This window comes from Georgenia deserti (genome assembly GCF_042680605.1).
Taxonomy (GTDB): Bacteria; Actinomycetota; Actinomycetes; order Actinomycetales; family Actinomycetaceae; genus Allobogoriella; species Allobogoriella deserti.
The window spans coordinates 106383-161778 of record NZ_JBHUEE010000010.1 but is presented as its reverse complement, the minus strand read 5'-3'; the positions used below and the strand labels follow the sequence as shown (position 1 = coordinate 161778).

The window sequence follows — 55396 nt, the reverse complement described above, 5'->3', positions numbered from 1 at the left end:
CCGGGGCCGAGTCCATCCACGACCGGCTCACGCTCGCGCAGAAGCCGTCGGTATCGACGATCTGGCGGATCCTGCGAGGCGAGGGCAAGGTCGTCCCCCAGCCTCAGAAACGGCCGCGCTCGTCCTGGCAACGCTTCCAGGCCGAAGTCCCGAACGAGACCTGGCAATCCGACTTCACCCACTGGCCATTGGCCGACGGGAGTGACACCGAGATCATCTCCTGGCTCGATGACCACTCCCGCTACCTGCTCCACATCAGCGCCCACGCCCGCATCACCGGCGAGACCGTCATCACCACGTTCACCCAAGCCACCACCGAGCACGGCTATCCCGCCTCGAGCCTGACCGACAACGGCATGGTCTACACCACCCGCCTGGCCCGCGGCGCCGACGGTGACCGGGCACAGCCCAACGGGTTCGAAACACTGCTGAGCCAGCTCGGCATCACCCAGAAGAACGGCGCCGTCGCCCACCCGACAACCCAGGGAAAGATCGAACGGCTCCACCAGACCCTCAAACGCTGGCTGGCCGCCCTGGATCCGCCCGAGGACATCGACGCGTTGAACACGGTCCTGGAGACCTTCGCCCTGATCTACAACACCGAGCGGCCCCACCGAGCGATCGGCCGGCGCACCCCCGCCCAGGCCTACACCGCCCGCCCGAAAGCACACCCCACCGTCACGATCGGCGAGCACGCCTGGCGGACCCGGCACGACATCGTCGACGACACCGGACGCATCACCCTGCGCTACGCAGGAAAGCTCTGCCACCTCGGCATCGGCAGGGCACACAAGCACACCCCGGTCCTCGTCCTCGTTCACGGCCCGAACACCATGGTCATCGCACGCCAGACCGGCGAAATCATCGCCGAACACCACATCGACCCGGCCAAGGACTACCAGAGCAAGATCAACCCGACACCGGAACCATGACCCGACACACCCCGCCCAACAGCGGAACGATGACCCGACACACACACCCAGCAAAAACAAAGAAGTGCCGGGACACCGAGTGAACGATGTCCCGACACTTCACATTGGTGCCCCCGGCGGGACTTGAACCCACGACCGACGGATTATGAGTCGTGCCCCCGCTCTCCGCATGAGTGTTCACCAGTGGGCACAATCGGCGGAATTCCGCCGCTGCCGGGGTGTTGTCCGAGTGCCGGTCTACCGGACGCTACGTGTGGTTTCTCAACGGTTCTCGACCGGCACCCACACATCTCCCACACACGGCGAGGCGCTGGCCAACACGTCAACCACGGCGTCGGCAGTCTCGCGGTTCAACGGCGGCACGTCGGCACGCAGGGTGCGGATACGGGTGAGGTCCAGGGTCATTTCCGGGTTGCTCATGCCGTGATCGTGCCCCGTCCCCCGGCCCGTCGTCCACGCGTGTAGAGGCGGTGTGGACCGGCACGGCACCTAGGACGGCTGGTGCGTGGCTCGCCCTACTTCCGCCGTGCTTCTGCCTGGCGGCATCGCGTCGGGGCTGCTCCGGGCGTCAAGCGTCCGTTGCAGTGGTGTCCGAACCTCGGGGACGCTTTGCTCCTCCACGGCAAGCACTTCGGCACCTCGGCACATGTAGGCCGTCGCAGGCTGCAACGGATCCGGGCCGACCGGCCCTGTCGGCTGGACCCGGTAGAGAGTGCCGTTCGGCCACCTCGCCGCGTATCCGGTCGCCTCACGACGACTACGGGACACGTAGACAAGATCGTTACGATAGACACCACGCACGCGGAAGGCTGGCCTATGCGGTCGGGGACGCTCGGCGCCACGTTCACGCGGCGACAGGATGGCCGCGCCAACGTCCAGGCCGGGCGCGCCCCGTGGAACCAAGTGTGACTCGCGACGTATCGGACGGCGCTCACTAGTGAACTCCACCACAACGACCTCCCGGTCGGTGCCGCATCCGAGGTCGATGCTCCCGACCGTTCCGTACGCGTGGCCCGGATCACGCTACCGGATTGGCTTCGATCCGTTAGCACTGTTCTCTGCGCTTCTTGCCGACCACTCCGACGCGGATCCATGGCGCCGTCGAGTGCGAACTCGAACAACTAGCGCCACGATCAGCACGAGCAGAAGCACAGCCACTACCGTCGTGACAATATCGTACATGGCGGGCATTTCAGTGCCTCCTAGAGGTTCGTCGTCACGGCTATTGAGCCATTAGAGGAATTCATACTGGCCTGCAGCCACACGCCGCGCGTTGACCCTACGTTAAGTGGGCTAATTGCGAAATTAAAGCGAGCCTTCCGTGGTTCGTTAACGAACACTTCGCCACGATCAATTAACGAAACTGAGTGCAATAGGACTCGATGCACTGTCCCGCCCCGTGCATCCGTGAACCGATGAGGATTGCTACCTGTATGAACCGAGTCGATTCTAAACGAATAGGAGAAACTAATACCATCGTAATAGATGCGACATCCCGTGATTGTCGAAGGCCTGCCGACTTGCGTGTAGCATCGCTCCGAGCCTTGCGCTCTCGCCGTCATGTCACCTTCGAACTCTCTGTCGCCTGCGACCCATCGATCTCAACGATTGCTACCGAGTGATCGGCATATGTGCGAGCTTCTACGAGCCTATGGCCGATCTCCTGAATCTCGATCGCAACTGGCTCTGCACCACTGTCCGCATCGAGAAGTTCTCCTTGCTCGATCGATTCGCGCATCTCACCCCAGTGAGCACGATCGATCCCGCGCTCCTCTAGAATGGCGTGGAGTTCAGCGACTTCTGTGCTACTAAGTCCTTCGGGGCGAACTGGCTCTGCAGCGACTGTCGCCGTCTGTCCCGGCGAGAAGCAGCAGCGAAGTTACAGCGATGCCGACCCCAGCCGTTCGAAAATTCACGATCTAGTCCCCTGCTCGTTAGCTACGTCACATCGACACTAGCACCTCGTCACGTTCGGCTTCGTCCTCGCTGCACGTGGCCTGCCGACGTGCGTGCCTTCGGCATCGTTGCTGCCACAACTCACCTGCGTCCCAAGTGCTGAACCAGCTCCAGACCACGCCGGCCCAGCTCAAACACGATCTTCCGCGGATCCCAGCTCGGTTATGACTGGCGTAACCGCGAGATCGCCGACTCGGTGTCCCGACCACGGTCTTGCGTGTCACACCGAACCGGGTCGCCGTGTGCGTGACCGTCTTGCCGTCACTGACCACTGCCAGCACGGCCTGGCATCTCTGCTCAGCCACTCATCTCCCGCGTACAACGGGAGTGTCATCAATCAGCCGAAGAGGCCGTACCCCTCAACCGAAAGACCGAACGACATCAATCAGGCGAAGTCATACGCGATCACGGTGCCCCCGGCGGGACTTGAACCCGCGACCGACGGATTATGAGTCCGCTGCTCTGACCAGCTGAGCTACAGGGGCCTGCCGCGGGCTGCCGCGGCCGCCGTCAAGAGTACCGACCCGCGGTGCAGGCGAGGGCCGACCGGTCGCTACCGTGGTGGTGTGATCCTCCTCCGTCGCACGGCCCGCCCACCTCACGAGATCCGCGCGCACCTTCCGCATGGTCGCGTGCACGCCGCCACGGAACTGGCGGACGGCGCGTGGGCGTTCGTCACCACCGATCGGCTGCTCGTGGCCTCCGACGACGGCGTGACAGCTGATCATCCCTGGCACACCGTCGAGCAGGGCCGCTGGGACGGAGGGGCCCGCACTGTGACCGTGACGTGGGTGGACGGCAGGGCCGAACCACTGGTGCTGCGTACGGCCACGGACGACGTCGTGGGCTTCACCTCGGCGCTGCGCGAACGGGTGCAGTCCTCGGTGGTGCACACCGAGGCCGGCCGGCTCCCCAACGGAACCTGGGTGCACGTGTTCGTCCGCCGGGAGGAGAGCGGCGAGCTGCTCTCCCAGGTCCAGGCGCGCGGTCCGCTGCGCGGCGACACCGAGGAGCAGCGGATCATCGACGAGCTGGAGCACCGCACACGGGCTGCTGTGGGACTGCCCACATAGCACGCCAGGACCCCGCCGGACGGGGCCGGCGCCCCCGTCGCTTTGCTAAAGTTCTCGGGTCGCGATCCCGCGTAGCTCAATCGGCAGAGCATCCGGCTGTTAACCGGACGGTTAGTGGTTCGAGTCCACTCGCGGGAGCCATCAGGCCTGAAAGCGCGAGGCATCGCCCCGGAAGGCCGTGCCTTCGGCATCTGTCCGCGCGGGCTGCGGCTGCCGGTTCGTCGGCACGCCTAAGGCAAAGAGTCCAGCCGCTGCGCCGTCTCCCAGTTCACCGGGGGGCTGAAGAAGTATCCCTGCCCCCGTGCGAAGCCGAGCCGGCCCAGGACCTCGGCCTGGTGCCGGGTCTCGACGTGCTCGCCCACTAGCCGCACCCCCAGTCTACGGCCCATCTCCCCGACCGCCTCGAGGATGGGGGCCTCGTCGTCGTCCTCCGGGATCGCCATGACGAGCGCGCCGTCGACCTTGATGGCATCGATGGGCATGGTGTGCAGGCGTCCCAGCGACGAATAGCCGGCGCCGAAGTCGTCAAGCGCGATGAGGCATCCGAGGGCACGCAACTCCTCCAAGGACCGGTTGATCTGCGGATCGTCGTCGAAGTCTCGTTCGAGGACCTCGATGATGAGTAGCTCTCCCGGCATCCCCCACTCCTCCAGCACTCCGGCGATGCCCGACGCGTACCGCGGGTTCCGCAGTTCCGAGACGGCGACGTTGATGCTGACCGGCCGTCGATGATCCGGCGCGGCCATGACGTCCCGACACACCCGGCCCACCGTCCAGCGCCCGACGGCGTGGATCGCTCCAGTCGCCTCCGCCTGGGGGATGAACTCCAGCGGCGGCACGATGCCCCGGCGCGGGTCGCGCCATCGGATCAACGCCTCGAACGAGCGGATGCGCCCACTATCCAGATCGACGATTGGTTGGTAGAGCAGGAACATTTCGCCGTTGGTGAGAGCTGCCTCGATACGGCTGGCCGTGTGCCATGGGTCCCCGTGGACGACTGTCCGGCCCCGGCCGGCCGCCTTCGCCTGCGCCAGGGCGGTCTGCGCGTGGGCGACGAGGGCCGCCGCAGTCTCACCGGGCACCCATGCGGCGACGCCTGAGGAAGCCGTCACATCCGCCGGCACGTCTGTGCGCGTCTCGTCCGCCAGATCGGTCACGGCCCCGAGGCGCCGACCCGTGACGAGCAACCCGAACATACTTCCCCCGTAGCGACTGAGCAGCACGTCCTCAGGCAACCGCGCGGACCACCGTCGGGCGGTCTCCGCGATTAGCAGGTCCCCCGCGCGCGGGCCCGACCTCGCGCCGACGCGTTCGGGCTGATCGAGGTCGAGCATCACCAGCCCGAGCGCGTGCTCGCCAGCGTCAGCCCGCCCGACGGCGAGCTCGACCTCCCGAAGGAAGCCACGACGATTGCGCAATCCGGTGAGCGCGTCCCACTCGGCGGCGGTCGCCTGGCGCGCCAATACGGCCACCATGACCGTCGCCGCCAACGTGCTCGACGCCGCAAGGATCGCGGCTCCGGACGGGATGCCCGAAGCCGCGAGAACCCACACGGCCACGACTCCGCCGGCGATCAGGTGCAGAGTTGCGGCCCGGAGCGAGAACAGGGCCGCGGCGCCGAGCAGGACCGGAAGGAGGGGCATCAGCATCGCGACGAGAGAGGACGCACGCTGGTCGGGATAGTTACCCGCAGAGTGTGCCGTGAAACCAATGAGCAAGGTGAGAACCACCAGTACCGTGTGGTGGGCCGCACGTGGGAGTTGTGGGATCCACCGTCCACTGAGGATGACGGCGATACCGAAGGTGAGACTGCTCCCGCTGATCGCTGCGATGACCGGTTGGTACTGCGCCGCCAGGTCGAGGAAGTGGGTGGCGACAAGAGTGCTGAGCCCGTAGACGACGAACAGGGCGGCGGTCGTCCACCGCATCAGTTCCCGGCTCGCAATCCACGGTGCAGTCGTCCACGCCCGCGCGATCAGCACCCGCGTCGGAGCCAGTCGCGCGGCCGGTGCACGAGTCGACCCCGTGGGCTGCTGCCGTCCGGCACTCATCCGTCTCCCCTGTTCCGCCGGGCGTGCCAGGAGTTCGTCGAGGGCTGCCAGTGCAGATTGCCGCCGGCGACGAGCCGGTGCACGCTCTCGGCGGGAGCCGGTCCACCCAGATGAATGCCCTGTCCGAACTGTGCGCCGGCGGACCGGGCGATATCCACCTGGTGCGCGGTCTCCAGCCCTTCCACAGTCACCGGCACCCCGAGGTCATGCAACATCGCCGTGAGATTCCGCAGCAACTGTGGCCCGCGCACCCCGTGCACCATGAGGGACCGGCTCAACGTCACCCCATCCCACTGCCGCGTAGCCAGCGAGTTCAAGCGCGAGAAGCCGGATCCGAAGTCATCCAGCACGATCTTCACGCCGTGACGAGACAGGGTGTCCGCGACCTCTGTGTACGTGCTCGTCCACGGTTCGCCGCCACGTTCGGTCAGCTGCACGGCGATGAGGCACGACACCCGGTCCGCCCGTGCGATGAGCCAAGGCAGCAGGTCGCCGTCGCTCCGGAGTTGGTGGTGTTCGACGTTGATCGCCACCGTCATGCGACGGTCGAGCCGACGACTTGCCTCCTCGACGAGATCGATCGCCTGTTCGCCGAGGCTCCGCGTCACGGCGTCGAGCGCGTTGAGCCGGGCGGCCGCCGCGACGAGATCGATCGGCTCAAGCGGTCCGTACTCACCGACGCTACCGCGCAGCAGCGCCTCCCAGCCCGTTACCTCGTCGGTGCGGAGGTCGACGATCGGTTGGTACGCCACGTCGACCCCGCCCGCGAGGAGCGAGCGGACGATCTCCTCGTCTGCCGGGGCTTCTTGGCGCTCACGCAGTCGTTTGCGACGGCGGAGGTCGTCGTCCGCGACACCGATGAGTGCCTCGACGTCGTCCTTCGGGTCGGTCGACATCGCACGGCCGACCGTCGCCGACGCGAGCAGCTGTTCCGAACCGGACGAGATCGGCTCGCTAATCAGGTGGGTGAGCTCCGCGCACTGCCGGTCCAGCTCCGCCCGGCCCGGGACTTCCCGTCCGAGCCCGACGAACTCGTCGCCGCCGAACCGGGCGAACCGCCACTGCCGCGAGTGGCTGTGCAGTCGCCGACCGATCGCCGCGAGGACGGTGTCGCCGGCGAGATGCCCGTAGTCCTCGTTGAACTGCTTGAAATGGTCGAGATCGATGAAGACGACGGCGATGTGCTCACCGGCCCTACGGCGCGCCATCGCCTGCGCAAGTTCGGCGCGCCAGTACGAGTACACGAGGAGGCCGGTGAGGTCGTCGGTCGTGGCCTCGGCGACGAGCTTGGCCTCGCGCTCGTCCTGGAGATATGCGGTGTAGGCGAACGAGGCCATACCGGCGGCAAGGGCACGTTCCTCGCGGGTGAACATCTGGTCGGCCGACGAACGGCGGATCACGACGTGGCGTCCAGGCCGCACCGGGACGCTCAACGTGTCCTCGCCCCCGGGTGCGTCCTGGAAGGTGATGTTGCCTGTGCGGATCGTCCGAGCGAGCAGGTCTGCGAGGATCCCTTCGGCCTCGTCAACCGGCCACGGGCTGCGGCGCGTGGCCTCCAGCAGGACGGCCGTCGTCGCCGTCGCCCGCTGGAACTGCCCGGCCACCCAGGCGAGTGCCAGCGCGAGCAGGAAGATCAGGGTCATGGCCGCGGCATCGGCCCAGGACCGGCCGTCGGCGACCAGGTTCAGCGCGATAATGACCAGAGCCACATACATAACGCACACGACAGCGACCACCGCCGCCCGCGGTGTGAGGCGGCGGGTGGTGCGGATGCCGTGGGTCCGGTCCCACAGGTGGATGAGGAGCAGCACGACCGCCACGTACAGCGCCACCCCCATGAAGGCCTGAGCATACGGTGAGGATCCGAGATCGACCGGTTCGTTCGCCCAGACCATCGCGGTACCGGCCCAGACGGTGATGGCTGCGCGCGGCAAGATGAGTGGGTCTCCCCGGCGCACGAGCAGGTAGACCACCGGGACGAGCAGCGCCCAGACGGGGAACAGACTGGGCCCGTCCGGGTCCAGGACGATCACCGAGACGGCGAGGAGGGCACCGAGGATGCTCGGCAGCTCGTTCCGCAAGGGGTTGCGTACCGTGATCAGGGCTCCGGCGCCGAGCACCAGCAGCACCGGCACCGCGAATCCGAGGGCCTGGGCGTCGATCTCGGGGACACCGCTGCGCCACCGGGAGAACCCGAACACGACGGCACTGATCGCGCCGGCGAGCAGGATGGCGTCCATGACGTGACCGGCGAGTGGCGTGGTCGGACGGGAGTTCGGTTGGTGGGCGGGCGCGGTCACGACGCTCCCTCCGCCCATGGTGGCGCCTCGGTCGGCACCGCCGTGCGCGGCCAGATATAGCGGTCGTACACGAGGAAGTTGATGGTGGCGGACACGACCAGACTGCCTGCCTTCGCCGCGAGGGCGGCGACGTAGGAGTGCCCGAGGACCGGCTCCATGACCGCGTTGAGCGCCAGGATTATCACGGGTTGGAGGAGCCACAGGTTGATGGCGTTGAAGCCGAAGAACTGGACGGCCGCCTTCCAGGTCACCCGGTGCGCGCCGAAGACGAAGAACGCGTTCACGAGGAAGCTGAAGAGCATCCCGCACGCGGTGGAGATGATCGTCGACGGCACGATGCTCAGGTGCGGCACGAGGATGGCGTAGACACCCATGTCGATCAGCGTGTTGAGCACGCCTACGCCGGCGAACCGGCCGACCCGGTCGGCAGTGCCCCGGGGACGTGACCGGCTGCCGGGCCCCCACCCGCCGTTGCTGGTCATGACGCCAATCTAGGGCCGCCGTCGCAGATCTGCTGCGTGGCGACGGACCCGGACACAATTCCCCAAGTCGTCTGCGGCACATCTTGGCACCGCATCCCATGCCGCCGACGTCCCCGGTCAGTACCGTGGGCCCTGTCCGGTACCGCGCGAGGCCGACCGGCGTTCCGGCGTCGGCACGAGGAGGTCGTGGTGCGCCGCATGGTCCGCACGATCGTGGTGCTGTTCCTGGGCGCGACAGTCCTCGTCGGCGCACCATCGGGCAGGGCGCACGCGGACAACGGCGACACACTTGCCCTCCCCGGCGCCAGCACCCTCGGTCCCGACGAGCGCGCCACGATCGATGTGCCGGTTCCCCAGGGGGTGACGCCGGCCGAACTCCTCACGTCGGTCTCACTGGACGGGCCGCTCCTCCCCGCGCAGGAGGGCGACGAGTTCGTCATGATGGTCGCCGGGCGCGAGGCGGCTCGGCTGCCGCTGGCTCGCGTCGCCCACGACGGCGGGACCGACGTCGCGGTCCAGGTCGAGCGCCGCGACATCACGACGGCCGACGACGGCCGCCGCACCGTCCCCGTCGACCTCACAGTCCGGCGTCGCGCCGCCGGGACACGTGACGCTGGCGAGACCACCGGCCGTCGCTGCCTCACCGACGCGGCCGCCGTCACCGTGACCGACCTCCGTCTGCGTGCGGCCGGTACGGAGACGGTCCCGACGCACCCCGCGGACTTCTTCCCCCAGTACAGCCCGTCGGTGGACGTCCTGATCGACGCCGACGCCTCCGACCGCGTCCTCGAATCGGCACTGTCCGCCGCGGCGTCCTTGGTGACCCGGTATCCCGACCCGAGCACGACGATCCGGCTCACCACCGAGGCAGAGCGCTCGCCCGACGGACTCGGCGTGCGTGCCGTGCACCTCCGGGAAGCGGCCGCGCCGGTACCCGAGCGAGTCGAGGTCGAGGACGGCGTTCCCACCCTGGTGCTGACCGGTCCGCTTGAGGACCTCGAACGCTCGGTCACCGCTCTGGGGTCGCCGGATCCGGCGGGTACTTCCTTGGCCTCGGCGCCCACCAGCGCGACCCTCGCGGATCTCGGTGCGCCCGCCATGCAGCTACTCACCCCGAGCCGCATGGAGTCCGGTTTCACCCTCCGGCAGGACGCCTTCGGCGGCCCCGTCCACGACGCGCGGCTCCATCTGGAAGCTCGCCACACCGCCCTGCCCCGTGACCTGCGGGCACGGCTCGAGGTCCGACTCGACGGCGAGACCGTGCACCGCGAGGTCCTCGATCCGGACGACACCGAGGTCTCGGCCGATGTGGGCCTGCCCGACCTGAGCGCGAGTTCCCGGCTCACTCTCGTGCTCACGGCCCCGACCGCTGCCGAACGCTGCGATCTCCTCACCCGGGAGGTCCCCGTCGCGGTGGATGTGGATCCGGCGGCGTCGCGGATCGACGTCACGCGCGGCCCGGGCGGCACCGACGGTTTCGCGATGTTCCCGCAGGCGCTGACCGGCACGCTCCCGGTCGCGGTGGGCGATGGTGCCGAGGACCGTCTTGCCGCGCTCAGGGACGCCTCGTACCTGGTGGCGGCCCTCCAGCGTGAGGCGACCCGCCCGCTCGCCGTGGAGCTCGTCGCATCCGAGCAGATCCTCGACGGAGGCTCGGGGCTGCTCGTCGGCGCGGACAACACCGATGCCCGCACGCTCGTCTCCCCCCTGCGGTATTCCTCCATGCACCTGCGCGACTTCTGGGAGGAGGACTACCCGATCGGCTCGGGCAACCGCTTCGCGGCCCTGCAGGCCTTCGGCCGCGGAGACGATCAGGGCGCCGTCGTCCTGCTCGGCGGCTGGGATCCCACGGACGCCTATCCGGCGGACCTCACCCGGGCCGCGGCCGCGGCGGCGCAGGAGCGCGGCTGGTCACAACTGGTCGACAACCTCTTCCTGGCCACCGACAGCGTGGCGCCGTTCAGCATGTCCGACGAAGGGGTCATCCCGCAGGCCGAGCGCACTGACGAGGCCGGCCGGATCATCTGGTGGTTCGCCGGTGGCCTGGGGGTCCTGCTGGTCCTCCTCGTCCTGCGCCGTCGCCGAGGATCCGAGCTGTCCCCTGATCGCGACGACAACGGGCACATCGGCGACGAAGACCGGATCCGGTACGAGGAGGAACACGGGGCGTCACGGCCGCGACGCCGGGGTCTGAGCGGCCTTCTCGTCGCCCTCGCGGCGCCCCCGGCGGGCCGCCGCGTCCCGGGGTCGGTGTGGATGTTCCTCCTCGGCGTCCTCGTCAGTGCCGCAGCCGCGGTCTACACCGTCGGGACGGGCAGCAACATGGACTACGGCGACTCCATGGCGCACCTGACGATCGCCGCGCGGATCCTGGACGGTCAGAACCCGGGTCTGCAGCAGCTCGGCACGGTCTGGCTGCCGCTACCGCACCTGCTGCTGTTGCCGTTCGTGCAGAGCATGTGGCTCTTCGAGACCGGCATCGCTGCCGCCATCCTCGGGGCGCTGTGCCTCGGCGTGGCCACCTGCGCCACCTTCCGCATCGCCGCCCGGCTCGGGTTCGGCCTCGCCGGGCGGATGGTCGCCGTGCTCGTCACCCTGGCCAACCCGAGCCTGCTGTACGCGAGCACGACGGCCTTGACCGAGCCGGTACTCATCGCCGCGATCACCGCGTGCATCGCCGGCCTCGCCGGCTGGACGTTCAGCCGGAGAAAGCTCAGTGGTGGTGAGCTCGCGGTCTTCGCCGGTATCCCCGCCGCCGCCGGCGTGCTCACCCGTTACGAGGGGTGGGCCCTCGTGGTCAGTGGCGCGGTCTTCGTGATGTTCGTCGTGATCCGCCGGGGTGACGGGCTGCCCCGGGCGCTTGTCCTGGCTCTCTCGTTCGCGGCCGTGCCCGCCGGGGCCGCCGCCTGGTGGCTGGCATACAACATGAGCTGGTATGGCGACCCCCTTGAGTTCCTCACCGGTGACTACTCGGCGGCGGCGTTCACCGAGGTCTTCGGCGACCAGCTCACCACGGACGGCAACCTCGGCCTCTCGGCGAAGGTGTTGGGATGGGCGATCGTGGAGAACGTCGGCCTGGTGCCGGTGCTGCTCGCGGGAGTCGGTCTCGCGCTCATGACGTGGCGGTGGGGCATCGACAACCGGGCGCTGGTGATCTGGCTGGCCGGCACCTCGACGGCCTTCCTGCTGGTGAGCCTCGTCGGCGGACAGCACATCATGACCAACGACATGTCGATGCCCCAAGGGGCCTACAACAATCGCTACGCGCTCTCGGCCATCCCCTGGGCCGCCCTCCTCTCGGCCTATCTCGCTCATCAGGTGGTCCGGACGACCGGGAAGAGGCACGGACACCGCTCGGGTGGGGACCGGCGATTCACCGCGGCATCGGCAGCCGCCGTCGGAATCGTCGTCCTGGCGCTGGCCGGACAAAACCTCTGGTGGGCCGGGGATCCCGGCACCCGGATGAGTGTCATCGAAGAGGCTGAGATCGGCCATCGCAGCGCGCTCGATGCGAAGGCGTCGGCACGCTGGCTCAACGCGCACTACGACGGCGGGGGCCTCCTCATGGATGAGGGATCCGAAGCTCTGTCCGTGACGCCGCTGCTGGGTATTCCGCTCGACGAGATCGACAACCGCGCCGCAGGCGAACACTTCACGGCGGCGCTGGAGCGACCGAGTGCGCACGTGCGCTGGGTGCTGATGCATCTCGAGCAGACCCAGGGCGGAACCGCCGGCTCCATCGATCTCGTCAACGACGCCCTGGCAGAGGACCTGTCATTCCATGCCGCGTACGAGTTGGTCCACCAGCAAGGCAACTTCGGCGTCTACCGCAGGATCGAGTGACCCCGGCCGGACCAGCTCGGATCGAGGGCGTCCTCGTCATGGGCGCCGGGCACACCGCGTTCCAGCCGCGCCACGGAGTACAGCGGCCGGTCCAGCACCTCCAGGTACGTCCGTCCGACGTACGCCCCCACCATGCCGATCATCAGCAGCTGCACGCCCCCGAGAAAGAAGATGCCGACGGCCGGCAGCGCCCACCCCGGGGGGTGCAGTCCCAAGGGGTCGAAGGCGTAGGCGACCACGGTGAACAGCCCGACCAGCACCGACACGGCCGCGACGACCACGCCGAGCACGTTCGCGATCTGCAACGGAAGGGTGGAGAAGGAGAACAGCCCGTCCGAAGCCAGGCGCAGCATCTTGCCGAGCGAATAGTGGGTCCGGCCTGCGTGGCGGGCGTCGCGGTCGAACTCGAGCGGCTCTTGCCGGAACCCGACGTTCGCGACGATCCCGCGGACGAACCGGCTGTGCTCGCGGTATTTGACCACCTCCGCGACGACGTCGCGGTCCATGAGGCGGAAGTCGCCGACGTCCCGCGGGATGCGCGCCTCGGTGACCTTGTCGAGCAGGTAGTAGAACGCCTTCGCCGTCGTGCGTTTGAAGACGGTGTCCTGGCGGTGGTGCCGCTGCGCGTAGACCACCTGGACGCCCTGCTCCCACAGCTCGATCATCCGCAGGCTCAGCGCCGGTGGGTCCTGCAGGTCGGTGTCCATGACGATGACGGCGTCCGCCCCGACCTGGGCGGCCAGGTCGATCCCGGCCGTCACGGCGATCTGATGGCCGAAGTTGCGTGAGAAGGCAATGATCGTCACCCGTGGATCCGCGGCGCGCAGCCGTCGCAGCCGGGCGAGGGAGTCGTCGCCGGAGCCGTCGTCGATGTAGATCAGCTCGAAGTCCAGGTCCTCACGCTCGGCGACCGCGCCGGCCAGGACGTCGTAGAAGGCCTCGACGTTCTCGCCCTCGTTGTAGGTGGGCAGCACGTAGGCGATCTTGGTGCGGTCCGGCCCGCGAGGGGCCTGGCCCGGTTCGGTGGGTGAAGGGCTCACGAGACGTTCACCGTGCTCTCGTACTGCTCGGTCAGGCCGTGCGGGGTCTTCTCCCAGGTGTGCGGGTCGCGCAGGACCTGGAACAGGGCACGCCACGCGGCCCAGCCGTGCAGCAGCCAGTAGACGTTGGAGAAGACGGCGAACGCGCCGATCCGCCAGTTGTACCGCCAGGTGGCGGCGAGGAAGGCGGAGACGATCATGGCGGCGTTGCCGACGACGAAGGTGACGATGCTGACGAGCACGACCGGTGCCGGCATGGGCAGGCCGATGAACTGCACCCCGATGTAGGTCAGTGCCGTGAACGCCAGCGAGATCGGGTAGAAGAGGAAGGCCAGCGGCGTCGCCATGATCAGGCCGATCATCCCGATCACGCCGCGCACGCCGACTCGCCGCGCGAACTGGACGGGATGGCGGGTGTTGACCGCCGAGGTGACGATGTAGCCCTTGATCCAACGCGTGCGTTGGCGGATCCACGCGCCGGTCCGGGAGGTGGCCTCCTCGGCGGTGGAGGAGTCGATCACGGAGGCCCGGTAGCCCTTGACGGAGGCGCGCAGGCCGAGGTCGGCGTCCTCCGTGACGTTCCACGGGTCCCAGGCGCCGAGCTCGCGGAGCCGTTCGGTGTGGAAGTGGTTCGAGGTGCCGCCCAGTGGGATCGGGATCTTCGTGTTGTCCATCCCCGGCAGCATCGCCTCGAACCAGTGCGCATACTCCGTGGCGAACATCCGGGTGAGGACGTTGTAGTCGGCGTTGAAATACGTCAGGGACGCCTGGACGCACGCGAGCGGCTTCTGGTCGCGCCGCCCGAGCACCTCCCGTTCGATCCGGTCCCGGTCGAATGCGGCGACCGCCTTGCGGAGCTGGTCGGGGTGGGGCTGGTCCTCGGCGTCGTAGATCACCACGTATTCCCCGCGGGCGAACGCCAGGCCGTAGTTGCAGGCCCGCGGCTTGGTCTGCGGTCGTCCGGGAGGCACGACGACGAGCCGGACGTAGGCGGGCGGACGCATCGCCCGGGCGCGCTCGATCGTCTCGGTGTCGGACTCCTCGAGCAGCAGAAGCACGTCGAGCTTCGATTTCGGGTAGTCGAGGGCGCCGATGTTGGTGACGAGCTTCTCTACGATGTTGGCTTCGTGGAAGACCGGCATCAGCACGGTGTAGACCGGCAGCTCGGCGTCGTCACGGTCGTGATGCCAGAGCGGATCCAGTCCGCGGCGCTCCCGCTCCTGCATCTCCCAGAGCCGGTCGCGGTTGCGGCGGTACGCCCGCAGCGGCGCCAGAATCCCGGAGATTGTCTTGAACACGATGCTGAGCAGGAAGATCGCATTCGCGGCGGTGAGGATGGCGGCGAAAGCGGTCAGCGGTTGCAGCACGATCCACCCGAGCAGCGCGACCATGAGCACGATCGGGCCGGCGTTCTGCCACAGCCGGAGGCCGGAGCGCGCGGAGGCGTTCGGGTCGTCGACTGACAGCTTGTCCTGGGAGAGGTACAGCAACTCCTGGCGATGGCTGGCTTCGACGGCGCGCCAGAGATCCCAGTCGGTCGTGGTGACGAGCCGGACGTCCGCCTGCGGGAACTCCTCCTGGATCTGGGACCGGAGTGTCTCGGTCGGCGCCACGGTGGTGGCCACGGTCAGTTCGCCGACCGGATCCCCGCGCCACGCGACCCACCCCTGGTTGAGGATCCGCGAGTAGGGCTGGCGCGTGACCAGGTCACGCTGCGGTGGATCCGCGACGAGGTCGACCAGCGGCGCGTCCCACTGGTCGGCCAGGGCACCGTAGAGCTCGAGCCGCGTGAGCACACCGGCCGTGACGAGCTGCTGACCGAGGGTGCCGCCCTCACTCCGCTGGCGGGCGAGGGCGTCCTCGATCTGCTCCGGCGTCGCGAGGCCCCGGTCAACGAGGATGTCGCCGATCCGCGCCGCATGCGCCGTCGTGCTCATGGCGTCCGCTCGTCCGGTTGTTCCGGGGACTCGCCCTGGTCCCCGTGGCGTTCGGCAGCTTCCTGGGCGTCGACGAGCTCGGCGATGCGGCGGCGCCGACGACGGTTCGCCAGCAGGCCGGCACCCGCGAGCAGCAGCACGACGACGAGTGCCCCGCCGATCCACCACCACATGCCGTCGCGGTCGGCCTCCGGCGCGCGGTCCTCGGCGTTCTGCGCTCCTGCGGTACCGCTCTCGAGCGAGAACGGCTCGGAATCGCCTGTCGCGACGAGCACGTCACCGTCGAGGTCCCACCAGTTCTCGGCGATCGGCTCTCCGGTCAGCTCCTGCTCCAGCGACGTGGTCGCCGCAGATTCGTCCGATCCCGGCCAGGCGCCGAGCAGAAGCACGTCACGACCGTCGGCGGAGGCGGCCTGCAGGGCCGCGAACGGCTCCGTGCTGCTCACGGAGAAGAGCGCATCGGGGTGGGTGAGGTCGCGCACGGTGCTCAGGCGAAGCGGGGCGCCTACCGCTTCCGCGTCCTCATCCGTGGCGCCGACGACCATCCCGTTGCGACCGCCGCCGACCAGGTCGTCCGCGGCCTCGAGCGTCACGTCGACCGGGTAGGCCGCGGCGCGTTGCAGCGCACTGACGAGGTCACCGGCACGCGTCGCTCGCTCGGCCCGCTCGTCGCCGTCACCCCGGACTGCAACGGGTAGCTCCCCTGCGAACGCTTGAGGGAACCTGTCGAAACCGGACACGCTCGTGCCCCGGGAGGCCTCGACCGTCGAGGCGGCGGTGTCGACGTCGACGGACAGCGGCAGGGTGTCCGGACCGCGGACGCAGCGCCCTTCGGCCGGCAGGGCACTCAGTCTCAGGACCACCCCGGTCTCGGCGGTCAGGTGCGCCGCGGCGACGTTCGCGTCGAGGTCGAACCGCACGTCCGGCCGGTCCTCGGACTGCGGTGGCAGCGCGACGGAATCGACCAGGCGGTCGTTGACGAGCAGGTCGAGTTGCACCCACGAGTCGGCCGGGACAGCGGTGTGCGTCCCGGTCACGTGGACGTCAAGGTGATCGATCGGGCCCGAGAACAGGTCCTGCCGGACGCCGACATAGGCCTCGGTGGTGCCCCAGCCGGCCAACTCGAGCCGGTCGCTGCCGGTGACATCGGCGAGGCTACGGGTCAGGCCGGGGCGCCGTTCGCTCGCCGACCGGGCGAGATCCTCGACGGACGCGGCGTTGCCGAGCGATATGGCGGGGTCGCGCAACGCCGTGGCCGCCGCATGCAGCTGGTCCGCGTTCCCGGTGAGCACGAGCGCCGGCACGTCGCCGGAGTCCTCGATGTGCGCCGCGGCGCCGTCCGAGCCGGAGGGCTCTTCGACGAACCGGACGGCACGGGTCCCCGCGGCCGGATCGGTGAACGTCTCGTCCTCGGCGCCGATCCGGACGTCCGTGGGCGCGCCGTACCGCCAGGACAGGGACGCGACGGCGGTGAGGGCGGCCTGGATCTGCGCCTCGGACGGGTGTTCCGGTAGTTGTGCGACGAGCAGTGGGCTGGTGGCCGGGAAGAAGTCGCCGACGGTCGACGGCGGTGCCTCCGTTCCCTCGTAGTGGACCTCCAGGTCGGTCAGGCTCCCGGTGGTGGGTTCCAGGGCGCGGCAGATCTCCTCGGTCGCGGGGTCGGCGACGGTGTACCGGAGCGCCACCTCGAGCTCGCGGTCGACGACGGAACCCGCCGGGACGTCGACGTCCACCGGCCGGCTGCCGGACCCGGCGTGGCTCGCGACGACCTCGTCCCCGATGAGCAGGTCGACGGTCCCGCCCTCGTAGGAGGAAGCGAGGGTGCCGGTCACCCTGCTCGGACTCACCCCGTCCGGGACGTCGACGGTCAGGGTGTCCGTCGTGCCGTCGACCGCCTCCAGCTCACCTTCCTCCACCAGCACCGGTGCCGCTGCGGCCGGCACGGCAGCTCCCGGCGTCACGAGGAGTGCGGCGAGCACGAGCCCGACGAGTGTGAAGACGCGCGGCGCACGCGGTCGTCCCCGGGGCGGTCCTGGTCGTTGCCGGTGCACGCTCTGCCTCCTTCGCGGTGACGACCGTCGTCGCCGCACGACGCGACACGCCCTATCTCAACGCATCATGCTGCCAGGCGCTCACCGGAGTGCGAAGTGCGTCACCTGTCCGTAGTCCGCCGCGGGCCGGAGCACCCACACGCCGGCGGCAACGGCTTCGGCCGGCATGCCCTGGCACACGGTCCCGGTCACCTCGCCGCCGGGTGGCATGTTGCCGACGTCGTACAGGCTGTCCTCGGCCATGCAGAATTGGCCGCGCAGCATGTCGTACTCGCGGCCGTCGCCACCGACGAATCCGGCCAGCAGATCGACGGCCGGATCGAGGGCGCGGTCACCGGTGTTGCGTACGGTCACCTCGGCCGTGGCGAGCACGTCGCCCGGCCCGAGCTGATCGGCGTAGGTCCGATCCCCGCCGGCGACCTCGTCCGCCGCGTCCGGGTTCGTGGCGCGGAACGTCACCTCGAAGTCGCCTACCCGGGCGGTCGTTCCGACGGGGACCACCTGGTCGGTGGGCGCCACGTCGGCCCCTTGGGCGGGGGCGCCGGCGGGCTCCACCGGTACCACGGCGGAAGGTTCGTCCGCGGTCGGCGACGGCTCGGTGGCCGCGGCCGGTGCCGCCGCGTCGCTGCCGTCGCCACCGCTGAGGACGCCGAACAGCACCCCGGCCGCGATCACGGCGACAATCACCGCGCCGAGGGCCGCGTTGCGGCCCCGCCCCTTCTTCTCGCCGGGGTCCTCCTCCTCGCGGATGGCGTCGGGCACTTCTTCCAGGCTCGAGCCCTCGTGCTCACCGTTCTCGGCGGCGTCGTCGGGTCGTTGCCCGACGTGCGGGGCAGGGTCGACCTCGCGGTCCCTGCCGGGACCTGGCGCATCCGGACGCTGGACCAAGACCGTTCCCCCTCACGTCCGCGGTCGGACACACGAACGTCGTCGTCTCCGACGGTACAGAAATTCGCCGAGCGCGCCTCCTCGCGGCAGGTCACGATCTCGCATCACGGCACCGGGACCGCCTCGTCGACACCGTTCGCGCGGCTCGGTTACCGCGCAGACCAGCGGCGATGCACGTGTTGACCAATAAGCTCAAAGATCGGTCAAGGCGCGCCGGCGGTTCTCCAGCTCCATGAGCTCGGTGAAGATCTCGCTGTAGGCGGGGTCCTGCGGATCGGTGCGCTGGAGGTTGCCCTTGACGTCGGCGATGCGCCGCGTCAGGCCCATGCGCAGCAGCGCCACGAGCACGCCGCGCGCGTAGGCCGCGAGACCGTCCGCCCTGTCGGCGGGCAGGGGCGCCACAGCCAGTTCCGTGACCACGCCCGCCACCGGCCCGACGGCGTTCTCCCGCACCTGCTCGGCCCACCAGGTGGCGGCACGCTCCTGGGCGTCGCCGCCCGCGCCATGCATCTTCTCGACCTGCTCGCCGTAGGCACGGGTGCCGCCGGCGGCACGGACGGCGTCGTGCACGCCGCGGAACGCCGGCACGGTGAAGGTATCGGGCGGGAGGTCGTCGAACCCGGCGGCCAGCGCGTGCTGCGGAAGCTGCAGCACCACCTCGAGCACCTGCCGCTCCAGGCGCGCGACGGGATCCTCCCGGCCTCCGCTGCCCTGGCCGTTGGCGGGCGGGCGTCCGCTCTGCCCGGGCGCCGCCGCGGCCCACCGCTCCTCGCTCGCGCCCTGCTGTTCCGTGCCTGCGCGGCTCGCGCTCTGCACCGCCCTGCGGACCGCGACCTCCTCCATGCCGAGCCATCCCGCCAGCGACCGCGCGTACTCCCAGCGCAGCGCCCGGTCGCGGATGCGCGCCACCACCGGCGCGGCCGACCGCAACGCGGAGACGCGGCCCTCCGCCGTCGTCAGATCGAGCTGCGCCAGAACCGAGCGGATCGCGAAGGCGAACAACGGCTGCCGAGCCGCGACAAGCTCGCGCACCGCGCCGTCGCCGCGCTGCAGACGTAGGTCGCACGGGTCCAGGCCATCGGGTTGGACAGCAACGAAGGTCTGGGAGGCAAACCGCTGGTCCTCCTCGAACGCCCGAAGGGCCGCCTTCTGGCCGGCCTCGTCGCCGTCGAAGGTGAAGATGACCTCGCCTCCGTAGGACGCGCCCGAGGCGAAGATGACGCCGGCGGCCGCGTCCGCCCGGTCGCCGAGCAGGCGCCGCACGATGCGGATGTGTTCGGCCCCGAACGCGGTACCGCAGGTGGCGACGGCGGTGCCGACGCCGGCCAGGTGGGCGGCCATGACGTCGGTGTACCCCTCGACGACGACGACCTTGCGTTCCTTGGCGATCGCGCGCTTGGCCATATCGAGGCCGTACAGCACCTGGGACTTCTTGTAGATCGGGGTCTCGGGCGTGTTGAGGTACTTCGGCCCGGGGTCGTCCTCCATCAACTTGCGGGCCCCGAAGCCGACCGTCTCGCCGGTGATGTCGCGGATCGGCCAGACGAGGCGGCCACGGAAGCGGTCGTAGATACCGCGGTTGCCCTGCGAGACGAGGCCGGAGGCGGTGAGTTCGGCCTCGGTGAAGCCCCGGCCGCGCAGATGCCGCAGGAGGTTGTCCCATCCAGTCGGGGCGAACCCGACACCGAATGTCGTGGCGGCCTGCCGGTCGAACCCGCGCTCCGCGAGGAACTGCCGTGCCGGGGCGGCCGCCGGTGTGTCGAGCTGTGCCGTGTAGTACTCCTCGGCCACCCGGTGCGCCTCGATGAGGCGCTGACGCCGGCCCGGTTCCTCCCGGGGGCGGGCGCGTCCGCCGTCGTCCTCGTAGCGCAGCTGCACCCCGACTTTCGCCGCGAGGTGCTCGACCGCTTCGGCGAACGGCAGGTGGTCGATCTTCTGCACGAAAGAGATGACGTCGCCGCCCTCGTCGCAGCCGAAGCAGTGCCACAGGCCGAGCTGCGGGCGGACATGGAAGGACGGGGTACGTTCGTCGTGGAACGGGCACAGTCCCTTCATCGATCCGACGCCGGCCGCCTTGAGGGTCACGTAGGCGCCGACGATCTCGTCGATCCGCGCCCGTTCCCGTACGGCCGCGATGTCCTCACGGCGGATGAGACCGGCCATCAGTAGACCTCCGAGAGCATGCCGCACAGCCGTGCGTGCCACTGCTGGGCGGAGGTGTCGGTGAGCGAGGCGACCTGGTCGACCACGACGCGGAGCCGGGCGCCGTCGTCACCCGCGGCGCGGTAGTCCGCCGCGAACGGTCCCTCGAGATGCTCCGGGCCGGAGGAGATGAGCGCGTCGACGAGGTCGAAGATGACGGTGCGCTGGGTGAGGTAGGCGGCTTCGTACTCGCGTGGGGCCATGACGTACAGGGCGGCGAGGCCCTTGAGCACGACGATCTCCGCGAGTGTCTCCGGCGGGACCACGAGGTCGGCGTCGTAACGTGCGAGCGGTCCCTCGCCCGCGCTGGCGCGGGTGGCGCGTTCTGCGGCGCCGCAGAAGCGACCGATCAGCTGGCTGGTCATGTCCTTCAGACGGGCGAGGTCGCGCCGGGACCCGTCGTAGCCGGGCACCCACACAGGGTCGGCGATGATCCGTTCGAGGGCCGCGCCGAGCGCGTCGTCCTCGACCGGCGGGTCGTACCAGTCGCGGGCCTGGGCGACCACCCGATCCTGTTCCGCGGCGGTCCGTAACCGGGTCAGGTCGACCCGTCCGCCGACGATGGCGTCCTCGACGTCGTGGACGGAGTAGGAGACGTCGTCGGCGAGGTCCATCACCTGAGCCTCGAGGCACCGACGCCCGACCGGTGCACCCTGACGCAGCCATCCGAACACTTCGACGTCCTCGGGGAAGACGCCGTACTTGCGCTGCGGACGCCCGTCAGGTCGGTCCGGGCCTGCGCCGGGCAGCCAAGGGTACTTCGTGGCGGCGTCGAGGCTGGCACGCGTGAGGTTGAGGCCGACGCACTCGCCCCCATCGGTGAAGACCTTCGGCTCGAGCCGGGAGAGCAGCCGCAGGGTCTGCGCGTTGCCCTCGAAGCCGCCGATGTCCTCGGCGATCTCGTCCAGGGCCCGCTCGCCGTTGTGACCGAAGGGTGGGTGACCGAGGTCGTGGGACAGGCAGGCGGTGTCCACGACGTCCGGGTCGCAGCCGAGCTGCTTGCCCAGCTCGCGGCCGACCTGGGCGACCTCGAGCGAGTGGGTGAGCCGAGTGCGGACGAAGTCGTCCGAGGACGGGCCGAGCACCTGGGTCTTGGCTCCCAGCCGCCGCAGCGCCGAGGAGTGCACCACGCGGGCACGATCGCGTTCGAACGCGGTGCGCCGGGGGTTCTTCGCCGGCTCCGTCCACCACCGCTCGAGGTCACGCTCGGAGTACGACGCCGGGGTGCGCACGGAGGCGCCCGCGAGGTCGGAAGTGGTCACACCCGGAGGGTACGCCGCCGCGCCTCGCCCGTGCGGGCGTGGTCCACAGCGGGGTGGGACACAATGGCGCAATGACCGAGTCCCAGCCGGAGGAGCCCGCGCCGCGGCTCGTGCCCGCAGGCCAGATCACGACGACGCTCGTGCACCGCCCGAGCCGGGCGCCGGCACCGTGGTGGCGCCGCGCCGTCGTGTATCAGGTGCACGGTCCGGCCGGCGTCGACGGTCTGGCCGCGCTGAGTCCCGATATCTCGCTGGTGGCCCGCCTGGGGGCGACCGCCGTGGAACTGCGGGTGCCGGCCGTCGACCCGGACGCGGCCGACGCCACCGGGGTGGTCGACGAGCTCATTCACCGTGCGCACCAGCGCAACCTCGCAGTCATCGCCTCCCTCGCCGGAGCCCCGGACGAGGAGTTGCCCGAGCGGGCCGAGCGCTGGTTGGCGCGCGGAGCGAACGGCATCGACGTCGGCCTGCTGCCCGCGGACGGGCCGACCGCGGACCTCGGGCGTCTCCAGGCCGTGGTCGCGGAGCGTGATGAGGCGGTGCTGACCGGTGCCGTGTCCGCGGCGCACCCCGAGGTGCTGGCGGAGCAGTTGCTCGAGCACTGGCTGCACGTCACTCGCGACGACCGTCTCGGGACCACGCCGTGGGACGCCGCACAGCTGCGCGCGACGATCTCCGACGCCTACCTGCAGCGCGAGCCCGCCGGCGCCGCGCCGGGGTGGACGCTTGCGGACTTCCGCGGCGGCACCCCATGGGGACTCGGAGAGGACGAGGCCGCCCGGCGGCGCCGTCGCGCCGCGACCCTCCTCATGCTCGCGCTGCCCGGGACGGTGTATATCCGTCAGGGAGAGTCGGTGGGCGTCGCTCCGGCGCCGGGTGATCCGGTGCCGGCGACGATCGCCGACGTGGCCGCGTTGATGCGCGCCCAGCGCGGAACGCCCGGAGCCCTCTACGAGCGGTACCGGCACGCGCTGCGGCTGCGCGGTGAGCTCGGCCTGGCTACCGGCCCGCTGGCGTGGGTCGACGACGCACCTGGATCGGCGACCCTCGCGTTGCTGACCCGGGACCTGCTGGTGCTGACGAACGTCAGCAAGGAGACCGCCGTCGTCCCCACCGACCGGGAGCTGCTGCACGCCTCCGACGACGTCCCGCTCCCCAGCGACGGTCGCCTCGTGATCCCGCCGGCGACGACGGTCTGGCTCGCGACGAGCTGACGCCCGCCTCAGCCGCCGGAGACGGAAAGTTCGGCGTGCGCGAGCATGGCGCGCAGGTTCTCGTCGATGTCCTGCGTGCGCAGCCACCCGTCGGGCAGGTGCGGATCCTTCGGCGACCCGGCACGACCACGCGGGCCTTCCGCTCCTTCGCCGGGATACGGCTGATTCAGGTCGAGAGCCGCCAGTCGGCGGTCGAGCTCGTCGAGGGTGGAGACGAGGGCGAGCTGACGGCGCGCCTCGCCGCCGACGGCGTACCCCTTGAGATACCACGACATGTGCTTGCGCATCTCCCGCATGCCGCGGTCCTCCTCGCCGAAGTGCTCGACCATGAGCTCGGCGTGCCGGCGGAGCACGGCGGCCACCTCACGCAGACCGGGCCGCACACGCGCCGCCTCGAGGTGCTCCGGGCCGTAGTTGGCGGCAATGAGATCGGTGAACAGCCACGGCCGCCCCTGGCAGCCGCGCCCGACGACGACGCCGTCGCACCCGGTCGAGCGCATCATCTCCAGCGCGTCCTCGGCGGACCAGATGTCGCCGTTGCCGAGCACCGGGATCGTGGTGACGGTCTCCTTCAGCCGGGCGATCGTCTCCCACCGTGCGGTCCCCGAGTAGTGCTGGGCGGCGGTGCGGGCGTGCAGGGCCACGGCGGCGACGCCGGCGCGCTCGGCGAGGCGACCGGCCTCGAGGTAGGTGAGGTGGTCGTCGTCGATGCCCATGCGCATCTTGACCGTGACGGGCACCTGGACCTCGCGGTGGCGCGACGCCTCACGGGCGGCCGCGACCGCCTCGGTGACGATGGCGTCGAACAGGTCCCGCTTCCACGGCAGGGCCGCTCCCCCGCCGCGCCGCGTGACCTTGGGGACGGGGCAGCCGAAGTTCAGGTCGATGTGGTCCGCGCGGTCCTCCCCCGCGAGGATGCGCACGGCGGCGCCGATGGTGGCCGGGTCCACGCCGTAGAGCTGGACGGAGCGGACCGGCTCGTCCGGGTCCGGGGTGATCATCCGCATCGTCTCGGGGGTGCGCTCCACCAGCGCCCGCGAGGTGATCATCTCGGTGACGTACAGTCCCGCCGGGGCGTACCGTCCGGGCACCGCCTGGGGTGCACCCGCCGGCAGTCCGGCCAGACCGGCCTCCCGGCAGAGCTTGCGGAACGGCGGGTTCGTCACGCCCGCCATGGGCGCGAGCACGATCGGGCTGCCGACACCGACCGGCCCGATCTGCAGGGCGGTCCGTGCGTCGGGCACACGGGTCGTGGCTGGCGCGGTCATGGCGCCATTGTCGCCCGGCCCTCGCTCTCGGTCAGCCCGGGGCGGGTGTGAGATCCGTCCTCGCCACGGCCGCGCCGGGGCCTGGAGGTGCGGACCAACGCGGCGGCGATCCCGGTGGTGGCGGGGATGGCGAGCACCAGGCCGATCGAGGAGACGAGCGTGCGCACGATCTCCTCGGCGATCTCCCCGGCCATGAGGGTGTCGAGGAAGGCACGGTCCATCATGGCGGCTGCCATGAGCAGCGGCAGCGCCGTGCCGACGTAGGCGAAGGCGAGGGTGTAGACGGTCGAGGCGATGTGGTCCCGCCCGATCCGCATGCCGCGCGCCATCAGCGTGCGGCGGGGCAACGTCCGGTCGGTCGCATGGATCTCCCACACCGCGGACGCCTGGGTGATGGTGACGTCGTTGAGGGCGCCGAGACCGGCGATGACGATCCCGCAGAGCAGGACCTCGCGCAGGGAGAGGTTCTCGAAATCGGACATCAGCATCAGTGACGCGTCCGAGTTTGCGCCGGTGAGGTTGGCCGCGTCGGTTCCCCACAGCGCCAGGACCACGGTGATCGCCAGCCCGACGAACGTCCCGAGCAGCGCCGTCGTCGTCCGGATGGAGATCCCGTGGGCCAGGTAGAGACTGAGGAAGAGCATCCCGCCGGAGCCGACCAGCGCGACGAGAACCGGCGGAGAGCCGAGCATGATCGCCGGGATGACGAAGAACACGATGATGGCCAGGGAGGCGCCGAGCCCGGCCATGGCGGCGAGGCCGCGCAGGCGTGCCACCACGAGCACCGCGAGGGCGTAGCCGAGGGCGAGCCAGCCGATCGGTGCTTCGCGGTCGAAGTCCCAGAAGACGTACGGGCTGCCGGTGCCCATGGCCTGGGGGGAGAACATGAGCTTGAGGTCGTCGCCGGGCTCGATCCCGCCGCGCATCACCTCGGGCGGCACCTGCACCGGCACCACCTGACCGGCCCCCGACCCGGTGGTCAGCTCCACGCGGACCTGGCCGCCGGCTTGGTCGGCCGTCCCTCCAGGCGGTGCCCCGCTCTCGACGTCGTCCGGGTCCGTGACCACCTCGACCACCGTGCCGTGCTCGACGGTCATCCCGGTTCCGGCTACGGGCACGGAGCCGATCGGCGTCTCGCCGCGGGGCCACAACGCCACCAGTCCCGCGATCGTGGCGATGAGGAGGGGAACGACGAGCGCGGTCAACACCCACCGGGCGCGATGCGCCTCGCCACGCGGCAGGTCGAGCTCGGCACCGTCGTGGGTGTGCGGATGTGCGTGTGCGGCCACGCCTCATGCTCGCCCGCCGCGGCCCGGTCGGCCGGCAGGACGCGCCGATGCCGCTGGCACCCGGCTCGCCACTCCCCCGCCGACTCGTCGATTCTGTGCCGACTCGTCACCCCCGTGCCGACCGGTCTCCGCCGGTGCGGGGGCTCCCCGTCAGCAGCCCACGAGGCGCTCGGCCAGGTAACCGCGGACCTTGTCCAGGGCGATGCGTTCCTGGGTCATGGTGTCGCGGTCCCGCACGGTGACCGCCTGATCCTCGAGCGTGTCGAAGTCGACGGTCACGCAGTACGGTGTCCCGATCTCGTCCTGGCGGCGGTACCGGCGGCCCACCGCGCCGGCGTCGTCGAACTCGACGTTCCAGTAGCGCCGCAGGTCCGCCGCAAGCTCCCGGGCCACCGGGGAGAGCTTCTCGTTGCGCGAGAGCGGCAGCACGGCCGCCTTGACGGGAGCGAGCCGGGGATCCAGCCGCAGCACCGTCCGCTTGTCGACCCCGCCCTTGGCGTTCGGCGCCTCGTCCTCGGTGTAGGCCTCGATGAGGAACGCCATGAGCGAGCGGGTCAGGCCCGCCGCGGGCTCGATGACGTAGGGCACCCACCGGGTGTCCTTGGCCTGGTCGAAGTAGCTGAGGTCCTGGCCGGAATGCTCGGCGTGCGTGGACAGGTCGAAGTCCGTGCGGTTGGCGATCCCCTCCAGCTCGCCCCACTCGCTTCCGGCGAAGCCGAACCGGTACTCGATGTCGACGGTGCGCGTCGAGTAGTGGGAGAGCTTCTCCTGGGGGTGCTCGTAGTGGCGCAGGTTCTCCGGGTCGATCCCGAGGTCCGTGTACCAGTCGGTCCGGGTGTCGATCCAGTACTGATGCCACTGCGCGTCGGTGCCGGGCTCGACGAAGAACTCCATCTCCATCTGCTCGAACTCGCGCGTGCGGAAGATGAAGTTGCCGGGGGTGATCTCGTTGCGGAAGGACTTGCCGATCTGCCCGATGCCGAACGGGGGCTTCTTGCGGGCCGCCGTCATGACGTTCGTGAAGTTCACGAAGATGCCCTGGGCGGTCTCCGGCCGGAGATAGTGCAGGCCCGACTCGTCCTCGACCGGGCCGAGGTAAGTCTTGAGCATCATGTTGAAGTCGCGCGGTTCGGTCCATTCGCCGCGGGTGCCGCAGTTCGGGCAGGCGACCTCGGCGAGATCGACGTCGTCCGGCGACGCGAGGCCCTTCTTCTCCCCACGGGAGGAGAAGTAGTCCTCCTGCATGTGGTCGACGCGGTACCGCTTGTGACAGTTCAGGCACTCGGTCAGCGGGTCGTTGAACACCCCGACGTGTCCGGAGGCCACCCACACCTGCCTCGGGAGGATCACCGAGGAGTCCAGGCCGACGACGTCGTCACGCGAGGTGACGACGGCGCGCCACCACTGCTTCTTGATGTTCTCCTTCAGCTCGACCCCGAGTGGCCCGTAGTCCCAGGCCGACCGCGTACCGCCGTAGATCTCACCGGACGGGAAGACGAACCCCCGCCGCTTCGCGAGGTTGATGACGTTGTCGAGTCGTGAGGACGTGGCCACGGAGGTCTCCTGCTCGGGTATCGACCGCACCTGGCTGGCACGGGCACGCGACGGGCGGGCCGCGCCGCGCGTCGCCCAACCTACCGACCTGCGCGGTCGGCTCGCGCATCCGCTCGCCGAGGCGCCGGGTGAGTGTCCTCACCCGCACCGTCCGGGTGAGCGGTCTCACGCCGGCTCGGTTTTGACACCCGTTCTCAGGAGTTTGAGAATCGGTTTCATGAGATCCCGCCGCCTCGCGGTCCCCCTCGCCCTGATCGCCACCGTGGCCCTGCCGCTGTCCGCCTGCTCGGACACCGGCGCAGGATCCGGCGGCGACGGGCCCATCCCTGAGGTGTACGCGGCGCTGTACCCGTTGGAGTTCGTCGCGGCCGAGGTCGGCGGCGACCATGTCTCGGTCTCACCGATCACTCCCGCAGGCACGGACCCGCACGACCTCGAGCTGTCCACCAACACCGTCGCGCGCCTCGACGGCTCGATGGTCGTCTACCTCTCCGACTTCCAAGCCGCGCTCGACGACGCGCTCGACGTCGCATCCCCCGACGTCACCCTCGACGTCGCCGAGCCCGCGCGGGTGACCAGTTGGGGGCTCGAGGCCGCGCACGGGGAGGACGAGCCGGCGCACAGCGAGGAAGAAGCAACCCACGAAGGCGGGCACGACCACGAGCACAGCGGCGCCACGGACCCGCACTTCTGGCTCGACCCGCTCCGCCTCGCCGACGTGGCCGACGCCGTCGCCGACGAGTACGCCGAGCTCGACCCCGACAACGCCGACGACTACGCGACCAACGCCGAGCACCTGCGCAGCGAGCTGGAAGACCTCGACGCCGACCTCGCCACCGGCCTGGAGAACTGCCGGACCCACACGATCGTCGCCGCACACGAGGCGTACGGGTATCTGGCGGACAGGTACGGCCTGGAGCAGGTCGGCATCTCGGGGCTGGACCCCGAGTCCGAGCCGTCGCCCGCCCGGCTCGCCGAGATACGGGAGGTGGTCGAGCGCGAAGGCGTCACCACGATCTTCGCCGAGCAGCTCGTCAACCCCGCGGTGGCAGAGTCGTTCGCCTCCGACCTCGGCATCGATGTCGAGATGCTCAACCCGCTGGAGACCGAGCCGGACAGCGGGGACTACCTTGAGGCGATGCGCCAGAACCTCGAGACCCTGTCCACGGCCCTGCAGTGCTCGTGACCGATGGCTGATTCGTCCGGCCCTCCGGCTGCCCCCTCCTCGGCGCGGATCCGCGCCGAGGCGCTCGGCGTGAGCTTCGGCGCCGCACCCGTCCTGCGCGGGATCGACCTGACGGTCTCCGACGGCGAGGCGGTGGCCCTGCTCGGCGCCAACGGCTCCGGCAAATCCACGCTGGTCAAGGCGATCGTCGGGCTCGCGCCGATCACCCGCGGCCGCGTGCTCCTCGACGGCCGTGACGTCGTCACGCAGCGGCGCCGTATCGACTTCGATCGGATAGGTTACGTCCCGCAGCGGCTCACCGCGGCCTCCGGCGTTCCGGCCACCGCCCTGGAGGTCGTCGCCTCGGGTCTGCTCAGCCGCGGTCGCCTGCGGATCGGGCGAGCCGGCCGGGAGCGGGCACTCGCCGCGCTCGACCAGGTGGGCCTGGCGGACCGGGCGGGCGAGAGCGTCCAGATCTTCTCCGGCGGTCAGCAGCAGCGGGTGCTCATCGCCCGGGCGCTCGTACGCGAGCCCAGTCTGCTCATCCTGGATGAGCCGCTCGCCGGGATCGACGCAGCGTCGAAGGAGTCTCTGGCCGCCACGGTGGCGGACCTTCGTGCGCGTGAGACCACGCTGCTCGTCGTGCTGCACGAACCCGCGGAACTGGGTCCTCTCATCGACCGTGCGGTGGTGCTCCGGCACGGCCGGGTGGTGCACGACGGCCCGATGCCCCGACCCGCACCCGGGCACGACGCGCCCGACCACGACCACGAGCACCCGCACGCCGGCGCGACGGGCCCGACTGTGCACGTGCCCGACCTGAGCGTCGGCCTGCCGGCCGAGGAGGAGATGCGCTGATGGGCTGGGTCGTCGAGATCCTCACGACGCCGTTGATGCAGCGTGCCCTCGTCGTCGCCGTGCTGGTCGGTGTGGCGGCACCGGTGATGGGTACCTATCTCGTCCAGCGGCGCCTCGCCCTGCTCGGTGACGGCATCGGGCACGTGGCCCTGACCGGTGTCGCCGTCGGCTGGCTGGTGGGCAGCGCCGTCGGTGTCAGCGACGCCGGGGCATTGGCGGTCCCCGGGGCGATCGTCGCCTCCGTGGTGGGCTCGTTGATGATCGAGTTCGTCCGGGCCCGGGGCAAGACCAGCGGCGACATCGCGCTGGCGATCCTGTTCTACGGCGGGATCGCCGGCGGCGTGCTCATCATCACCCTCGCCGGAGGGACGACGGCGAACCTCAACGCCTACCTCTTCGGTTCGATCGCGGCCGTCGCCCCGATCGACATCGTCTTCACGGCGGTGCTCGCCGTCGTCGTCCTCGGTGTCGGGATCGGTCTGCGGGGCCCGCTGTTCGCCCTGTGCCACGACGAGGAGTTCGCGCGTGCGGCCGGGCTGCCCGTCCGCGCGTTGACCGTCCTCATCGCCGTCATGGCGGCGTTGACGGTGTCGGTGTCGATGCGGGTGGTCGGGGTGCTGCTCGTCTCGGCGCTGATGATCGTGCCGGTGGCAACGGCACAGCTGGTCACGCGGTCCTTTCGCGGGACGATGGCCACCGCCATGCTGCTCGGCCTGGTCATCTGCGTCACCGGTCTGGTCCTGACCTACCTCTACCCGCTCACGCCGGGGGCGACGATCGTGGTCCTCGCGATCGCCGTGTACGCCGTAGTATCGATCGTGCGTCCGCTCCTCGGGCGTCGGGGTCCCCACGGTGATCCGCACCCAGATGTCGAGGACGACGTCCGCGTACGAGAGGCAGCGTGAGATGTTACGGATGACCCGCCAGCGCTCCGCAGTGCAGGAGCTCCTCGACAGGACCGACGACTTCCGCAGCGCGCAGCAGCTGCACGAGGATCTGCGCGCGTCCGGGAGCAGCATCGGGCTGGCCACGGTCTACCGCACGCTGCAGTCCCTCGCCGAGGCCGACGCTGTCGACGTCCTCCGCGGCGACGACGGCGAGGCGCTCTACCGCCGGTGCGCGCGGGAGAGCCATCACCACCATCTCGTGTGCAAGCACTGCGGGCGGACCGTCGAGGTCGAGGGCGCCCCGGTGGAGCGCTGGGCGGACAAGGTCGCCGAGGAGAACGGGTTCGTCGACGTCGATCACACCGCCGAGCTGTTCGGCACGTGCGGGCGGTGCGTCGGGCATCAGCGGACCGGGTGACCGGCACCAGCCTGCCCACCTGGCGCCGGCCGATCACGCCTCCGGGGCGTCGATCGCCGCGCCGTAGCGCCGGTCACGGCGCGCGTAGGTCTCCACGGCCTGCCACAGCGTCCGGCGGTCCACGTCCGGCCACGCCGTGTCGATGAACACCATCTCGGCGTAGGCCGACTGCCAGAGCATGAAGTTCGACGTGCGCTGCTCCCCACCCGTCCGCAGGAACATATCCACGTCGGGCAGCTCGGGCTCGTCCAGGTAGCGCGCGAGGGTGCGCTCACTGACGCGGCCGGGGTCGATCCGTCCGGCGACGGCGTCGCGGGCGAGTGCTGCCGCGGCGTCGGCGATCTCCGCACGGCCGCCGTAGTTCACGCACATCGTGAGTGTGCACACGGTGTTGTGCCGGGTCTGCTCCTCGGCGCGCTCGAGCTCGCTGATCACCGAGCGCCACAGCCGCGGCCTCCTGCCCGCCCATCTCACGCGGACGCCCCATTCGTCCATCTGATCCCGGCGGCGGTGCAGCACCTCGCGGTTGAAGCCCATGAGGAACCGCACCTCGTCGGGCGAGCGTTTCCAGTTTTCGGTGGAGAACGCGTACGCGGAGATGTGCGTGATGCCGAGCTCGATGGCGCCGGCCACCACCTCGAGCAGGGCGGCCTCCCCGGCGCGGTGGCCCTCCACCCGCGGAAGTCCGCGCGCGTTGGCCCAGCGGCCGTTTCCATCCATGACGACGGCGACGTGCCGTGGGATCAGCTCCCGCGGGAGGGCCGGTGGCCGCTCCCCCGACGGGTGCGGTGGCGGCGGGGTGGGATCGCGCCTGCCGCGCGCCTCGCCACGCGGTGGCACCCCGGCCCCTGGACGCGCACGGCTCATGCGCGCTCGACCATTCGCAGCGACTTCACCTGACGTTCGAGGTGCCACTGCAGGTACGCGGCGACCAGGCCGGACGCTTCGTTGCGGTGCCGCTGATCGGAATTGTCCGCGACCGACCACTCGCCCGACAGCAAGGCGCCGAGCAGCTCCATCGTCTCCGGTGCGGGCGAGGCGGATCCGGGCGGACGACAGTCGCCGCACATGGCGCCGCCCGCGGCCGCGTTGAAGGCTCGGTGCGGGCCCTGGGTACCGCACCGGGCGCAGTCGAAGCAGCTCGGTGCCCATCCGGCCACCGCGAGAGCGCGCAGCAGGTAGGAGTCGAGCACGAGCGAGGAGGGGTGGCGGCGCGTCGCCAGGGCGTGCAACGCCCCCGCGAGCAGCAGGTACTGCTGCGGCGCGGGGTCCCGCTCGATCTCCGTCAGCCGGGCCGCCGTCTCGGTCATCGCCGTCGCCGTCGTGTAGAGGCCGTAGTCCACGCCCAGGGAGCGCCCGTACGGCGCGATGGTCTCCACCTGCGTAATGGTGTCGAGGTTCCGTCCTCGGTGAAGCTGCACGTCGACGACGCCGAAGGGCTCGAGACGTGCACCGAACTTGCTCGTCGTCCGCCGCACTCCCTTCGCGACAGCCCGGACCTGGCCGTGCTCCCGGGTGAGCAGGCTGATGATGCGGTCCGCCTCCCCCAGCTTGTGGGTGCGCAGCACCACAGCCTCGTCCCGGTAGAGCTTCACCGGTCCATCATCCCAGTCCTGCGGCGCGATGCGGTGACCTGACGCGCCATGGACCCCGGTCGTCGCCGCTCACCCGCGCACGAGCCGGGCAAGCCGTCGACGCCGGAGGTGGGCCGCCCAGATCCGCAGATGGTCGAGCAGGAGCAGCACCGCGTGCGCGGCGACCCACGCCGTGAGCATCCAGCCGCCGCGTACGTGGCTTCCCGAGACCAGCGAGCCGAACATGGCGATGCCCAGGAGCCCCGCGGTCGCGAGGTAAAACCAGATGCCGACCGGTCGCGCCTGATCCGGCGGCACGCGGCTCGTCCAGTCCTGCGGGTCGCTCACCAGGCCGTAGAGCCAGGTCCACGCACGCCACGCCAGCAGCACGGGCAGGACACATGCCGTGGCCACCACGGCACCGGTCACGACGGCTCCGGCCGACGTCCCCGCCAGTGCCCAGACGGCGACGACGAGCGCGGCGAGCAAGGCCCAGACCCACCCGCACGCGCGGCCATACCCGGACCGCCCGACGATCCGGTGCGCCGCACCCGTCACCCACCGTCCCGCCGCGCCCGCGGCGCCGGCGTTGCGTACGCCGACCCACCGGGCGGGCGGGAAGGCGGCATCGCCGGAGGCGAGCCGGTGCGCCCTCGTGGTCGGTTCGGCCTGCTCGCTCTCGACGACCAACGTGAGCTGGTCGAGGGTGTGCCGCACCAGGTCCACCAGGGTGTCCATGCCGTGCTCGTCGTCCCAGGTAACGGTGAGGACGACGGCGTCGGCCGAGTCCGGCGGTATCAGGACGGCGACGCCGCGCACGTCCGGTCCGGTGCGCACCCCCCAGGGCCGGCTGAGCAGCAGGGGCGCGGTTCCGTACCGGGTGGGCACCGGACGGTGGTCCACGCCGCCGGTGCCACCCGACGCCGCCGGGGGCGGCTCGGCGATGCGCCGTCGCGCCTCGGACACCGAGCCTCGCAGCCGGCGCCGCTCCAACAGCAGGGTGGGCGGATGTCGATCCGGCCTGCCGGTAGGAACCGGTGCCGTGCACACGGCGACCGTCACCGCGCCGCCCGGCGGCGCCAGCACGCCCCACGGATCCTCGAACAGCGGCAGGCGGCCCTGTGCGAACACCTCGTCCGGCGAAGTCCGGGCGGCCCACCAGGAGGGCAGGGTCCAGTCGCGGATCACCAGCCCGCCGCCCTCCTGGCCCATACCGGATCGGGGAGCCGGCCTGTCAGCGCCGGGCGCGGTTGACCGCGGAGACGATCGCCTTGAACGACGCCGTCACCGTGGACGGGTCGATGCCGACCCCCCACAGCACCTGCCCGTCGACCTCGCACTCGACGTACGAGGCCGCCGTGGCGTCCTCGCCGCCGGAGAGGGCGTGCTCCGCGTAGTCCAGGACGCCGACGTCGACCCCGGCCTGCCGCAGTGCGTTGACGAAGGCGTCGATGGGTCCATTGCCCGAGGACGCGATCACCTTGGACTCGCCGCCGTCGACGAGGGTGACGGTCAGGGCCGCCTCCTCACCCTCGCCGGCCGAGGTGAGCGTGGTGCCCTCCAGGGTGAAACGGCCCCACGGCTCCAGTCCCATCGCCTCGGTGTGCGGCAGGTACTCGTCGGCGAAGATCGACCAGAGCTTCTCGGCGTCGATCTCCCCACCGTAGGCGTCGGTGTACTTCTGCACGATGCCCGAGAGCTCGATCTGCAGGCGCCGGGGCAGGTCCAGGTGCCGGGTCGAGGAGAGCAGGTAGGAGACACCGCCCTTGCCGGACTGCGAGTTGACGCGGACCACGGCCTCGTAGGTGCGACCGACGTCCTTGGGGTCGATCGGCAGGTACGGCAGGTCCCAGACGACGGCGCGTTCGTCGCCGCCGGCCGCGGCGACCTTCTCCGCCCGGTGCGCGAACCCCTTCTTGATGGCGTCCTGGTGCGAGCCGGAGAACGAGGTGTAGACGAGGTCGCCGCCGTACGGGTGCCGGGGGTGGACGTCCATCTGGGTGCATTGCTCGACGGTGCGGCGGATCTCGTCGATGTCGGAGAAGTCGATCATCGGGTCGACGCCCTGGCTGAACAGGTTCATCCCCAGGGTCACGAGGTCGACGTTCCCGGTGCGCTCGCCCTGACCGAACAGGCACCCTTCGATGCGGTCGGCGCCGGCGAGCAGGCCGAGCTCGGCAGCCGCCACTCCGGTGCCCCGGTCATTGTGGGGGTGCAGGGACAGCGCGACGTGCTCGCGGCGCGGGAGATGGCGATCCATCCATTCGATCTGGTCCGCGTAGACGTTCGGGGTGGCGCGCTCGACGGTGGCGGGCAGGTTGAGGATGATCTCCCGGTCCGCCTCAGGCTCCCAGACGTCCATGACGGCCGAGCACACCTCCAGGGCGTACTCGAGCTCGGTGTCGACGAAGATCTCCGGGCTGTACTGGTAGCCGAAGACCATCTCGTCGCCGAGCACTTTCTCGGCGTGCGCCATCACCTCCCGGGTGCCGGCCACGGCCAGTTCGCGGGTGGCCTCTCGATCGTTGTGGAACACGACGTCCCGGAAGACCGGCGCCGTCGCGTTGTACAGGTGCACATTCGCCCGTGCAGCCCCCACGAGGGACTCGACGGTGCGGTGGATCAGCTCGGGCCGGGCCTGGGTGAGGACGGAGACCGTGACGTCCTCAGGGATCGCCTCCTCCTCGATGAGGGACCGCACGAAGTCGAAGTCGGTCTGCGAGGCGGCCGGGAAGCCGATCTCGATCTCCTTGTAGCCCATCCGGACCAAGAGGTCGAACATCCGGCGCTTGCGGCCGGCGTTCATCGGCTCGATGAGTGCCTGGTTCCCGTCCCGCAGGTCCGTGGACAGCCATCGCGGGGCGTGGGTGGTGCGCCGGTCGGGCCACGTCCGGTCCGGCAGCTGCACCGGATTGGTCACCTCGAAGGGACGGTACTTCTCGACGGGCATCCCGGACGGTCGCTGGGCGCTCGCCACAGAGAAGCGCGTTTGCGTGGTCATGTGATTCTCTCCCTCGTCAGCTGGTGAGCCGGGCACGACGACCGCCGCGACGAGGGGCCGGCTGCTATCTGGCCTCGCCGCGGCACCGAAGGAGAAGCTGGTGACGCACGGTCAGGACTCTAGCGCGCGTGGTCCGCGTCGTCACGTTCCGCCTCATGCGGGCGCGGGCGCATCACGGTCGAGTCGAGGTCCTCGGCGTCCGGTTCGGCGCCGGCTGCCGGCTCGGGCGGGTGCGCCGAGACCGTGAGCTCGGTGGCACCTGCGCGCACGCGTGCGCCCGGTGGCGCGACGGTCGCCTGCCACGGCACCAGGCGCCGCTCCCCCGACCCGGTGACCAACACTGTGCCGTTGGTCGAGGACCGGTCGATGACCTGAGCGCCGTGGGCATCCAGGTGCACGGTGAGATGCGTCTTGGACAACGTGCGGTCCTCGAGCGCGAGGGTGTGATCGACCCGCTCACCGGCCCTGGGCGCCGGTGAGCGTCCGATGAGCGTGGTGCCGGGGGCGAGTAGATGCCCGTCGACGCGGACCTGCGGCACCTCGGAGCGGTGCGGCAGCGGCGCCGCCCCGGCCGCCTGCACGTGGTCGGCGTGCGCATCGCCGCCCTGATCGAAGCCGGCGTGCGCGTAGCCGAGCTGGTCGTACCCGGCATGGTCGTACCCGGGATGGTCCTGTCCCGCGGCCTGCGCCGGCTCTGCCGGCCACGGCCCGGATTGCGCAGCGTGCGGTTGCCGGGCCGGTCCGCCGTCCCACGGCGGGGAACCGTGCCAGCTCTGGTCACCCTGCCAGGCCTGGTCACCGTGCCAGGGCTGGTCACCGTGCCAGCTCTGGTCACCGTGCCAGCTCTGGTCGCCCTGCCAGGCCTGGTCACCCTGCCAGGCCTGCTCGCCTTGGAAGCTCTGCTCGCCCTGAACGGTCGGTTCGCCTCGCCACGCGTGCGCGCTCTGCCACTGCTGCGCGTCGTGCCAGGTCCCGGCCGGATCTCCGTCGGCCGGCCGGTCCGCAGCCCCGGACCGCCCGTGGCCCGAGCCGTTGACCTCCCGCAGCAGGTCAGTGACCTGCTTGTTGCTCGGGTGGCCCGTCAACGCACTGCGGACCCGCTGCCACCCACGTGCGGACGCCACGGCAGCCGTCCCGCACGCCGCCGTCCCGATGACGGATGCGAGCACGGCCCCGTACTCGGTGCTCGACGCGTACGCCGCAGTGGCCTCGACAAGGTCCCCGACGAGGCCGACCGCCCAGTACACCCCCGCACCGGCGGCGACGAGCGCCGCGAGCAGCCGCGGCGTGAGCGAGCCGACGGGCTCACCGCCGCCGCGTTGCTCGGCCGGCACGCCGCTGTCCGGCGCCCGGCGCTGTCCGGTCGCGTCGACGAGCTGGGGCATGAGTGCCCACAACGCCGCCCCTCGCACCAAGCGGGCGCCAGCACGCAGCACGACCACACCGCCGCCGATCCCGAGGGCGAGCAGGACGGCCGCGACCATGAACGCGGTCACCGCCGTCATGTCCAGTGACGATTCCGCCCCGAACCCGGCGCGCAGCACCACCGCGCCGGCGAGGCACAGCACCCAGCACAGCGCACCGAGCGCGAGCCTTGCGAGGTCGGTGTAGGCGGGCAGCAGCGTCCGCAGCGCGGACTGCCGCCGGATCGTCATCGATCCGTAGGTCGTCCAGTCGCGCCGGTATTCGGCCGGATCCAGGTAGTCCCGAGCAGGCGACGGCACCAAGAGCATGACCGCAGTCTGCCCGTTTCCGGCGCTCGCGTCGCCATCGAGGAGTCCGAAATCGTTGGTCGCGGGCTCCCAGGCCGCGGTGCGGATGCGATTCGCACCTGACAGCAGGCACAACGCCGCCGCGCCGGTCAGTGCGCCCAGCAACACCAGCAGCGGGACACCGAGCCGCTCGCCGGACCAGCCCGCGGCGCCGGTGACCGACGTGCCGGCCCCTGCGGAGCCGGACACCGCCTCCGTCGGCGCCCCCTCTGGTCCCCACGCCAGCACAGCCGCGAGCCCGAGGCAACCGGCGACCACAGCCAGGCCCGCGAGACCCAGCAGCCGCGCCCGGGATACCCCGGGCCGGTCGTCCGTCGTCCCCGCCCGGGTCGGTGTCGCCAACCACGCGGCGATCGCGCGGGAGAGGAGGCTTCCCGCCCGGACCACGACGACGCCGAGCGCGACGGCGGCCGCGGCCGTCACCACGGCTCCCCCTGCGAGTCCGGTGACGACCGCCGGATCGCCGCCGGCACGCCACTGGGACAGGGCGGTCGCCCCCAGTACGACCGCCCCGACTCCCAGCAGCCAAGCCGCTCCCCCGGCGATCAGCCGGGACGGGGCGGCGTATGCGCGGCCGAGCACGTCCAGCGCCTCCCGCCGTAGCGGTGCGAGCGTGTCGTTCGGCCCGAGCGGGTCCGCCACAGCTGCCGTGGACAGGTACGGCCGTGCGACCGGAGGAACGAACGGCACCCTTCCCCTCCTCGGTTGTGGCGGCGGCCCCGCATCTCTTTCCTACCGGTCGTGGCACTCGCCTGTCGCCCACCACGCATGGGGACAACTCCCCACGTCGCCGGGCCCATGGCTCCCGGTCAGCCGCGGCCTCGCCGCCGTGCGCTCCGCCGGTCACCGCGGCGGGAGCGGCCCAGGGAGCGGGTGGAGACACGTGCTCGCCACCATCGCCGGCGCCCGACGGCGGTACGCAGACTGCCCAGGGAGGTCTCGACGTCGTCCCAGAACCTCGCTGCGGCGGACTCGTCGGGCGCGCCGGGGCCGAAGGTGCCGGCGTCGGCCGACGATGCCAGATCCTGGGTCCGGGCCGGCGCGATGTCCACCGGTGGCGGCTGCCGGCGTCGCCCGGTGGCTGGAGCAGCAAGACCGGCGACGAGCTGACCGGCGGCCTGGCGCCGGGTCGCCGTCGGGGAGACCGTCACACCGAGATCGGTGCCGACGTCGAGGACCTCGTCCCAGCCACCCGCGAGCCGCGCGGCCGGCGCCCCGCTGAACCGTCGGCGTCGGCGCCGCCGGACCTTGAGGAGGACGATCATGAGCAGCGGGAGGAGCAGCACAAGCAGCAGTCCGCCGGCTCCGATCGCGATCCACGCCGCCAACGAGAGCGGATCGTCCTCGCGGACGTCGTCGTCGTCGATGTCGACGTCCTGCCGGTCCGAGGGCGGGGCGTCCGGCGGCTCCTGCGCCGGTGGCGGCGGCTGGAGCACCTGCGGCTGCGGGATCGACTCCGGGACGGTCTCCTCGTCCTGCCAGATGCGGTCCTCGTCCGGCGTCGGGTAGAACGGCACCCAGCCGTGCCCCTCGAACGGGACCTCGACCCACGCGCTGACCTCGTCCCCGGTCAGCTCAACCGGACCGTCGCCACGCTGTTGCGGCGCCTCGAACCCCATGACCACCCGCGCCGGGATCGACAGGGACCTCAGGATCAGGCCCATCGCTGCGGCGTACTGCTCCTCATCGCCCACCATCGGGTCGTCGCCGCCGAGCAGCGAGTCGAGCCGCGCGGCGCCGTGCCCGGCGAGCGAGGGCGTCTCCCCCTCGAGCCCGTGCGAGAAGTACCCCTGCTGCAGTGCCTGCTCGACGGCGCGGATGCGTCCGATCGGTGTCGACGCGTCCCCGGCCATCCGCTGGCCCGTGGTCGCGACGACGTCGGGAAAGGCCACCTCGGGTTGGCTCACGTCCGCCAGTGGCGCGCCCTCGAGCGCGGTGTCGTTCGGGATCTGCGGCACACCGGCGAGGAGCTCGTAGCGGTCGCCCCCACGCAACCCCGGCGTGCTCAGGCCGGTCTCGGTCGCCCGGTTGACGTACAGCCCGCGGGCGAGCTCGTCGGCGCGCTGCCCGGTGAAGTCCAGGTCGTAGGGCTTGCCGACCATCGGGACCCACACGTTGGCGTAGTCGCCGACCGTGAGCCGCACGGTATGGAGTCCGTCCTCCGGCAGCGTGGGCTCGATCCGGTCGCCGATGCGCTGGTACTGCCCCGTACCCGTCTCGGGATCGGCCGCCATCCAGGCGGTGCCGTCGTACTCGTCCAGCGTCGCCAGCCGCACGAGGGCACCGTCCGGAAGCCCGTCGACCGTCAGGATCGTGTCCTCTCGGTGATCTTTGACGTACTGGCGGAAACCGGCGAGCGGGCTGGGATAGTCGTGCAGGTCGGGCGGCGGGTCGACGTGCTCGCGCAGCACGAGGCGGCCCTGCGGCGGCGCCAGGACGCCGGCACCGGTGCCCGCGACCAGACCGACCACGACGAGGACCGCGACGCCGGGCCACCGGTTGGTGTGCAACCGGCCGCTCCGCCAGCTCCCCCAGACCAGGCCGACGCCGGTCATGCCGAGACCGAGCGGGATCGACGTCGAGACGTCGGCGGTGCCCATGAGGATCGAGCCGGCCAGCACCAGGAGCGGCGGGATCAGCGCGAGGGCGGGCCACCGCGTCCGCAGCGCCAACGTCACCGCGACGCACGAGGCCACCAGCGCGATGAGATACGGGGCGGTGAGCATGTTCCGGCCGGCACCCAGCGGCGGAAGGATCGTGACGATGTCCTTCCATGACGTGACCACCCCGCGGCCGACGGCGCCGAGCGTCTCGGGTGTGGGGACGGCTCCGGCCAGGGCGGTGGTGGGTGCACCCAGGGCCGAGAACGCGACGAACCCGGTGAGCAGCGCCGCGAGGACCGGGATGGGTCCCCACCGCCGGGCGGCACCGACCGTCGCGACGACGGTCCCGAGCAACGCGGCGGCGACGACCGCGATCGGCAGCCGGATCGTGCCGAAGACGGGAAGGAGCGGGGTGTGCGCCACCACCACGAGGAGGGTGACGACGGCGATGTCGACCCAGCGTCGCGCGATGAGGTCGGTCAGCCCGCCGGTCCGCTCGGACGAGGACGTCTCTGTCACCGCATCGCCTTCCGTAGCGAGTGGGGCAGATCGTCCAGCGTCGGGACGGTCACGACGGTGACGACGCCGACGGTCGAGACCCCGGGCGTGGCGTCGCCGTCGGCGCGGATGGCCAGCGCGCGGACCCCGATGGGCAGCACGGCTCCGGCGGCGCGCAGGTCGTGCGCGGTGACGGCCGATCCGCAGACGAGGATGGCCAGGGAGGCGTGCTCGATCTCGCTGCTGACCGTCTGCGCCATCGAGATCACGCTCTGCGTACCGGCTCCGGGCTCGAGCCGGGTGAGCTCGTCCAGCAGTTGCCGCCGGGACAGCGCCGTGAGCCGCTCATGACTGGTCAGGACGGTGAGGTCCTTCTCTTCCGCGAACGCCTGCAGACCGAGGGACCCCGCCGCGGAGATCGCGGTCTCCAGCTCCTCGTCGTCGTAGTAGTCGGCGCGGTTGCGGCTGAGGGCGACGACGATGTGCGAGCGGCGGGTCTCCTCGAACTGGCGGACCATGAGGGTGCCGGTGCGGGCGGTCGAGCGCCAGTGGATGTGTCGCCGGTCGTCCCCCGGGATGTACTCCCGCAGCGCGTGGAAGGCGAGGTCGGAGGGGGTGATGTCCCGGGTGGTCTGCCCCTCGAGGTCGTGCAGGAATCCGGCCGCGGATGAGGCGAGGCGGACGGTGCGCGGGTGGACGAACAGCTCTTCCACCTCGGTCCAGGTCATCGCGCGGCGGACCAGGCCGAGCGGGTCGCCGCGGACCGACCGCACCGGTCCGACGTCGATGACAGCCCGGCGGGAGGTCGGGATGGCGAAGAGCTCCTCGTGTTCGGCGCCACCGGAGAGTGCCGGCAGCGCGAAGGTGACCTCCGCGGCCCCGACCGGCATCTCGATCCGGGCGGGCATCACGCGGTGGTGGGAGGTGTTCCGGACCACGATGCCGGCCATCGCCCGGTCCCCGACCGCGACGCGCCGGTCGGACAGCCGCAGGTCGACGGCGTAGGGCTGGCGTCCGAGGGTGAACACCAGAGCGGCCACGAACACGGCCACGAGCGCGACGCCGGCCACGGCCAGCTCCAGCCACCCGAGCCGCCGCCCGGCGTACCAGCACAGCGCGCCGGTGAACAGCACCACCCAGCCGACGACGGCGACCCAGCGCAACGCCCCGCTGATGAGCTGCCGCGGCACGCGGGTGCGTTCCAACGCCTCCTGCGCGCCCGGGATCGTGGACAGGCGCTGGGTGAAACTGGTGCGCGAGGTCGAGCTGATCCGCCCCGTCGTCTCCCTGCCGGTGGTCTCCTGCGTCATGCGCCGGCGGCTCGCATGGTCGGCGGCGGCACGTCGGAGAGCACCGTCGCCAGCGCGTCGGGCGCGGTGGCGCCCTCGAACTCGGCCTCGGCCTCCAGCACGAGCCGGTGCGCCAGCACGGGCTCGGCGAGCTCCTGGACGTCGTCCGGGATGACGTAGTTGCGTCCGTGCGCGGCCGCCCACGTCTTGGTGGCCCGCACGAGAGAGAGGGCACCGCGCACCGAGACACCGAGGACGACGCCAGGGGCGCGCCGGGTCTCGGCGACGATGGTCGAGACGTACTCGAGCACAGAGGGGTCCACGTGGACGCCGTCGGCGAGACGGACCATGTCCGAGACGGCCTGGCCGGTGATGACCGGCTGCAGCGCTCCCGCCCGGTCCCGCTGGGCCGAACCGTGCAGGATCTCTACGGTCGCGGCCTGGTCCGGGTACCCGACGGAGGTCTTCATGAGGAACCGGTCGAGCTGCGCCTCCGGCAGCTTGTAGGTGCCGGCCTGCTCGATCGGGTTCTGCGTCGCGAGCACGATGAACGGCTTGGCCACCTGGTGGGTCACGCCGTCGACCGTGACCCGGCCCTCCTCCATGACCTCGAGCAGGGCGGACTGCGTCTTGGGCGAGGCGCGGTTGATCTCGTCGGCGAGGACGACGTTGGCGAAGACCGGGCCCTCGTGGAACTCGAACGTCTGGGCCTTCGGATCGAAGATCGACACGCCCGTGACGTCCGAGGGCAGCAGGTCCGGGGTGAACTGGATGCGGCTCGAGGTGGCCTGCAACGTCTGGCCGAGCGCCCGGGCGAGCTGGGTCTTACCGGTGCCCGGGTAGTCCTCCAGCAACAGGTGCCCACCCGAGAGCAACGTGGTGACGACCAGCCGCACCACGTTCTCCTTGCCGAGGACGGCGGCGGAGACGTTGCCGACGATCCGGGTGAAGGTGTCGGCGAACCAGGAGGCCTGCTCCTGGGTCATGACCTCGGTGGTCTGGGCGGTCGGGGTAGTCATCTGGATTGCTGCCTCGTTCCTCGGGTGATGGGCGGTCGGTCAGGGCTCACCAGGTCACGGTGTCGGACGCGCTCGCCGGACCGGAGATCCGGACGGTGACCCGCTCACCCGGGTTACCGCGGTACGCGGTGCTGTTCCATCGGCCGTCACCGCTCAGGTGCGCGTTGTACGTCCGCCAGGGGTTGCCCTCCGTGGTCTGGCTCGCGTGGATCTCGATCCGGTAGTTCCCGGCCGGGAGATCGCTGTACCTGAAGTCGATGTAGGCGCACGAGGAGTGCGTGCACGTGCCGTCCGGGTCACCGGGCGGGTGGTAGCCGTCGCGGTCCCGCACGAGCGTGACCGACGGATCGGGCGGTGGCGGCGGGTTGACGGTGCGTTCGCTGGCCTGGGCCGTCCGTTGCTGCCCGTCCTCGCGGACCACGCGGACCTCGGCCTCGTAGGTGGTGCTGTACTCCCCACCCTGGGTCGAGCTCCCCTGGCGGTTGATGTTGGACCATCCGCTCCAGCTGCCACCGTTGGTCCGGTAGCGGATCTGCTGACTCTCGACGTCCCGGCCGTTCCCATCCGGAAGCGACCAGGAGAACGTCACCTCGCGGTCCTGGGTGCGGCTCGCGTTCAGGCTCGCACTGCCCATGTCGCCGTACGGAACCGCCGCACCGGAGGCCTGGGACGGCGGGGACGCGTAGCTGTTCATGGCACGCACCCGGAAGGTGTACTGGCTGCCGTTGCTCAGGCCCTGGACGGTCCGGTCCGAGCGGAGCGACTGCCACCCGCCACCGTTGATCGAGACCTGGTAGCCGCGGATCGTGTCACCGTTCGGCTGCGAGTTGCGGAACTCGAGCTGGACCTCACCGGAGTCCCCGGTCGCGGTGGCCGTCGGTTGGCCCGGTTGCGACGGCCGGGCGAACGAGCGGACGGACTGCGACTGCGAGGACGTCTCGCCCCAGCCGGCCTTGTTCCGGGCCGCCACGGACACCGTGTAGTCCGAACCGGCGGGCGCGTCCTCCTGGAAGGAGGTGTCCGACGTCGTGAACTGCTTGAACCGTGCTCCGTCCCGCTGGATCGTCACGCGGTACTCCGAGATGGCGTCCCCGTTGTTGTTCGGCGGCTGCCACGAGCCGGTGATCTGTTCGGCGACCGGGTCGTCCACCCGCTGGACCTGCGGCGCGGCGGGCCTGGCCGGCGGCCCGGCCGGGACCTCACCCTGGGACCATCCGGACCAGTCCGAGGGATCCGGCGCCTGGTTCCGCGCACGGACCTGCACCCGGTACTCCTGCCCGTTCTCCAGCCCGGTCCAGGTGTAGCTCGTACCGGAGACGTTGACCTGACCACCACCGGCCGAGGGCGAGATCATCAGGTCGTAGGACTCCACCGGGGAGCCGTCCGAGTGCGGCTGGTTCCACTCGATCTCGAGCTGCTGGTCTCCGAACGTCAGAGTCGGCGGTTGCGGCGCCTCGGGCTTGACGTCGGGCCGCGCGGTGGCGGACGACCCCGAGGGTTCGGAGTCGCCGACCGAGTTGGTGGCGGTCACGGTGAAGGTGTACTCGACGTTGTTCGTCAGGCCGCCGATCGTGCATGTCGTCGTCGGGCACTGGGTCGTCGATCCGTCGGACGCCTCGACGGTGTAGCCCGTGATCGGCGCGCCGTTGTTCCCCGGAGCGGTCCAGTTCAGGACGACCTCCCGGTCACCGACCTCCTCGACGCGCGGCGGGGTGGGCCGCTCCGGGACGCCGATGACGTTCATCGTGAGCCGGCCCTCGACCTGGCGGCGGGCGTCGCCGGTGGCGTCCATGACGGTGAACGCGACGACGCCGCGGCCGACGAAGTCCTCACCGGGCGTGACGGTCACCGAGTCACCGTCCGTGGTCGCGTCGACGGTGCCCGTCTCGGTCTGCGCCGAGACGACCTCCATCGGTTCGCCGGGGAACGGGTTGTAGGCGCCGTCCAGGACGGGGACAGTGACCGACTCACCCTGTTCGAGCGTGCCGAGGTCACGGTCCTGCACGCCGGGCAGCGGGCGGTTCGAGGGAACGACGCTGGCGACGACGGTGCCGGGCACCGGGTCGTTGACCGGGTCGGCGACCGTGATCCCGATGTCGTGCTCGGTATCGGCCGGGGTGTCGGTGGCGGCGGAGACCGAGAGGTACGGCCCGTCGAGCTCGACGTCCAGCCCGTCGGGGATGTCGGTGACCTCGTAGGCGAGCTGGTTGAAGTCGGCGGTGTCCGGGTCCTGCACCAGATTCCGCAGGTTCAGCACCACCGGCTCCTCGCCCGGAGCGACCTCCACACTGCCGCCCTCGAAGGTGGGCGGGGTGTTGTCGCCGTCCGGCAGCACCGTGATCGGCAGCGTCAGCACCGAGCTGAGGCCCTCCTCGGCGGACTCACCGTCGGTGACCTCGAACGTCAGCGCGGCCGGGCCGGAGTAGCCGGCCGCCGAGGTGAACTGCAGCGTGGTCGCGTCCACCACCGGCGCGTCGCCGTTGGAGTTCGTGGCGGTGACCCCGGAGGAGTCCGTAAGGCGCACGTCGCCGCCGCTGGGGCTGACCACGTAGTCCTCGAGAGCCAGTTCGACCCGCTCGCCGGTGCGCACCTCGACCGGCGGGGCGTCGGTGCGCAGGACCGGGCCGGTGTCCTCGACTCCCGGGATGTCGATGAACGCGTAGGCGACGTTCCCGTCCTGGTCCTCGATCTGGTAGGTCAGGACGCGTCGTTCGGCCTCGACCGGGGCGCGGACCTGGTTGTTGACCACCGAGACGCCGTCGGGCGCGTCCGGCACGGACACCCGTAGCTGGTCCGTGGTGCCGTCCGGGTCCTCGTCGTTGTCCAGCACCGGGACCGTCACGGTGTCGTGATCGATGATGTCGGCGGCCGGGACGAGATCGTCGCGCGCGATCGGGGCCTGCAACGGCGCGTCCTCGGAGACGGTCACCTCCACCAGGCCGGTGTCCTGCCCGCCGCGGCCGTCGGTGACGTGGTACGCGACGGTGAAGCTCGTCTCCTCCTGCGGGGTGACGATCTTGAGCACCCCGTCCTCCGCGCTGATGTCGACGCCCTCGACCGGGTCGAACGGCTCGCCGAGGTCGCCGGTCGGCAGGTACAGCGGGTCGCCGTCCGGGTCGGTGTCGTTGGCGAGGACGTCGACGGTCACCTCGCGTCCGGGTCGCGCGATCACCTCGTCGTCCTGCGCCTCCGGTGACCGGTTGCGCTCCGGTGGCGGGACGACGCCGATCCGCACCGGGGCCTCGGCGACGAGTCCGAGCCGGTCGCGGACGATGTAGGTGAACTCGTCGGTCCCGTGCTGGTCCCCGTATGCCTCGTAGTCGAAGTAGCCCGGCCCGACCTCGACGATGCGTCCGAGCTCCGGGGCGTCGCCGGTGCCGAGCAGCTGGACCGAGTCGCCGTCCGGGTCGATGCCGAACAGCGGGACCTGCACGCGGATGCGTTCGCCGCTGAAGGCGCGCGTGTCCACCGGTTCTGGCTGCGGGGCGGAGTTGTTCTCCGTGTTCGCCTGCACGTGGACGGTCACCCGGGCCGAGGCCTCGTTGCCGGCCTCGTCGACGATCCGGTACACGACCTCGACCTGTTGCGGCTGCTCGGGTGCGCGGTAGCGCAGGGTGTCACCGGAGACGAAGAACAGCCCGGCATCGGGCTCGTCGACGAGTTCGTGGTCGAGCTCGAACTCCAGGCCCGCGGGGTGGGAGTCGTTCTGGAGCACCGGGATGGTGACGAAGTCCCCGGCGCGGACGGTCGCGGTGTCGTTCTCGGCCACCGGCGGCTGGGAGGCGGAGTCGCTCGCCACCGGCATGACGACCACCTGGCCGTCGGCGCTCTGCTCACCGTTGGAGACGGTGTATGTCAGGCGTACCGGCGTCGAGAGGGCCTGCTGGGAGCTGATCTTGAGGATGCGGTGCTCGAGCACCGAGACGACGAGCCCGGACTCCGGGGGCACGTCGACCTGCTGGACCGCGAGCAACCGCCCCGAGGGATCCTCGTCGTTGGCGAGGACGTCCACGAGGACGTTGCCGCCGTTGGGCAACAGCGCGGTGTCCTGCACCGCCACCGGCGGTCCGTCCTCCGGGTCGGTCACCTCGACCCGGATCAGGCCGCTGGCGTCCTTGCCGGTGTCGTTGACGACGGCGTAGGTCAGATAGTACGAGCCGGCGCGCTCGGCACTGAAGCGGAAGGTCCCGGCGTCGTAGTCGGGTGTGATCGTGCCGTCCCCGTTCTCCGCACGCACGTCCGCGAGACGGAGCGGCTCCCCCGACGGGTCGGTGTCGTTCTCCAGGGGCTCGACGACCACCTCCTCGCCGGTCGAGGCCTTGACGTAGTCGTAGACCGGGATCGGGGGGAGGTCGCCCTCGCTGCGCACGTCGACGTCGACCACGGCTGTGGTCGATTCGCGCCCGTCGGAGACGGTGACCTCGATCTGCTTGGCCCCCGCCTCCACGCCGGAGTCGACGAACTCGATCGACCCGTCCGGGGTATACCGGACCGTGTCGTCCTCGGGGCCCTCGGCGCCGAGCACCACGAGCTCGTCGCCGTCGGGGTCCTGCATGTCCTGCAGGATGTTGACCGAGCCGGTCGCCCCCGACGCGATGGTCATCCGGGTGTCCCGCACCTGCTCGGGTGGGCTGTTCTGGGACTCCGGGACCACCGACAGCGAGACGGTGGCGTCGTCCGAGCCTTCGCGCCCGTCATCGACCGTGTAGCTGAAGCTGCCGCCACCGCTGGCGTCCTCGGGCACCGAGACCTGGAGTGCCCGGCCGCCCATGACCGTGCGCACCTCGCCCACGGACTCGGGGAACCCGTCGACCGAGTCGATCGTGAGCAGGTCGCCGTCCGGGTCGGAGTCGTTCGCGAGGACCTCGAGCACGGTCGTCGAGCCGGGCCGCACGCCGAAGGTGTCGTCCTCCGCGATCGGGTCGCGGTTCTCCGCCTCGCGGTCCAGCGGCAACTGGTCGGTGATGTCCTGCTGGGACTCCTCCTCTTCCTCCTTGGTGGACTCGGGCGGGGTGACGTCGTCCCAGTTCTCGACGATCGTCATCGCCTCGTTCACCAGGTAGACGGTCCCGGTGAGGGTGTCGTTGAGGACCACCAGGCCGTGATTGGTCCGGAACTCGAGCTCCGAGTCGTCGACCGTGTCCGGGATGGCGGCCTCGGTGGGGGCCCCGTCCCCGCACTGCTGGAGGTAGGTGCTCTCCGAGCCCGCCCACGCGGCGTGCACGCAGCCGCTCACCACGAGGGGGGTCGCGGGGCTGCCGGCTGCCGGGGCCCGGACCACGGATGGGTCGTCCCCGTCGAGCGGGACATGGACGAGGGCGTCGCGGGTGGTGAGGATGACGTCGTCCTGCTCGGCGCTGACCTCCTGCAGCCGTACCTCGGAGACGTCGAGTTCGAGCCCGGTCAGATTGACCGGCTCGGCGTCGGGGCGTGCGAGCCAGAGCTCGTCCTCGGCTGTTCGCACGAGCACCACCGGCGTCGAGCCCACGACGCTGACCTGGGTCTCCGCCTCCTCGAACAGCCGCGGGGCGAGGCCCAGGTCGGCCGTCTCCAGCTCGACGGGCTCGACCTGCTCGCCGTCCTCTCCGTCCTCGGCCGCCTGCGCCGCCTCGGCCTGGCGCTGTTCGGTGCCCTTGGGGATGGTGGTGACGGTGCCGTCGTCGGTGGAGACGCCGTAGGTGGTGCCGTCCCGCCCGACCGCCACCGCCGCGTCGCCTCCGAGCGAGGCCTGCGGCTCGGCGTCCTCGGAGGCGAGCAGACCGAGCCCGCTGAACGGCGCCGTACGCACCTGGCCGGATGCGACGTCGAGGACGGCGACCACCCCGCCCCCCATCTCGACGTCGTGCTGCGAGGGAAGCGTGACCGCCCCGTCGGTCATGCTGACCGTGGCGGGGTCGACGACGTTGAGGAGGTTGGCGCCGGAATCGACGGAGAGGACCTGCGAACCATGCTGGAGGACGTCGATCTCTTGACTGGTCGAGGTCACCGACCCGTCGAGCTGCTGGACCGGGTAGTTGACCCGGCCCACCCGCGTCTCCGAGCCGTTACTGACCCAGACGCCTCCGTCGTGCAGTTCGACGTCGGCCGTCGCGGTGCCGTCGTAGAGGAGACTGGCGGCGATGACGCCGCCGGTGAGGATCCCGAGCACCCCGCCGCCGATGAGTCTGCGGCGGTTGCGTCGACGCCGTTCGGCGGCACGGCCGGTCGCACGCGGCTGTGCTGCCTTCTCGCGCGTTCTCAGTCGACGCACGGAACGTTCCCCCCAAGAAGCTGCCTCAGTCCTGGCCACGAGGACCGCAGCGATGCTACCTGACAGGACCGGAATACCCCATAAGGCGTCCGATTCATCCGTCGGGGAGAACTCCCCACCGCGCCGAGTCGGAGCAGAGCTGTGGGGCCGAGCCCTGACTGCCGGCCCTCAGTCCTCCGCGAGGCTCGGTGCCTTTTCCAGCAGCGGGAGGTGATCTGCGGTGACGAGCCGGGATGCGACGGCGTGCTCGACCAACCGTGCCCGGCGGTTGACGGCGAGCTTTCCCGCTTCGCCGCGCAGGCCGCGCACACCGTGCCGGTGCAGCTTGTCGCACACGTTGTCGAGCTTGCGGTTGAACCGGGTGATGGTCCAGCCGAGTCGCTCAGCGGCCTGCTGGGAGGTGGGGATCGACGTCGTCGAGCCGCGGCCCGAGAGCACCGGCTCGGCGAGGGCGAGGACTAGCTGGAGCTGCGACTCGGTGAAGGTCACCGGGCCGATGGTGGTCTCGCCGACCTCCACCTCCTCCTCGGGACGCGTCGGCAGGAACGTCGGATCGTCGTTGACGACGGTGAGCTCATAGGTGGTCGGTCCGGCGGTGAACAGCACACTGGTGCGGGCGTAGACGAGCGGCAGGCGCGCCCCGGGGGCGAGCCACGCCTGGGTGTTGCCCTCGGGGTCAGCGATGGTCGCTGAAAGCCGGGAACCGACGTTCTCCATCCACCACAAGTCCGCGTGGGAGGAGATCTCGAGGAAGCGACGATGCAGGTAGGGGTTGTCGTCGATCTCCAGCGGGCCCTCACGTCCGATGACGAACGGCTCGTCCGCCGCGATGGTGAACCACTCGCCGCAGAACTCCAGCTGCATGCCCATATGTTCGGTACTCCTCGGTCGTCTCGCTACGCGCAGGCCGTCGCGGGGTCGGTGGAGGTCCGGCCGTTCTCGAGCCGGATCTTCACCGACACGCAGACCTCGTCCGGGGCGTCCTCGATCACGGCGCGGGCTTCGTCGGCAGGGATGACGTCCGTCGGTGCCCCGGGGTCGGTGCGTTGCCACGTGAACGAGACTTCACCGTCGCCCGGCACGTCGTCGGGCACGGACCAGGTGAAGGTCACCTCGTTCCGCTGGCGCTCGCCCTCCAGGTCCACCGGACTCGGGACCGTGTCCGGCACCGTGATGGTCGGCCCCGCCGTCGGGCCGGGGTCGTCTCCGGGATCACCCATCAGGCGGCCCGCGCCGAGGACGATTCCCGCAGCCACCGCGACGGCGGCGACGGAGACCACGACCGTGAGGACGACGTTGCGCCGGCTTCCGGTGGACTCGTCCGGACCCGTCTGCGCAGAGCCGTAGCCCGGCTGTCCACCGGGGTCAGCGACGTAGCCGTTCCCCGGCACGCCCGCGCCGGCCTGCCCCGGCACGGGGTACCCGGAGCCGGGGTACTGACCGGCTGACCTGGCAGGTCCGCCGCCGGGGTCCGGTGTCACCGTCGCTGCCCGCACCCGGGTGGCCTCGACCGGTGCACCGCCGTGCGCTGCCGGTGCCGGCGACGACGGCGACGGCGACGCGCGGCGGTGCGGGTCGACCTCGACCACCTGGCGCACGACAGTCCGCTGATCGGCCGGCCGATCGTGCCCATCGCCGCCGGACTGATCGCCGTGGTCAGGCCCGCCGAGCCAGGAGGTGTCCGGCAGCTCCAGGTCCGTCAGCGGCAGGCGCATCTCCTGCTCGACCGCCTGCAGCGCGTGTCCCAGGTCCACGGCGCTGGGGTGCCGCTGAGCGGGGTCCTTGGCCATGGCACGCTCGAGCACCCGCTGCAGCGAGACCGGGACGTCCTCGCGCCCGATGGGCGGCACGGGATCCCGCCGGATCCGCATCGTGAGGTCGAGGCGGGTGTTCGGGCCTCCGGGCCGGGAGAACGGCGACCGGCCGGCCAGGAGGGTGTAGAGCGTCGCCCCGAGGCTGTACACGTCGCCGGACACCCCGGACGGCACGCCACCTTCGACCGACTCGGGCGGCGCCCACGGGATGGACAGCCCCGCCGTCTCCTCGAGCGTGGTGGACGTCAGTCCGGCGATGCCGAAGTCGGTCAGCGCCGGGCGGCCGTACTCGTTGGTGAGGAGGTTCGCGGGCTTGATGTCACGGTGCACGATGCCGGCCCGGTGCGCCGTCTCGAGGGCAGCAGCCACGCGCACGCCGATCCCGATCGTCTCAGCCACACCGAGCGGCCGGACCTTGATGCGCTCGGCGAGGTTGGGCAGCGGGCAGTACTGCATGACCAGGTACGGACGCCCGTCCGCCGCCTCGCCGGCGTGGTACAGGTCGACGATCGAGGAGTGCCCGGAGAGCGCGGCCATGAGATTGGCCTCGTCGATGAACTGCTCCCGCGGCTGTCCCTCGGTCGCCTCCTTGGTGAGCACCTTGACGGCGACCTTCCGGCGCGGCAACCGCTGCTGATACAGGTACACGTCGGAGAATCCGCCGGATCCCAACAGCTTCTCGAAGGTGTATCCGGGCAGTTCCGGATGCTGGGCCGGAGCCCGACGCGGACTCACGAACCGCCCTCGCTTGCAGCCATCACGGTCACCGTGACACCGGTGCCGATCTCGATGACCCCGCCCGGGGGCACCGGAACCCCGGATCCCGGGTGCAGCCGGAACGCGGGGCGCCCGGGCAGGAACACGATGGTGCCGTTGGTCGAGTTCATGTCCGTGACGACGGCATGGTCCCCGGCCGGCCGGACCTCGACGTGCGTGGCCGAGATGTCTCGCTCCGGATTGGTGACCGTGACCAGGCGGGGCACCTCGTTCCCGTGGAACCGGGCAGACTCGGGTGCGCGGCCGAGCAGGAGCGGCTGGCTCATCACCACCCGTTCCCCGTTCGACATGAGCAGCTCGAGCCGGCCCGTCGTAAGACCGGGTGCGCCCGCGTCGGTAGCCGGTGGCTCGGCCCCGCCCGTCCCGGCGGGATGTTCCTGCCCCGCCGCCTGGTCCCGGAGTGCCGCGAGCTCGCCCGGCAGCACCGTCTCACCGTCGTGGTCGCCGTCGTCCCAGGCGGGTAGGGGCGTCTGGCCGGTCGGAGCGCTGCCGGGAACCGGCGTGGCCGATCCCTCCGTGGGCACACTGCCGGGGGCGGCGGGCACCTGGGTGTTGGGTGCGGCAGGCTCCGCAGCGTCCTCTCGCCGTGCCCACGGCACCTCGGAGATGATGCCCGTCTCCGGCTCTGCTGCCGGCGAGCCCGCGCCGTTGGTCCCGGGGGTGGTGGCGTTACCGGCCGGGCCGGCTGAACCACCAGTGCCCGGGCCGCCGGGGGCGAGGATCGTGTGGTCGTCCTCCTCCGCCGTCGCATCCTCAGGCGCCGGGTTCTCGCCGACCGGCCCCTGGGGTAGCGGGAAGGTGTCCGGCTCGGATCCGAGCACGGGGCCCGCGGGCGGCTCCGTTTGCTCGGCGACGGCAGTCTCCCGGCCGGGCTGCGCCGCGTCATCGGAGCCCTCGCCAGGCGCGTGGTCCACGTCCGGCTGTTCGTCGGCGGGTACCGGTGCCGGCTCCTCGTCCGGGGCACGCGTCACCTCGAGCGCGTCGGCGCCGTCCGGTCGCTCGGGAGCCGCCGAAGGCTCCGCACCTCCGCTCCCCCCGCCGATGGCGGCCGCCAACGCGGGCGCCTGCATCAGGGTGAGCTCGAGATCGTCCTCGTCCCTCTCGCCGGTGCCGGATGGCTCCGCCACTTTCAGGCCGGCCCGGAGATCGGCCGTGCCCGTCTCGGTGGCCGAACGCAGTGCGGACACCAGCGCGACGCCGGCTCCCAGGGGCAGCCACAGCTCGTCCGGTCCCCCGGCCTCGGCGGCACCCGACGGCTGCGGGGACTCCCCGGCTGTGATGGCGAACCTGTCACCGCTGAGGACGGCCTCGCGCCAGGTCGCGTAGCCCGCACCGGTCAGCCGCTCGTCACCGCACTCGACGGTCAGATCACCGCGCACCAGCACGCCGATGCCGTCGGGGCGCGCCTCGACCATGGCGAACGCCGGCAACGTCCGGATCCCTCGCTCGGCGAGGTGCTCGACCCAGGTGGCCAATCGTGATCCGCCGCTGGCCAGGCGCCACAGATCGCGTGCCGCGGCCAACCCGAGGTCCGGGTGCAGCAGGGCCACCGAATCGGTGGTGACCAGGCCGATCCAGTTGCCGGTGCGGTACTCGTGCACGATCACGCCCGGCTCCCTTCACCGGGAAGCGTCATGCTCACGTCGTCCTCATCCTCCTCCGCCGCACCCGGCGTTCGTGCGGTCGTGTCCTCGTCGCCGACGTCGTCGGGGGCGTCGACGACCACGGCGGTCACGTTGTCGCTCGCGCCACCGGTCACCGCGTGGCGCACCAGCGTCGAGGCCGCGTCTCCGGCGTCTCCCACGGTGGCCAGGACGGCGGCGATGGCGTCGTCCGAGAGCTCGCCGGTCAGCCCGTCGGTGCAGATCAGCAGGCGCTCGCCGGCCTGGACGCGCAGCATCCAGAAGTCCACCTCGCTGTCGGGACCGGTGCCGATCGCGCGGGTGATGACGTTCCGGCGCGGATGGACGCGTGCCTCGGCGGGGTCGATCGTCCCGGCGTCGATCATCTCCTGGACCAACGAGTGGTCGACCGTGACCTGTTGCAGGCGGCCGGCGGAGAACCGGTACACGCGCGAGTCCCCGACGTTGAGCACCAGCCAGTAGAGCTCGCCGTCCTGCTCGGTGAGCACAGCGCCCGCCGCGGTGGTTCCGGCGACCGGATCACGCCCGTCGGTCTCCACCCAGCCGGCGACGGTCTCCTCGAGCATCGTCCGGCGGATGTTGTCCTCCGCCTCGCGGACCGCCTCGACCACCCGCTCGGCGGTGACCGGCCGCTCCGCACCGGCGAGTGCCCGGAACGCGTCGACCACGGTCTGGCTCGCCATCTCGCCGCGGGCGTGCCCTCCCATGCCGTCGGCGACGACGAACACAGGATCCTGGGCGAACGCGGCGTCCTCGTTGACGCTCCGCCGGCCACCGGCATCGCTGGCCACACCCCACTGCGTCAACGTCCGCTCCTTCTGCCCATCGTTCACCACCCCATAGCGTGCCATGCCCGCGCGATCACCCGTCGCGGCGCATCGTGCGGCCGTCACAGCACGGTCGGGTACACGCCCCAGTACGCGGCCGAGAGCAGCAGGACGACGCTGCCGGCCAGCACCGTCCAGGCGGCCCCCTTGCCGAGCCGTTCCCGGATCGAGGCGGCCTTCGGTGCCCGGTGCAACGCGGAGACCGTGAGCACCACCATGACGGCGGCGAGCACCCCGGTGGCCTGGACGACGATCCAACCCCCCTGAACGAGGAACGCGTCCTGTTCGTAGTTGAGCGCGAGTGAGGCCACGCCCATGAGGTAGGAGGCGAACATGATCCAGGTCGCGAGTGTGGCCATACCCAGCCCTGCCGCCAGGCGTGCCATGCGTGCGCTACCGCCGTCGCGTTCCTGGCTGCGCACGAGTGCGCGCAACCGCGAGACGATCACCGCGACACCGACCACGCTGCCGGCCACCAGCAGACCTGCGCCGGAGAGCAGGACGACGACGATCATGTCCCCGGTGGCGTACCACCGCGGCCGGTCGACCGGGTCCGCGCGAAAGCTCTGCACCGGTTGTGCGCCGGCGATGGTCGGCGGCGCCGACGCCGTTTGCGGTAGGCCGAGCGTCCACCGTGCCACGTCCCGGGGGAAGGCCGGCACCAGAGTGCCGTCGTCGTCCCGGATCCCGTGGTTGCCGTCCTCGTAGTACCGGATCGTGTAGTTCGGGTCGCCGCCCGCCTCCATGTCCTCCATCAACGCCTGCGCGCCCTGGACGATCGGCATGGAGCTGTCCGCAGCCCCGTACACCATGAGCACCGGCTGGGTGAGCTGGCGGTGGTACGGGCGGACGTCGAAGTCGAAGTAGTCGAATCCTCCGCCGGGGATCGAACCGCCCACCAGGCGCGGGATCGCCCGCAGCAGCCGGCCAGGTACGCCCACGTCACGCAGGTAGTTGTCCGCCGCGAACGCGCCCTGCTCGCGGATCGGCAGCACCGGGGCGGAGACGAGCACGACGAACGCGACCTGGGGATCCAGTACGGCGGCGACCGGCGCGGACATCGCACCTTCGCTCTCGCCGTACACGCCCACCCGTGCCGGATCGACGCCCGGCCACGAACGGAGCGCGTCGACCGATGCGAGGTAGTCCTCCGCCATCGCCACGTAGTCCCGGTCCCGGGTGGTGTAGTTGTCCGCGCGTTTGTCCGGAACCATCGTCACGATGCCGGCGCTGGCGAGTTGCTCCGTCGTATCGGCGAAGTTCTCGTGCGTGGCGGTGCCCGCCCCGTGCATGAACACCATGCCGGGACGTGGGTCGGGAGCGCCCACCGGCTCGGTGATCGTGGCCTCGACGGTGACCTCGTCCGTGATCGCGACGTCCACCACCTGGGAGCGTACGTCGTACGTGCCCACCGGGTCGGTCGGTACGTCCGAGCCGATGGTGGTGTCCTCGGTGTGCGAGACCAGCGTCTCCTCGAGGGGCTGCGGGTTCCAGCCAGGGCCGGCCAGGGACCCGATGAGTCCGAGGAGGAGAACCAGCACGACGCTGGCACCCACCCGCCGATATCTCACCTCGCCAGGGTAATCACCATGCCGATCGCCCCCGCCAGCCAGCACCGCGGGGCCTCTCACGCCCACCCTCCACTGCGCTTTCGTCAGA

The 55396-nt window shown here is 70.9% G+C and carries 35 protein-coding genes and 2 tRNA genes; 9 read left to right on the top strand and 28 right to left on the bottom strand.

Features of this window, described 5'->3' with window-relative positions; genetic code table 11:
• Window positions 1-932 (top strand): integrase core domain-containing protein (locus ACFSE6_RS17010; protein WP_388010052.1); only part of this gene is annotated, 932 nt, incomplete at its 5' end.
• 261 nt (window positions 933-1193) lie between these two features.
• Here the strand turns inward: ACFSE6_RS17010 and ACFSE6_RS17005 are convergent.
• Window positions 1194-1352, bottom strand: coding sequence for a hypothetical protein (locus tag ACFSE6_RS17005; protein WP_388010049.1), 159 nt, complete (start codon window positions 1350-1352; stop codon window positions 1194-1196).
• A gap of 1947 nt (window positions 1353-3299) precedes the next feature.
• A tRNA-Ile gene (locus ACFSE6_RS17000) sits at window positions 3300-3373 on the bottom strand.
• An 81-nt stretch (window positions 3374-3454) separates the two neighbouring features.
• Here ACFSE6_RS17000 and ACFSE6_RS16995 point away from each other — a divergent pair.
• Together ACFSE6_RS16995 and ACFSE6_RS16990 are read left to right on the top strand one after the other, a co-directional pair.
• Window positions 3455-3961 carry a hypothetical protein gene (locus ACFSE6_RS16995; protein ID WP_388010046.1) on the top strand — a complete coding sequence of 169 codons (507 nt, stop codon included), beginning with the start codon at window positions 3455-3457 and terminating at the stop codon, window positions 3959-3961.
• Window positions 3962-4026: 65 nt separating this feature from the next.
• Window positions 4027-4102, top strand: a tRNA-Asn gene (locus ACFSE6_RS16990).
• Between the two features lie 89 nt (window positions 4103-4191).
• On the opposite strand, the gene ACFSE6_RS16985 is transcribed toward ACFSE6_RS16990, so the two are convergent.
• From ACFSE6_RS16985 to ACFSE6_RS16975, 3 genes are all read right to left on the bottom strand, one after another.
• On the bottom strand, window positions 4192-5889 hold the full coding sequence (locus tag ACFSE6_RS16985) for a putative bifunctional diguanylate cyclase/phosphodiesterase (RefSeq protein ID WP_388010043.1): 1698 nt from the start codon (window positions 5887-5889) through the stop codon (window positions 4192-4194).
• A 119-nt stretch (window positions 5890-6008) separates the two neighbouring features.
• Window positions 6009-8312 (bottom strand): EAL domain-containing protein, encoded by a 2304-nt coding sequence (locus tag ACFSE6_RS16980; RefSeq protein ID WP_388010040.1) that lies wholly within the window; start codon window positions 8310-8312, stop codon window positions 6009-6011.
• Window positions 8309-8794 (bottom strand): GtrA family protein, encoded by a 486-nt coding sequence (locus ACFSE6_RS16975; RefSeq protein ID WP_388010037.1) that lies wholly within the window; start codon window positions 8792-8794, stop codon window positions 8309-8311. The genes ACFSE6_RS16980 and ACFSE6_RS16975 overlap by 4 nt, the downstream gene beginning before the upstream one ends.
• Window positions 8795-8983: 189 nt before the next feature.
• On the opposite strand from ACFSE6_RS16975, the gene ACFSE6_RS16970 reads away from it, so the two are divergent.
• The gene (locus ACFSE6_RS16970; protein WP_388010034.1) at window positions 8984-12637 is read left to right on the top strand and encodes a hypothetical protein; all 3654 of its coding nucleotides are present in this window, start codon (window positions 8984-8986) and stop codon (window positions 12635-12637) included.
• Here ACFSE6_RS16970 and ACFSE6_RS16965 read toward each other — a convergent pair.
• From ACFSE6_RS16965 to ACFSE6_RS16940, 6 genes are all read right to left on the bottom strand, one after another.
• The gene (locus ACFSE6_RS16965) at window positions 12619-13677 is read right to left on the bottom strand and encodes a glycosyltransferase family 2 protein (protein WP_388010031.1); all 1059 of its coding nucleotides are present in this window, start codon (window positions 13675-13677) and stop codon (window positions 12619-12621) included. The two genes, ACFSE6_RS16970 and ACFSE6_RS16965, sit on opposite strands and share 19 nt — an antisense overlap.
• Window positions 13674-15614 (bottom strand): glycosyltransferase, encoded by a 1941-nt coding sequence (locus ACFSE6_RS16960; RefSeq protein ID WP_388010028.1) that lies wholly within the window; start codon window positions 15612-15614, stop codon window positions 13674-13676. Before ACFSE6_RS16960 ends, ACFSE6_RS16965 begins: the two co-directional genes overlap by 4 nt.
• Window positions 15611-17665: a hypothetical protein gene (locus tag ACFSE6_RS16955; protein WP_388010025.1), complete on the bottom strand. Its 2055-nt coding sequence runs from the start codon at window positions 17663-17665 to the stop codon at window positions 15611-15613. Before ACFSE6_RS16955 ends, ACFSE6_RS16960 begins: the two co-directional genes overlap by 4 nt.
• A gap of 81 nt (window positions 17666-17746) precedes the next feature.
• Window positions 17747-18553, bottom strand: coding sequence for a DUF4352 domain-containing protein (locus ACFSE6_RS16950; RefSeq protein ID WP_388010022.1), 807 nt, complete (start codon window positions 18551-18553; stop codon window positions 17747-17749).
• A gap of 192 nt (window positions 18554-18745) precedes the next feature.
• Complete coding sequence (dnaG, locus tag ACFSE6_RS16945) at window positions 18746-20716, bottom strand: DNA primase (RefSeq protein ID WP_388010019.1); 1971 nt, start codon at window positions 20714-20716, stop codon at window positions 18746-18748.
• The gene (locus tag ACFSE6_RS16940) at window positions 20716-22017 is read right to left on the bottom strand and encodes a deoxyguanosinetriphosphate triphosphohydrolase (RefSeq protein ID WP_388010016.1); all 1302 of its coding nucleotides are present in this window, start codon (window positions 22015-22017) and stop codon (window positions 20716-20718) included. The genes dnaG and ACFSE6_RS16940 overlap by 1 nt, the downstream gene beginning before the upstream one ends.
• A gap of 71 nt (window positions 22018-22088) precedes the next feature.
• Between ACFSE6_RS16940 and ACFSE6_RS16935 the strand changes: the two genes are divergently transcribed.
• Window positions 22089-23231 (top strand): alpha-amylase family protein, encoded by a 1143-nt coding sequence (locus ACFSE6_RS16935; protein WP_388010013.1) that lies wholly within the window; start codon window positions 22089-22091, stop codon window positions 23229-23231.
• 8 nt (window positions 23232-23239) lie between these two features.
• On the opposite strand, the gene dusB is transcribed toward ACFSE6_RS16935, so the two are convergent.
• The 3 genes from dusB to ACFSE6_RS16920 all read right to left on the bottom strand — a co-directional run bounded on the left by dusB (window position 23240) and on the right by ACFSE6_RS16920 (window position 27342).
• Window positions 23240-24499: a tRNA dihydrouridine synthase DusB gene (dusB, locus tag ACFSE6_RS16930; RefSeq protein ID WP_388010010.1), complete on the bottom strand. Its 1260-nt coding sequence runs from the start codon at window positions 24497-24499 to the stop codon at window positions 23240-23242.
• A complete protein-coding gene (locus tag ACFSE6_RS16925) occupies window positions 24496-25788 on the bottom strand; it encodes a YibE/F family protein (protein WP_388010007.1) in 1293 nt (430 codons plus the stop codon). Before ACFSE6_RS16925 ends, dusB begins: the two co-directional genes overlap by 4 nt.
• 150 nt (window positions 25789-25938) lie before the next feature.
• Window positions 25939-27342, bottom strand: a complete 1404-nt coding sequence (locus ACFSE6_RS16920) for a glycine--tRNA ligase (RefSeq protein ID WP_388010004.1) — start codon at window positions 27340-27342, stop codon at window positions 25939-25941.
• Between the two features lie 217 nt (window positions 27343-27559).
• Between ACFSE6_RS16920 and ACFSE6_RS16915 the strand changes: the two genes are divergently transcribed.
• Genes ACFSE6_RS16915 through ACFSE6_RS16900 form a run of 4 tightly spaced genes read left to right on the top strand, consistent with a single transcriptional unit; the run spans window position 27560 to window position 30670 of the window.
• Complete coding sequence (locus tag ACFSE6_RS16915) at window positions 27560-28528, top strand: metal ABC transporter substrate-binding protein (protein WP_388010001.1); 969 nt, start codon at window positions 27560-27562, stop codon at window positions 28526-28528.
• A gap of 3 nt (window positions 28529-28531) precedes the next feature.
• The gene (locus tag ACFSE6_RS16910) at window positions 28532-29365 is read left to right on the top strand and encodes a metal ABC transporter ATP-binding protein (protein WP_388009998.1); all 834 of its coding nucleotides are present in this window, start codon (window positions 28532-28534) and stop codon (window positions 29363-29365) included.
• Window positions 29365-30270, top strand: a complete 906-nt coding sequence (locus ACFSE6_RS16905) for a metal ABC transporter permease (protein WP_388009995.1) — start codon at window positions 29365-29367, stop codon at window positions 30268-30270. Before ACFSE6_RS16910 ends, ACFSE6_RS16905 begins: the two co-directional genes overlap by 1 nt.
• Window position 30271: 1 nt before the next feature.
• Window positions 30272-30670 (top strand): Fur family transcriptional regulator, encoded by a 399-nt coding sequence (locus tag ACFSE6_RS16900; protein WP_388009992.1) that lies wholly within the window; start codon window positions 30272-30274, stop codon window positions 30668-30670.
• A gap of 33 nt (window positions 30671-30703) precedes the next feature.
• On the opposite strand, the gene ACFSE6_RS16895 is transcribed toward ACFSE6_RS16900, so the two are convergent.
• The 14 genes from ACFSE6_RS16895 to ACFSE6_RS16830 all read right to left on the bottom strand — a co-directional run bounded on the left by ACFSE6_RS16895 (window position 30704) and on the right by ACFSE6_RS16830 (window position 55308).
• Window positions 30704-31537, bottom strand: a complete 834-nt coding sequence (locus ACFSE6_RS16895) for an isoprenyl transferase (RefSeq protein WP_388009989.1) — start codon at window positions 31535-31537, stop codon at window positions 30704-30706.
• A complete protein-coding gene (recO, locus tag ACFSE6_RS16890; protein ID WP_388009987.1) occupies window positions 31534-32265 on the bottom strand; it encodes a DNA repair protein RecO in 732 nt (243 codons plus the stop codon). Before recO ends, ACFSE6_RS16895 begins: the two co-directional genes overlap by 4 nt.
• 69 nt (window positions 32266-32334) lie before the next feature.
• Window positions 32335-33456 carry a hypothetical protein gene (locus ACFSE6_RS16885; protein WP_388009984.1) on the bottom strand — a complete coding sequence of 374 codons (1122 nt, stop codon included), beginning with the start codon at window positions 33454-33456 and terminating at the stop codon, window positions 32335-32337.
• Between the two features lie 22 nt (window positions 33457-33478).
• Window positions 33479-35245: a 2-isopropylmalate synthase gene (leuA, locus tag ACFSE6_RS16880; protein WP_388009981.1), complete on the bottom strand. Its 1767-nt coding sequence runs from the start codon at window positions 35243-35245 to the stop codon at window positions 33479-33481.
• A 119-nt stretch (window positions 35246-35364) separates the two neighbouring features.
• Window positions 35365-37707 carry an FHA domain-containing protein gene (locus ACFSE6_RS16875; RefSeq protein ID WP_388009978.1) on the bottom strand — a complete coding sequence of 781 codons (2343 nt, stop codon included), beginning with the start codon at window positions 37705-37707 and terminating at the stop codon, window positions 35365-35367.
• Window positions 37708-37826: 119 nt separating this feature from the next.
• The gene (locus ACFSE6_RS16870; RefSeq protein ID WP_388009975.1) at window positions 37827-40139 is read right to left on the bottom strand and encodes a transglutaminase-like domain-containing protein; all 2313 of its coding nucleotides are present in this window, start codon (window positions 40137-40139) and stop codon (window positions 37827-37829) included.
• Window positions 40136-41428 (bottom strand): DUF58 domain-containing protein, encoded by a 1293-nt coding sequence (locus ACFSE6_RS16865; protein WP_388009972.1) that lies wholly within the window; start codon window positions 41426-41428, stop codon window positions 40136-40138. The genes ACFSE6_RS16870 and ACFSE6_RS16865 overlap by 4 nt, the downstream gene beginning before the upstream one ends.
• Window positions 41425-42426: an AAA family ATPase gene (locus ACFSE6_RS16860; protein WP_388009969.1), complete on the bottom strand. Its 1002-nt coding sequence runs from the start codon at window positions 42424-42426 to the stop codon at window positions 41425-41427. The genes ACFSE6_RS16865 and ACFSE6_RS16860 overlap by 4 nt, the downstream gene beginning before the upstream one ends.
• A gap of 46 nt (window positions 42427-42472) precedes the next feature.
• Window positions 42473-48676: an Ig-like domain-containing protein gene (locus ACFSE6_RS16855; protein WP_388009966.1), complete on the bottom strand. Its 6204-nt coding sequence runs from the start codon at window positions 48674-48676 to the stop codon at window positions 42473-42475.
• Window positions 48677-48844: 168 nt separating this feature from the next.
• Window positions 48845-49546, bottom strand: coding sequence for a hypothetical protein (locus tag ACFSE6_RS16850; RefSeq protein ID WP_465254180.1), 702 nt, complete (start codon window positions 49544-49546; stop codon window positions 48845-48847).
• Window positions 49547-49572: 26 nt separating this feature from the next.
• Window positions 49573-51225: a serine/threonine-protein kinase gene (locus tag ACFSE6_RS16845; RefSeq protein ID WP_388009963.1), complete on the bottom strand. Its 1653-nt coding sequence runs from the start codon at window positions 51223-51225 to the stop codon at window positions 49573-49575.
• A complete protein-coding gene (locus ACFSE6_RS16840) occupies window positions 51222-52874 on the bottom strand; it encodes a hypothetical protein (RefSeq protein ID WP_388009960.1) in 1653 nt (550 codons plus the stop codon). Before ACFSE6_RS16840 ends, ACFSE6_RS16845 begins: the two co-directional genes overlap by 4 nt.
• Window positions 52871-53743, bottom strand: coding sequence for a PP2C family protein-serine/threonine phosphatase (locus ACFSE6_RS16835; RefSeq protein WP_388009957.1), 873 nt, complete (start codon window positions 53741-53743; stop codon window positions 52871-52873). Before ACFSE6_RS16835 ends, ACFSE6_RS16840 begins: the two co-directional genes overlap by 4 nt.
• A gap of 56 nt (window positions 53744-53799) precedes the next feature.
• Window positions 53800-55308, bottom strand: coding sequence for an alpha/beta hydrolase family protein (locus ACFSE6_RS16830; protein WP_388009954.1), 1509 nt, complete (start codon window positions 55306-55308; stop codon window positions 53800-53802).
• Window positions 55309-55396: the final 88 nt, after the last annotated feature.

Bases quoted from the DNA above. Each gene is read 5' to 3' on its own strand.
- ACFSE6_RS16915 (WP_388010001.1), top strand. From the start codon at position 27,560: ATGAGATCCCGCCGCCTCGCGGTCCCCCTCGCCCTGATCGCCACCGTG.
- ACFSE6_RS16860 (WP_388009969.1), bottom strand. From the start codon at position 42,426: ATGACTACCCCGACCGCCCAGACCACCGAGGTCATGACCCAGGAGCAG.
- ACFSE6_RS16895 (WP_388009989.1), bottom strand. From the start codon at position 31,537: ATGAGCCGTGCGCGTCCAGGGGCCGGGGTGCCACCGCGTGGCGAGGCG.
- ACFSE6_RS16850 (WP_465254180.1), bottom strand. From the start codon at position 49,546: ATGGGCATGCAGCTGGAGTTCTGCGGCGAGTGGTTCACCATCGCGGCG.
- ACFSE6_RS16935 (WP_388010013.1), top strand. From the start codon at position 22,089: ATGACCGAGTCCCAGCCGGAGGAGCCCGCGCCGCGGCTCGTGCCCGCA.
- ACFSE6_RS16910 (WP_388009998.1), top strand. From the start codon at position 28,532: ATGGCTGATTCGTCCGGCCCTCCGGCTGCCCCCTCCTCGGCGCGGATC.
- ACFSE6_RS16900 (WP_388009992.1), top strand. From the start codon at position 30,272: ATGTTACGGATGACCCGCCAGCGCTCCGCAGTGCAGGAGCTCCTCGAC.
- dusB (WP_388010010.1), bottom strand. From the start codon at position 24,499: ATGACCGCGCCAGCCACGACCCGTGTGCCCGACGCACGGACCGCCCTG.
- ACFSE6_RS16865 (WP_388009972.1), bottom strand. From the start codon at position 41,428: ATGACGCAGGAGACCACCGGCAGGGAGACGACGGGGCGGATCAGCTCG.
- ACFSE6_RS16960 (WP_388010028.1), bottom strand. From the start codon at position 15,614: ATGAGCACGACGGCGCATGCGGCGCGGATCGGCGACATCCTCGTTGAC.
- leuA (WP_388009981.1), bottom strand. From the start codon at position 35,245: ATGACCACGCAAACGCGCTTCTCTGTGGCGAGCGCCCAGCGACCGTCC.
- ACFSE6_RS16885 (WP_388009984.1), bottom strand. From the start codon at position 33,456: ATGGGCCAGGAGGGCGGCGGGCTGGTGATCCGCGACTGGACCCTGCCC.
- dnaG (WP_388010019.1), bottom strand. From the start codon at position 20,716: ATGGCCGGTCTCATCCGCCGTGAGGACATCGCGGCCGTACGGGAACGG.
- ACFSE6_RS16905 (WP_388009995.1), top strand. From the start codon at position 29,365: ATGGGCTGGGTCGTCGAGATCCTCACGACGCCGTTGATGCAGCGTGCC.
- ACFSE6_RS16975 (WP_388010037.1), bottom strand. From the start codon at position 8,794: ATGACCAGCAACGGCGGGTGGGGGCCCGGCAGCCGGTCACGTCCCCGG.
- ACFSE6_RS17005 (WP_388010049.1), bottom strand. From the start codon at position 1,352: ATGAGCAACCCGGAAATGACCCTGGACCTCACCCGTATCCGCACCCTG.
- ACFSE6_RS16985 (WP_388010043.1), bottom strand. From the start codon at position 5,889: ATGCGGTGGACGACCGCCGCCCTGTTCGTCGTCTACGGGCTCAGCACT.